This is a genomic window from Aeromonas molluscorum (assembly GCF_051376105.1).
Classification (GTDB): Bacteria; Pseudomonadota; Gammaproteobacteria; order Enterobacterales; family Aeromonadaceae; genus Aeromonas; species Aeromonas molluscorum.
This window is the reverse complement of the sequence record NZ_JBPQCY010000002.1, coordinates 1826986-1869040: the sequence shown is the minus strand read 5'-3', so window position 1 is coordinate 1869040 and position 42055 is coordinate 1826986. Positions and strand designations below refer to the sequence as shown.

The following is a 42055-nucleotide window of genomic DNA, read 5'->3' as shown; positions in this document are numbered from 1 at the left end:
TTGGCCATGGTCATTTTTGAGGGCGAAGGCGTAGTCGGTAATGCCCGCCTCCTGCAGCAATATGCTGATGATCTCTTCGGGCTTCTGGGCCTGGAAGATGCGGGCGTTGCGGCGAAGGCCAAGGCGCCAGAGGGCGGGCCTCACCTCCATCTGGTAGCGAGTGCGACGAAAGCCGCTGTCTCCCTGGGCCGCGTCGCTGACCACACCGCTGATCCGGCGCTGCAGCTCACCGTTGTACCAGACCAGCAGCTCGCAGGCCTGGTCGAGCACGTCGGCGAAGGCAACATCGGCCTGATGGCTGGCCAGATCGAGCCGCAGGCTGAAGGGGCGACTCAGGCGCTCATCGAGGTTGAACTCGACCAGGGCGAAGGTGGATTCGGGCAAGGCCCCTACCTTGACGGTGAACTGTAATCCTGTGTTGTCTGCCATGGACGTCTCCTTATCCTGCCTGACCAGTGCCGCTGCCAATCACCACACCGCCACAGCCAATGGCCGTGCCGGTAACTGCGATGGGCTTGCCATTGACCAACACTGAGCCAACCCCGCCGGAGATACTGCGCGGATGAGGAGGATTGTTGGGTTTGTCGTGGGGCGCCAGGGGATCCCCCTGGCGTGCTACCGGTTTGCCGTCTAGCAGCACATTGGGACTGGCCGCGATGATGGGCGATGGCACGAAACCATCATGGTCGGTACCAAGATCTCCGAGCAGTGCAATAGTGGGGCACATATGATTCTCCTTGCATGGCGGCACCAGGCAGAGCCCGGCATCGCCTGATATTCAACCGGGTGGCAGGACGCCATCATCCTGGCGCTGGGCCAACTGCTGCAGCTGATAGAGGCGCACTGTCAGCGACTTGAGCTCGTCTTCCATGCTCTTGAGCTGAGCCGGAGGCACCTGTCCTCCCTCCCCCTCTACATCGCTCAACCGGGCTTCCAGCGGCACCTCGACCAGCAGATCTTTCTGGATCTCGTAGAGTCGAGACTTGAGATAGGAGATGGTCACCGTTTTGCGCTGACGCTCCAGCTCAAGCAGCGTGATCGAGCAGGGCATCCACCCCGGCGCGGGCATCCAGGTAGGTGGGCACGCTGATGACATCCCCCTGCTGACCGCCAAGCTGCGCCTGCCACTGCTTGTCCAGCGCCTTGACCGCCAGCGAGTCGAGATCAGCATCGAGAGCGAGTTGCGCAGCCCCTCGCCGTAGCGATACCAGTAGAGCGGCGACGTCTGCTCGAGCCGGGTCAACTGGTTCTGGTAACGGGCCGCCGAATCGCTCTCCATGTTCTGCAGGGTCTGCTCCCCCAGCACGATGCGCGCCTGGCGAATGTCGTCATAGCTGAGGGCTGCGGGCAACGTCGGCGGCCGGCTGCGCCAGACGCTGGGCCGCCACGGTTTTCTCCTGCTGATGTTGCTGCCAGCCGAGCCAGCCCATCACCGGCAGGGCGCAGCTGAGCAGCCCGCAGCCAAACCAGAACCAGCGGGACGCTGCCGGCGGTGTTGCTCTATCTTGAGCACGGTGGGCTTGACCTGCCCCTTCTCGCGCCCCACCAGAATGCTGCCCTGGGGCAGGTGCGGGGTCGATGCCGAAACCGTGCTGCCGTGCTCACTCTCCATATCGGACTTGAAGAACACCATGGGCGGGGATCTGCAAATCCTCCTTGAGGCCCGGCTCGTCGGAGACGATGACGATCTCGGTCTCATCGAACAGGTGGGTATACCCCTCGATGAAGTGCACCAGATTCTCGACCCGGGGAATGCGGCTCAGATCCGCGTTGTGCAGCTTCTCGCTGATGAGCTGCAGCGCCCGCTCGCAGCGATAGATGAGCCGCTTGTCCTCGTGGCTGATCTGGTACTGGCGAATGACGTCGCTGATGCGGGCGATGAACCAGTCGAGCATCTCGATGCGGGCCCGCTCCTGATGAACCGGCGGCCAGAAGCTCTCCACTGGGTGACGATGAGGTTGGCGAGAAACTCGCACCCTTCGGTAAAACCGCTGAGCCCCTGCAGGCGCGAACGGGCCAGGGTGAAATAGATGGCGGTCTGCAGATCCACCCCGTGTTTCTCGAAGATAAGGCTGGCGAGCTGATGGATCCGCTGCCAGTCCACCTCGGGCGCGGAAGCGTGGCTGAGCTTGTTGATCTCGGCCCGCAGCGCCTCGTACCTCCGGCAACGTCCTGGGGTCGCGCCCCACTTTCAGGGCCTGCTGACCTTGTTGATTCTGTGACATATGAACTTCCAACGCAGGAAGGGGGCACAGCGTGCCCCCGACACGAATGAATCGAGGGATTCGGGCAGTCTGAACTGGCTGAACAGGCCGCCGGTGAAGGGGTTTTGCGCGCTGTCGGTGTAGACGCGATAGGTCATGGCCCCCTGATCCACCGGGAAGCGCACATCGAAGGTAGCGTCATTGACCTGGGTCAGCTCCCCCTTGTCCATCAGGCGGAACATGGCCCAGGGGCCGACGAAGCCTTCGCTGCGCGGTGAGCGCTCGCGGGCGGCCGGCACCAGGGTTATCTTGCTCTCGGCTCCGTCGCGCATGGTGTTGGGCCACACCAACGGGATCTTGGTACGACGGCCATGGGCGTATTCCAGCAGCTGGCCGTCCAGGTTCGGCGCTGCGCCGCTTGTTGGCGGTGAGCTCGATGGGCTCGAGGGCGAACTGCACCTCCCAGGTTGCCCTGCTGGCTGAAGAAGAATGCTGGCGGATGCGGGCAGCACGGTCCAGCTGCTTGACCAGCTCGGCCTGGATGGGCGAGCTGAACTCCCCTTCCATCAGGCCGCTCTCCACCATGGGTTTGAGGTTGACCTGATAGAAGCTGTCCAGCAGGTGCCGCCCGGCGCAAAGAAGCGCTCCATCTCGGAGAGGGGCACGTCCTTGTTCGAAGACTGGATCAAACGGATAACGGCCCGCCAACTCGGTGTTGAAAGGGGTCACCACCCGGTCTTGCCACTCCTGATTGAGGGAGGACATGGCCAGGTCCACCACCAGGCGGGAACTCTCCTCGGCCAGCTGGCTCACCCAGCGATCCAGGGGCATCGGCAGGCCGCTGGCGTACTGCTGCAGGGCGAACACAGGATCGGCGTACTTGTTGGTCAGGCGCATCTGCACCGCCTTGAGCGCCGCCTGGCCCGGATCCGTGGCATTGACGATCAGATCAAGATAGTGCTGCAAGTCGGTGATCTTCTGGGTCACCTCGGAGATGAGCGGTCCCTGCTCGCCACGGCCGCTCAGCACGGCATTGGTGGCCAGGAAAGGACGGCCGATCCGGGCCGAGATGGCCTGGGCAGGATCCCCCTCCTTGTCCGACAGCTGGCGGATGCGTGTGTTGTCGTCCAGGGTCGAGATGACCCGCTGGAACGGCTGATCGTTGCCCGTGATCGCCGCCAGCACATCCAGGGCCTGCTGCGGGTTTTGCAGGGGTTGCACATCCAGATTGGTCAGCAGGTTCTGCCACTGGCCCACATAATTGGTGACATAGCGATCGTTGACCTGACGGGTGATCTCCCGCCGATCAGCCTCACTCAGTCGAGTGTTCTTGCGCTGACCCAGTACCCAGGCATCGGTCGCGGTCAAGTCGATAAGAGAAGCGTCCTGCTTGAGGAAGAAGGTGCTGAATCCCGGATAAGTGAGCAGTCGTGGCACCAAGCCCCGCTTCTCGTCCCGCAGCACGAAGACGCTGTCGAAGGTCGGACCCACCTCGTCACGGATATTGAGATCCGGCGCCAGGGTTTCGTCGGCCTTGAGCACCAGATTCTGGTAAACCCGCTGATAGAGCGGCAGCTTGCCGAGCTCACGCTGGGCGCCATAGACGCCCTGTTGGAAAGGGGCAAAGGCCGTGATGGCCGCCTGATCCCTCTTCACACGGCTGCCATACCAATCGGTATGATCCAGGGCATAATCCAGATGGCCCATCAACTGATCCTGAGCCCCCCCCTGACCCGGGAAGGCTTGTTGCCAGCGGCTCCCCATGAACTGCTCAACCTGATCCTTGTTGCGACCGGACGCATCGTCCAGCATCCGCATCACCCGCAGGATGGCAAGCTCTCTTCGCTGCCGGCAGGCGCCTGGTTGAGATCGGCCAGCAATCCCTGCATCTGGGCCGGCAGGAAGCGCAGGCTCAACAGTTGCAGGTAGGAGCCCTCCACATAAGGACCGATCTCGTCCCCCTGGTAGAGACCGAGGTCGGCCACCAGCGGCATCCGCTCGCGGTAGTTGCCAAAGGAGAGGGTCGCCTCGCGAATGAGGTTGAGGCGCGGCACCTCGCTCACCCCGAAGGCGTGGGCATCGGCCACCTCGTTGGTCTCCATGAAGGCCTGCGCCTTGGTCAGTACGTTGCGGCCCGCCTCCTCGTTGACCCGGTCGGTCGTGCCAGCCACCGATGAGGGCGGCCGAGGAAGAGCGACAGGCAGCTGAGGCCGATGGCCATGCGGCGGCGGCGATAGAGGGTGTGCAGCCGGTTTCACTGCCCAGATCGGCCTCCGGGAAGATGATGGAGGAGAAGAGCTGGCGCACGAAATAGGTGTTGGACTCCCCGCGCAGGGCCAGGTCGATGGGCTCTGGCAGGTTGTAGCGGCAGGGAGGCCACCTGGGCGAACGCATCGAACGGCACCCCTTGCTGATAGACGGAGCTGATGTAGACACCGCGCACCAGCAGCGGCTTGCTCTTCTATGGCAAGGGTCTCGTCGAGCAGGCTGGTGACGTAATCCTTGAGGCCCGCCAGCTGGCGCACGAAGGAGAAGAGCGCGCTGCGCTGGGCGGCATCGAGCCGGGCCAGCATCAACTCCGGCAGATTCTGGTTGAGGTTGTCCACCCACTGATCCCAGAACAGGCCAGATCCTGCTGCCAGTTGACCGTCACCGGGTTGGAAGGTCACCCCCAGCACGGCCTCGCGGGCCTCCTTGTCAAGCTGCTCATATACAACGTCGAAGCCGCGCAGCAGGTCGAGCTTGGTGAAGGTGACATAGAGCGGCAACCGGGTGTTCATGGTGGCCGACACCTCCTGCAGGCGCGAGCGCATCAGCTGGGCGTAGGCCTTGCGTTCGGCCACGCTGGCGTGGGAGAGCCAGGCCAGATCCACTGTCAGTACCAGGCCGTTGAGGGGCTGACGACGACGATGTTCGGACAGCCAGGTCAGCAGGTGCAGCCAGAGCCGCTCGTGCTTGCGCGCCTGCGGCTCCAGTTCGGCTTCGCTCTCGGGAGAGCAGCACCCCGGCGGGATCCAGCATCGCCGCCTGTTCCCCAACCAGCAATCCACAGCTGATCCTGCGCCACGTCGCGCAGCTCGGTATCGAGTCTCGGGTTGACTTTGTTGGCCGGGTTGGCGCGGTGAATGAGGCTGCTCTTGCCGCTGCCGGGCAGGCCCAGCACCAGATACCAGGGCATGGCGTAGAGCGCCCCCTTGCCCAGATGGGTATTCAACGCCTGCAGCCAGCGATCGAGGAACAGCGCCTGCCTGTCGATGAGCCCCTTGACCGGGTCCTGCTCCAGCACCACCTCGTGCTGACGCTCGGCCTTGAGCTGCTGCATCTTGCGCCACACCCGCCAGGAGACCACTCCCAGCAGCAACCAGAGCCAGAGCAGGGTGAACACCACCCGCCCCCACAGCGGCTCGAACGGCTTGGCGCCACGCACCTCGAGGCGAGGGCCCAGCCACCACACCAGGATGAGAGCCAGCACCCAGAGCACAGCACCGAGCAGGGGCCAGGAGGGTTTGGATTTCGGCAGCTGTTGCCGCAAAGTAAAAATGGTTTTGAACATAAAATGTGATCCAACTCCGACTCAATGACTCATTTCGGCACTCATTTCGACAACGGCGCCGCCAGGCTCTCCAGGCGGTTGACCAGCCCGGGCTCCCAGTGCGACAACCCGAGGCGACTGGCCTCTTGCCACAAGTGTTGATAGTGCTGGCGCGCAAGCGCCTCCATGCCTTCCTGCGCCAACAGCTCCGCCTGCACCAGCAAGGCGTGGAAGCAATCTCTTGGCTCTTTCAACTGCGCCATCCGCTCATCGAGCAGGGCGAGCGCCGCCGCGACTCCCTGCTCGCCGTAGCGCTGGGCCACCTCCTCGGCCAGCCCCGCCTCGCCACTGCCGCACTGCCGCCCTTGGCCGGTTGCAGGCCAGCGGCTCGCTGGGGGAGAGAAACGGCGAGCCGTCGCTGAAGGCGAGCTCCCGCAGGGCCGGCAGGCGCTGCAGAAAAGTCCCGAGCTCCTCGGCAATCGCCTGGGCCACCGCCCGAAAGCCGAGTTTCTGGGCCACCTCGGCCGAGAGCCTGTGCCCCTCGAACCAGTAAGGCGCCAGGGTCAGGCTCTGCTCGATGCGCTGCCAGAGCCCCTTATCAGGGGCTGTTCATGGCGGCGCGGTACTCATCCACCATGTCCGCCGACATGGGCGCCAGCGGGGTTTGTTGCCCGCCCCTGCTGATGGGGACCGCCGTGATCCCGGCCCAGACGGCATGACGGCGCAGTCGATGACCCACTGCCGCCTCCGGCTGGCGCTCGATCAGGAACTCCGCCACCTTCAGCTGGGTCTGACGCCAGGCGCGATCGTTGGAACTGTCGACGTCGACGCCGGCACTGCCGCCACCGCCGCTGAGCACCATGGCGCCGGCACCGCTGGCGGTCGATGCCACCGAGGCCGGGGAGCCTGCTGCCGCCGCAGCACCGCTGCTGGGGGCTGCCCGGCGGCATTGGCCTCGCGCCTGTGCCACCTGCTGGCGCTGGGCCCGCTTCAACCCCATCACCAGCGGGTCGAGCAGCTCCCCCTTGTCGGGACACTGCGCCAGCCAGACCCGCTCCAGCTGCTCGGCCTGGGCCAGCAACTGGGCCAGCTCGGCTGCCGAAGCGCTCTCGCACATGCGCGGCAGGGCCCCTTCGAAGCGCTTGACGATCTGCACCATCAGCCGTTGTTTCTGGCTGGCATTGCCGGGCCAGGCCAGCAGCCAGAAGCCTGGACCCGGCCTCCAGCAGGCTGATCGCCGCCCCCAGCGGGGTCGCCTTGGCCGGGTGCTGCAGACAGCGCAGCAGCTGGGCCAGCACCCGCATGTCTTTGGTGCGGCTCTCCAGCAAGCCGAGGCAGGCCTCGGCCACCGCATTCGAGATCGACCTGGCTGTGAGCGAGGGAGCCCAGCTTGACCAGCTCGGTCTCCACATAGTCCCAGCGCGGCTCATCGGCCAGCACCGCGCCTCTTATCTGTTCATCCGCAGGCTCGCGAGCAGGCGTGCACACCAGGGGTGTTGATAGCTCATCGCCCCTCCTACCAGCGGCACTGCTGACGCAGCGGTGCCAGCGCCTCTTCAGGCCGCTCAGGTCGACCCGCAAGAGGGCACCGTTGTCGGCCCGCACCTGCAGCTCGCGATGGCCCTGCCAGCGCTTGAGCTCCTCGATGGCGGGCAGGCCGCGGCCATATTCCAGCAACAGACCCTGATCCCGGATAAACCAGCTAGCTCCGGGAGCCGGCACTCGGCTGGCCATCCAGCTCGACCTGCACTTTCTCGCCGCTCCAGGGGGAATCCAGCCGCAGCCGGATATGGGTGATGCTGTCGACGCAGCCGATGGCCAGGGTCGCCCCGCGCAGTGCCGGGCGGGTCAGGGTTTCACTGCCACTGCCGGCGTCGCTCTGCAGCAGGAAGGGCGCGCTCGCTGGCGTGCGGGCCTGCTCCTGAGCCCAGATGGCCTGCCAGGCCGCCGACTGGGCGGCCCCTTCGGCGGCACTGACCGCGCCATTGCCGATGGCGTCGTAGCAGGCGAGCCGTACCAGCGGCGAGGGCTCCTGCCGACAGGCCTGCCAGCGCACCATGTCCAGCGGGACCTCGGCCGCACTGGTGGCCAGCAGCAGCGGTAACAAGCCGAGGATGCTCATCAGTTCACCTCCAGTTTCTGGCACTTGTGATCCAGGGTGCGCTTGCAATGTTGAGGCTTATCGGCCACCAGCATCCGATTGCCCTGGAAGTAGCGCAGCCGCGCCTCGATGACGGAGGCCTCGTACTGCTGCATGGCCCGGCGCAGATCGCGGATGTGGTTGTAGTCGTCCATGGTGCCGGGCAGCAGGGCGCTGACCCGCTCGCGCAGCTCCAGCGGCAGCGCCTCCAGCCCCACCTCCTCCCCGTGACGGGTATGGGCGCAGGCCACCTCCAGCAGGTTGCGCAGCTCGCGCACGTTGCCGGGGAAGTCATAGGTCTGCAGCTGTTTCAAGAACTTGCGCTGCAGCCCCAAGCGTCTTGCCATCCTGGGCGGCAAACTGGGCCATGAAGTGCTGGCAGAGCAGCGGCACGTCATCCATGTGTTCGCGCAGAGGGGCAATCAGCAGCAGGCACTGACAGAGGCGGTGATAGAGGTCGGCCCGAAACTGACCCTCCTCCACATGGCGGGTGAGCGGCTGATGGGTGGCGGCGATGAGGCGAAAATCGGAGTGATACTCCTGCTCGGCCCCGAGCGGCCGGTAACTGCGGGTTTCCAGCACCCGTAGCAGCTTGGCTTGCATGGCAGCGGGCATGTCGCCCACCTCGTCCAGAAACAGGGTGCCGCCGTTGGCCTGGGCCACCAGCCCGGTCTTGTTGGCAAGGGCGCCGGAAAAGGCCCCCTTCTGGTAACCAAACAGCTCGCTCTCGATGAGGTTCTCCGGGATGGCGGCGCAGTTGATGGCGACAAAGGGCTTGTGGGCGCGCTCGGAGCACTGGTGCACCAGCCTTGCCACCACCTCCTTGCCGCTGCCGGTCTCCCCCTGATCAGCACGGTCAGCTTGTGCTGGCCGGCCTGGTTGATCTGCTCGCGCAGCCCGCGGATCACCCGCAGACTGACCGACCAGCTGATCGCCGAGCAGTTTCTCGTGCTGACGCAGCCGCTCCCCCTCTCCTTTCATCTGACGCAGGGAGTCACGCAGTACCCCCTAATCCCGCCGACTGCGACCGAGATCGCGAATGAGGGTGAGCTGGTTGCAAAAGACCTGGGAGAGCTGGGCCAGCTCGGGGCCGTCGGCCCAGGCCCGCAGCACCTCCCCTTCATCCATCAGAGCCAGCACGGCAAACGGCTTGCCGTTGCCGTCCAGCAGCGGATACGCGTGCAGCCCGCACTGCTGACCAAGGTTGGCCAGCAGTGCGCGAAAACCGGCGTGCTCGATGCGGGCACCGCCGTAGAGGGAGTCCCAGGTGCGGGACTGGGCCTTGTGCAGTACATAGGCAAGCGGATTGGAAAATCGTCCACCGCCAGCCCCAGCGCCACTTCCTTCCCCTGACCCAGCCTTGGCACTCCAGCTGACGGCCGCTCACATCCAGCATGCCGAGCAGCAGCCCCCTGGGCTGGAAGCTGGCATGGACGGTCGAGCTCCACCAGTGGCACAGGTGCGGCTCATCGCGCTGGGCGGTGAGGGCCAGGGCAAAATGCGAGGGCTTGCTCCATACTCAAGCCCCCACCTCGGCCACAAACTGGTGATCGGCCACGGAAAAGTGGACGCGCTTGATGGGTTCACCGGCCGAGAGGCGCTGCAGCAGCTGCAGGGAGACCGGCGGCAGCAGGGCACCGTCGATGACGGATTCGAGCATGCCGGCACCGTTCGCTGCGATTGGCCCGCAGCAGGATTCCCTTCTCGGCCACTTCATCGTCCAGCACCACCTCTGCGCCGAAGCGCTCCTTGAGCAGCTTGACCAGCCGGTTGAGCTTGCCGCCCACGATCTGCAGACCAGCGTGTCGTGACCCAGCGGCAGAGGGGATCACCTCCATGCGCGCCAGCAGCGCCGGCTTGAAGAAGGCGGCGAGCTCCGGATAGAGGGCATCCAGCAGCACGTCGGGCTGCTCGGCGTGGTCGACGATGGTCTGGAAACCGAGGTTGGAAGTGAGGAAGAAGACCAGATCTTGCAGTCGATGATGCGCCCCTCCCCGTCCGCCAGCTCGCCCTTGTCGAACGCCTGATAGAAGAGGTTGAGCACATCCCCGGGTGGGCCTTCTCCACCTCGTCCAGCAGCACCACGGAGAAGGTTTCTGCCGATCGGCCTCGGTCAGCACCGCCCCCTCACCGAAGCCGACGTAGCCGGGCGGCGAGCCAATCAGGCGGGAGACGGTGTGCTTCTCCTGATACTCGGACATGTTGATGGTGGTCAGATACTGGCGGCCACCGAACATCAGCTCAGCAATCTGCAGCACGGTTTCGGTCTTGCCCCCCGCTCGGCCCCACCAGCAGGAAGGCACCGAGCGGCAGCCGGGACGACGCAGGTCCGCGCGCGCGGTCAGCAGGTGCTTGTGCAGGTGAGCCACCGCCACATCCTGCCCCTTGATGAGCTCGCCGAGGTACTCCGGCAGACGGGTCACCACGTCCAGCTCCCCTTGCGAGATGCGATTGAGGGCACCCCGGTCCACTCGGCGATGACGGCGGCAATCTGGGTCTTGTAGACGTGGGCGGAGACCAGCACTTCTCCTTGCTGCAGCTCGGCCAGCTCACGCTCGAGGGCGGCCAGCTGCTCGGCAGCGGCTTGCGGAATCGAGCGGCGCATCAGCCATCCAGCGCCTCTTGGCCAACATCTCATCCTGCTGATCGGCCAGCAGGGCTGCGCGCAGCTCGACAATCCGGTGTACCAGCCCCTGCTGTTGCTGCCACCGGGCCTCCTGCTCGGCCAGTTCTTCACGGCAAGCCTGCTGGGCCCCCTGCAACTCGGCCAGGCGCTCTGCGTTGTCACCGAGACCGATCAGGCTCTGGCGCTCCAGCTGGCGGATCTCCAGCTCGCGCTGGCGCAGCGCGTTTTGCAGGTGGCTGACCGCGCGCGGCGGGGTGGTCGAGGTTGATGGCCACCCGGCACAGGCGGTATCGAGCACGTCAATCGCCTTGTCCGGCAGCTGACGGCCGGAGATGTAACGGGCGGAGAGCTGGGCGGCGGCCTGCAGCGCCTCCTCGTCGATCAGCACCCCGTGGGCTTTCTCGTAGATGCTGCGCAGGCCGCGCAGGATCACGGTGGCCTCGTCGGCATCGGGGCTCACCCACTTTCACCAGCTGGAAGCGGCGCGACAGGGCCGCGTCTTTTTCCACGTATTTCTTGTACTCGCCCCAGGTGGTGGCGGCGATGGTGCGCAGTTCGCCCCGGGCCAGCGCCGGTTGATGAGGTTGGAAACATCCAGCCCGCCCGCCTGGTTGCCGGCCCGATCAGGGTGTGCGCCTCGTCGATGAACAGGATGACAGGTTGCACGGCGTGCCTGACCTCCTGCATCACCCCTTGAAGCGCTTTTCGAACTCCCCCTTGACCGAGGCCCCGGCCTGCATGGCGCCGAGATCCAGACTGAGCAGCTCGACCCCCCGCAATTTTTCCGGCACCTGACCCGCGATGATACGCAGCGCCAGGCCCTCGATGAGGGCGCTCTTGCCGACCCCGGCCTCCCCCACGACGATGGGGTTGTTCTTGCGGCGGCGGGAGAGGATGTCGATCATCAGATCGATCTCGTGATCCCGGCACAATACCGGATCCAGGCTGTTCTGGCGGGCCTGTTCGGTCACATTCTGGGTGAAGCGGGCCAGCAGACTGGCATCGGCAGGCAGGGCCCCCTGAGTCACGGCGCCGCCAGCGTTGACACTGACTTGCGTTTCGGCTGACTCCTTAACCCACTCATCGAATTGCTGGCGCAGTAATTCGCGATTGACCTGGGCCAGCAGGCGGCTGATAGCAGCGCTGAGATAACGCTGGGGGGTCATCAGGAGCACCAGCAACAAGACGCCGCTGCGCAGTCTGTCATGGCCAAATTCGGCGGAGGCCAGCAGCCAGCTGTCTTGCAGCCACTCGACCAGCAGCGGTGAAAAGGAGGGGTAACCCGGCTCAGCACTGGTATCCCCCGCCCGAGGCTGCAGCAGCCCAGCCAGCTCATCGACCGGAACCTCGGCCCGTTTGAGAATTTGGCGCACATCGCACAGGGGCGTCTCCAGCATCTTGAGCAGCAGATGCTCGATACGGATCTCGCTGCCCTGCTGGCTGACACACAAGGCGGCAGCCTCTTCCAACATGTGGCGACAGATGGGGTTGAGTCTTTCCACCAGTACTGGCAGTTCTATACGGATCAAGGCGTGCTCTCCTTAGTATTTATTTTAATAATTCGCCCAGTTGACGTAGCACGTCCTGGGTCTGGTTATCAAGTTGGTGATGGTAGAGACCGAAGATAAGGGCCAGCACCAGGGCGCTGCCGATACAGAGGCTGCGCAGGGACCACTGGCGGGGTAACTGATAGCGGGATGCTTGCTGACCCAGATCCAGATGAAAAACCCGAGGGGCCTCGGTCTGTGCCTCGCCCTTGAGCTGGCGATGGAGCTGGCTCACCACACGCTCGAACTCCCCCTTGCCCTGGGTCATCACCTTGTAACGCCCCTCAAACCCCAGACAGAGGCACAGATAGATGAACTCCAGAATGTCGCGATAACGCACCGGATCCTCTTGCAGACGAGCGAGCAGCACGAACACCTTCTCGCCGCCCCAGGTCTCATTATGGAAGCGGGTCAGCAGTGAGTGTTCCGACCACTCGCTCTGACTGCCCCAGTCGCGGCCCATCACGGCCTCATCGATGAAGGTGCAGAGGATGTAGCGAAACGACAAGACCACCCCGTTCTCATAGCCATGGGCCGTCAGCTCCTGCTCGATGGCCTGCACTTCGGTGACCACCCGTTGATAGAGCTCTGGCACCCGATCATGGCGGGTCAGTTGGCGCACCCGCTGCACCAAGCCCAGCAGCGGGGTCACCGCATCTATCATGGGGTTGATGCTCTGGCCCCGCAGGCGGAACCAGTAATCCGAGTCCATGTCCAGCTGCTCGGCATGGTCGAACAGCAGGTCCTGCATCTGGTCGCTGTGAATGATGTCCATGGTCATCTGTGATACTCCTCCCTTCGGGGGCTCATTGGCTGCGGATGGCCCAGAGCTGCATGTCGAGCTCCGGGAAATCCCCTGCGATGTGGAAGCCGATGGTGTTGCCCTTGATCAGCATCTGCCAGGCCGGGCTCTGCCGGTCGAGCTGGAAGTAGCTGTAACCGGCGTGATAAGGCAGCTGGCGCGGCGCCACCGGCAGGGGCAGCAGCGGGATCCCCGGCAACTGCAAGCTGATGAGTTCGCGGATCTTCTCGCTCGAAGCCACCTTGATCTGTTGCAGCAACTGCTTGCGCAGCTGCTCCTGGGGCATGCGGGCCCGCACCGCCAGCACGAAATCGGCACTGGCCATGAGTTCGCTCTCGCCCACCATGGCCACCATGACCCCGTATTGATGCTTGTGCAGCTGAATGGAGACGGCGCGCGGCGACAGCACTGTGCTGAGCGCCTGGCGCAGGGCCAGGATCACCGGCTCGAAGCTCTGTTGCTGATCGTCGTGACGATAGGCACCAAACAGGGGCGGCAGACGGGACTCATCGGTGAAGGTCATCAACTCGCCACACAGCTGTACCAGTGCCTCGAACAGCCGTTCGGGGTGCAGGGTGCCAAGCCGGGCCAGATGGGCGAGCTGGGGCTGGGCGCGGTTGAGCAGTTGCAGCATCATGAACTCGGCCACATCGGCCACCCCTTGCTGACCGGGGGCGGCGATACGCTGGGAGAGGCTGCGAGCCCGCTCCCCCACCAGGCCCGCTATCTCGCCCAGGAAGCGCTTGAGGCTGGGGATGGCGGAGACGCTGATGCTGCACGGCATGAAGTTGCTGTCCAGCACCAGGCTGCCATCCGGGCGCTTGTCCAGGATGCGGGCGATGGCGAGCGAGGCGTAGGCGCTGCGATCTTCCCGTTCGAGCATGAGCCGCAGGCTCACCTTGCCGATCTCCAGGGAGACCACGTCCCCCCCGTCGCTGTGCAGATCCCGCACATCATGGCGCTGGGCCTGCAACCGGGTGGCGATCCCCTGCTCGGGGTCACTCACCTCGTTGACCCCGCTCACCGACAACGGCAGCGCCAGATAGACCTTCTGGTTGGCCACCGAGGCGTCGGTGACTTCCAGCGGGGTCGGCAGCGCATCATCATTCGGGATGGAACGCGGTACTCCGGCAGGATCATCGTACCACCCGGGCGATGCGACCAAACCCAGGTAATCCTCGTTGATGGCGAGCGACTGCAAGCCATAGAAATAATCGGACAGCGCGCTCAGGCGAGCGTGCAGCGCATAATCCGAATGTCTTTGTTGTTGCTGGAAGTGCTGGGGCTTGATGAACAGCCCCTCACGCCAGATAACCCGATTTCGACTCGACATGGTTATTCTTCTTCTTTTTGCAGTTCCACTTCATCCAGGCGCAGGTGCACCAGGATTTGATAAGCCGTTCCCTTGCTCTTGATCTTGATGACCTTGCGCCGCTCGGCGCTGTCAGGGTCGGCGTAGCGTGCAATCACCCCGATGTAACGGGTCTTCTCGTCGAGCTTGATGGGGGCAGGTATTTGAACTGGCCCGGCAGCAGGGTGTAGTCCTGATGGTCCAGGTAGTTCTTGCCAAGGGCCTTCTCCACATCCGCCGTCACCTGGTCGTAGTCGGTGGCGAGCAGTTTGGAATCCTCCGCCAGCAGCACCACCTGAAACTCGATGGGCGCCGCCTCACCGCTCTCGTTGGGGTTGACGTCAGGCTCCGCCAGCAGGCTCAGCCCCAGGTCGTCGGTTGACTGTCATTGCTGCCCACCTGGATATCCGGGTTCATGGCCACGTCGGCCATCTTGCCCATGGTGGTACAACCTGCCGGGCCAGCAGCGCGGCGCCCAGCATCAGCGCACGTATCATCAAATCAGTCCCTGTTGCTGACGCACGGCCTGGTCATAGGCCTGGGCATACACCTGGTGGAACAGCTTGCTCGAACCCCTGCTGGCGGGCGGAGGTGAGCTCGCGGTAGTAGTGCTGATACATGTCCCAGGCCCAGCCTTCGTCGGCCGTGCCCGGCACCCGCTGCGGCGGTATTGCTCGAAGCGCCCCAGCAGGGCCTGCGGCGAAAACGCCTGCAAGATGCTGTCGAGGGCCGCGCCGATGGCCTGCTGGTTCGCCACGTGGTGAATGCGCACGTTGTGCAGGCTCTCGGCCACCGCCGCCGGTGCGCTCAGGTGGACCGGGCTCTTCTGCTCGGCAAACAGCACCGCCAGGGTCTCGTCATAATCAAGGCCCAGGCGCAGCGGGTTGTCCTCGATGGGACGCAGGTGCTTGTCCGCCAGCGCCGCCTGCTCGTTTTGCAGTTGCAGCAACCCCTCCACCATGGCTCGCACCGTCTTGCCCATCTCTTCGAGCATGTCGTGGGCCTGCTGGGTGTCCTGCAGTTGCAAGGGTTGACCCAGGCCGCGCATCAGCGGGGTCAGGGCCACGTAATGGACGCCGTCAAGCGACAGCTGATAATCGGGATGGTTCTCGATGGCGGGCATATCCAGAAATTCTTGGTTCATGGTGTTCTCGACAGCAAAAAGGGACGAGGGGGGACGTCCACATCCGGTTGTGAACGCAGTGAAGCCTGCAGGCGACCGTCCGCCAGCGGGCCATCCATGAACGGATTGGGCGCCCTGCGCTCCTGCTGCAATGCCAGCAAGGGATCGGCTGCCAGGGTACGCGGATCGTCAGCCGGTACGACGGGCTCATCGCTGGTCAGCCACTCGTCGAGCTGCTCGGTGGGGCGATTGCCCAGCACCTGTTGCAGGCTCTGCTCAGGGGGTGATGGCCCCCAGATAGGCGCGCAGCCGGAACGGACCGACCACGAGTTCGTCCCCCTGCTCCAGATGCACCTTGCGGGCCCGCCCGATGGGCGAAGTGGCACCGTTGATATAGGTCTGGCCGCTCGAAATCGCACAGGCAGAAGCGACCGTCGTTGAGCTCGATGCGGGCGTGGGCGGGCATGACGGCCCCCAGCCTGTCGCGCAGTTGCCAGTCATCCTGTTCGGAGGCCCCCAGGGTCCCCCCCATCTCGTCGAAGCGGTACTGCACCTGCTGGCTGCCGTCGAGCTGTTCGCTGTTGAGCACCACCAGGGAAAGTTGCTGGTTAAAATCGTCCACAGTTACTCCTGCACTGATTCCTGTAGTTAAATTTTCTGCGCTGTTGATGTCTGCACTCATTCCTGCACGCAGATGGTCACGAACGGATAGCTCGGCGGCTGGCCAAAGGTACTCCACCCCAAGCGGGCACTCTGCTCCTCCCCCAACCTCAGCCCCCTCGCCTGCTCCTCGCCGTCCAGGCGCAGATCCCAGGCCAGCTGATCGCGCAGGATGAAGGAGACAAAGGTCACCAGGGCATGGAAGTGCTCCCCGTTTGGCAAAAAGCCGAGAAACTGGCCAAAGCTGGGTTGTTGATCTTCAACAAGAACTTGCCGGCACAGTCGTTCACCTTGTCACCGATGACAAAATCGCTCCCAAGGTGGCGCAGGCGCCCCGAGGCGGTTTTGCTGGTCCTGATGAATAGGCACCTTGCGCCACTGCCAGGCACTCACCTGCACATCGGCCGAATCGAAGCAGTGGGCCACCAGACCGGCCACCACCTCGGGGGAGCGGCTGGGGCTGGCCAGCATGCCCGCATAGGAGAGCATCTTGGCCCGGTTGACCGGCAGGCTCTGGCAGACCGCCTCGTTGCCAAGCCCTACCAGGGCAAACATCAAACGGGAGAAGCCATCCTCGCCGTTGTCCTGAAACCGCACGTGGTAGCGATACTTGCGCCAGAATCCGGTGCAGCAGGGTCAGCAAACGGTGGTAAGAAGTCCAAAACAGGCCGAGCTTCTGCTCCCCCTGGGCGTACTCCCACACCAGCGAATCGAGGTAATAGCCGGGCATCGGCGACTGACTGCCGTGCAGCCGAGGAAGGCCACCTCCAGCTCGTGGCGCCCCTGCCCGTCCCGACCAATCTGCAGCACGTCGCTAGTGGGGAACCCCAAGGAAGCGGTCGCCTTGAAGCGGATGTTCTCGTCACCCGGCAGGTAGTCGAGCCCCCGCTCCCTGATCGGCGCCATCCAGCCGGTTGAGCAGCTCAACCAGCTGGAAGAAGTTGAAACGGGGCGCCTTTGCCCGGGCGGCGTTCGTCGGGGAGTGTTGACCGATCTGGACTGGCCCTGGTAGCGCTCCTTGTTGTCGAGATTGACCACCTCAAGCAGGTGGAAGGCGTTGACGCTGGCATACAGCGAGAAGAAGTGGGCCAGCACGGTACTGAACAGATAAAGCTCCCCTTCGCTGCCAAAAGCAGACTGGCGGATGGAGAGCACCGACTTGAGCCCCCGCACCGGCATGCCGCGCACCAGCCGGTCCACCGGCTTCGTTTCAATCTCTTCAATCCCTGCCAGCCGCTTGCGCGAGGCCTGCTCGGCCTGCTTGTCGTGCAGCGCCGGAAAATCGTAGGTGCGCAGCACCTGTACCAGGGCATCGCGGCGCAGCAGGGAGACATAGTTGAGCGACAGGTTGGAAATCAGCGTCCAGTGCAGACTGCCGTCCAGCGCCGGGCGCAGCGGCCGGGTAGGCCGATCAGGTTGCGGAAGGTGGCAAACGAGGGCGAGCTGCCGGTCGGTACGCAGACGGCTGCCCACCTTGAGACGGGCGGCGCGGGAGCGGTTGGTGCAGGTGAGCGTCACCGAGATGGATTCATCCAGTTCGACCGTAGTGGTTTCATCCCCTCGCACGACGAGAGGCTGTGTTCGAAACCATCCCCGCTCACCGCCTCCTTCGACCCGCACCCGGTAGTAGAGCGCCAGCCGCTGCTTGGCCCGCTCAATCTGGTGCTGGAAGCTCTCGAATGGCTGATAGATGCGCGGCGTACCGCGGGAGCGGCCGAGGTTCCCCTCGACCCAGCCCTCCACCTGATCCACCGAGAAGATCTCGAAGCTGTCGGCATGGCGATAGCTCGCCTTGAGGGGATACTCCGCCTGACGGCCATTGAGGTTGACCGGCTCGCTGTCGTGCTGGAACAGGTTGATGGCCGGCACGCAGTTGAGCATGAAGAGAGTCGGGACGGATCTTGAGCTTCGCCGGCAACGGCCGATCAAAGCAGAAGTCCACCTTGAATTCGCTCACCGGCAACGGCTGTTTGGGCCACTCGCCACCGGAGAGTTCGAAGAAGAGGAAGCTTTCCGGGAAGCAGAAGTATTCCTGCAGGATCCGGTAGCCGGAATAGACGTTGTTCGGATAGGGCAAGAGCGCGTCATCGCGCTCGAAGCCGACCGATTTGAGGGCCTTGGCCTCCTGGCGAAAGCGCTTGCCGTCGATCTCCAGCTCGATATGGGAGAGCTGGTTTGAGAGCCAGAAGTAGAGCTCATAGGCGGTGTAGCTGTCACCACCGAGGAAGAAGCGCAGCTTGTCCAGCTGCAGCTCACTGAGCGGCAGAGGGGCATGCAGGGCGATATCCAGCGAAATGGTGGAGAGATCGTTGCCGCTCTGGGCTGCGATATGACGGATATCGGCCGGATAGACCCAGGTATCATGACAGGTCTGGAAATGACAGGTCACCTCGTCCAGCGGCAGACTGTCGAGCTGGCAGCCTTGCCTGACCAGCGCCGGCTGGGCGATGGCCCCCGGAATGACCGAAAACTGCATGATGGTCATGCTGGGCACGGGACGCAGGTAGTTGGGCCAGAGCATGTTGAGCAGACCGTGGGTCAGCTCGGGAAACTCATCCTCAATCTTGGCGCGCAGGTTGCCCGTGAGGAAGGCGAACCCCTCCAGCAGGCGCTCCACGTCCGGATCGGTGTTCTGCTCCGACAGAAAGCGGGTGAGCTCGGGATAGGCGTCGGCAAATTCGCGCCCTTGCAGGCGCAAAAATGCCCAGTTCATCCCTGAAGTAATGTTCCAGCGACGCTGATCAGACCATGCGGTAGTGACGGTGACTGTCCATATGGACGTTGAACGAGGTAACTTGCTTGATATGCTCCAGCCGCACGTGGGCCGTCACCTGAAACGACATCTCAAGCGGACTCGCCTGATAGTCGGGTGAACGAACATCCACATGGATGATCCGTGGTTCATAACGACGGATGCATTGCCGGATCGCCTCCCCGGATCCGCCCCTTGATATCCGCACTGCCCTGAGTGGCATCATTGAGATCAATGACCCCAGATCGGGTGCACTGCGGCAATTGCCGGGACGGGTGTTGAGGATCTGGTCGAGCTGCCGTTTGACAGAGTCGACCAGTTCATCAACTTCCGAACGAGGAAGGCCCAAGCCCCTCCCGGATGCGATCAAACAGGCTGGCCGCATTTCCTCTATATCCCGGAAGAGAGATGCGGCATCGGGCCTTATTCCTTGTCCAGTCGACCTACCAGAGCTCGAAGCTGGCGCCCATGTACTTGAAGTGCGGGCGCACCGACATGGCAACCTGGTACCAACCCGGTTCCCCTTCCACGTCCAGCACCTTGATCTGGGCGGCACGCAGCGGGCGGCGGCTACGCACGTCTGCCGGCGGATTTTCCTGATCCGCCACGTACTGCTTGATCCAGCCGTTCAGCTCACGCTCCAGATCCTGACGCTCCTTCCAGGATCCAATCTGCTCGCGCTGCAGCACTTTGATGTAATGAGCCAGGCGGTTGATGATGAACATGTAAGGCAGCTGGGTGCCCAGCTTGTAGTTGGTCTCCGCTTCCTTGCCCTCTTTGGTATTCGGGAACACCTTGGGCTTTTGTACCGAGTTGGCAGAGAAGAAAGCCGCATTGTCGCTGTCTTTGCGCATGGTCAGGGTGATGAAACCTTCCTCGGCCAGCTCATACTCACGACGGTCGGTGATCAGCACCTCGGTCGGGATTTTGGCTTGCAGCTGACCCATGGCCTCGTAAACATGTACCGGCAGATCATGGATGGCGCCACCGCTCTGGGGACCTATGATGTTCGGGCACCAGCGATACTTGGCAAAGCTGTCGGTCAGGGAAGATCCCATCAGATAGGCGGTATTACCCCACAGGTAATGGTCGTGTGATCCGAGCTGATGTCTTCTTGATAGTTGAAGCCCTTGATGGGGTTTTCTGTCGGGTCATAGGGCAGACGCGCCAGGAAACGCGGAGCTGTCAGGCCCAGGTAACGTGCATCTTCGGACTCACGCAGTGAACGCCACTTGGTATAGGAAGGCCCTTCGAAGACCGACTTCATATCCTTGATCGACGGCAAGTCGGTGAAGCTGTCCACACCGAAGAAGGCGGGTGCAACCGAAGAGATAAAAGGAGCATGCGCCATGGCGCCGACCGCACTGACATACTGCATCAGCTTGATATCGGGAGAGCTGTGAGTGAAGGCATAGTCACCAATCACGGCGCCGATAGGTTGGCCACCGAACTGACCATAGCCTGTCGAATAGACATGCTTGTAAAGGCCGGACTGAGTTATTTCTGGTGAGAATTCAAAATCTTCCAGCAGCTCTTCCTTGGTGGCATGCAGCAGCTGGATTTTGATATTTTCACGAAAATCAGTGCGATCGACCAGAAGCTTCAGGGAGCGCCAGGAAGACTCCAGCGCCTGCAGTTCACCGGCATGCAATATGACATCCATCTGCTTGCTGAGCGTCTTGTCGAGTTCGACAATCATGCTGTCAACCAGTGCCTTGTTGACGGGCTCTGCCGATGAGCCATTGTCCAATATATTGGCAATGAGGGCGGCAACCCCTTGTTTTGCAACGCTATAACCTTCATCAACCGGGCTGATTCGAGCTTGCGCCATGATTTCGTCCAGCAAGGACCCAGAGCCGCTGCTGACCCCTGCTTGTACCTGTTCTTCGACCAAAGACATGTCTATTTCCCTTCTCGTCAATCAGTACCGCCGTGTTACTCGGCAGGCTTAATCACTTCCAGTTCCTTGAGCAGCTGCTCACGGGCTTCATCGCTGGACAGCAAGTCCTGCAGACGATTACGGAACGCCGGGATATTGCCGAGCGGTCCCTTGAGTGCTACCAGGGCTTCACGCAGCTCCAGCAACTTGCGCAGCTCGGGTACTTGCTGGGCAACGCGATCCGGGGTGAAGTCTTCCAGCGACTGGATCTGGATACTGACAGGTAGTTCATCCTGGCTGTCTGCTTCCAGGCGATTAGGCACGGAGAATTTCAGTTCCAGGCCGGATTCCTTCATGACGGAGGAGAAGTTGTTCTTATCGATGGAAACAGTCTGACGCTCTTCGATTGGCGTATCTTCAGTCCGTCCCTTCATATTACCAACAACCATCATAGTCAGCGGCAACTCTATTTCAGCCTGCTGACCGCCGGTTGCCGGGACATATTTAATATTGATTCGTTCTTTGGGCGCTACTGTGGCGCCGTCAATTCCCTTTCCCATGCTTTAAGTACCATCTTGAATCCACTCAGGTGCATTAGGGTGGCCTTGATATAGATGGATGACAACCTGTCAAAAATAACAGTTGACGCTTACTGTGACGAATCCCAGGTTTACTCCTCAAAAACAACCAACGCAAGAGATTGATTTTCAACTAAAAATAACCAATAAGAAAGATATCCAATTAATTAGATGATGCTAATCAACCAAAGCGTTAACGACACATTATTTATCAGACCTGTCAGATCTGACAGGTATTATTGGGCAATAAAATGGCTTATTTAAAATATCTACCACTCAGTAATTAATATTTTATTCACAAAAGCGGTGATTGTAGGTCAATTAATAACCTTGTTGCGGCAGATAGATATCGATACAGATCGCTGTGCGGACTAGATATTTCTGACTATCAATGTCAATAACAAACCAGAAGACGAGTCAGTCTCATCGGTCGATGATCATAACTATGATAAACAAGAAACAGGGGGATCAATCCTCGAGCACCAGCATCAGTTGCTTAGTGACCAGTAGATCACTGGTTAAAATCGGTTGGCGGCCCTCAATACCTGACCAGAGCCTCCCCCTTATGACGATCCCGACTCTACCCAGCCTAATCGGATCCTGGTGGTCATGCCTTGGCGAGCTACCAATTTATTCAATTTGAGTCCTTGTTCGCGGGTGTCAACGTTTATCCTTCCGGCTGTGAATATGCTCGCTCATTGCTCATCCCCTGAGATGGCATTCTGGGTAGATCACATGAGTGACGACGCGTGGTAGGTTTCCTCTTTTCCTTCCCCGACCCTATCTCGGTCGGCCAATCATCTATGATGGCTAGCCTTGATAAGACTAGCCGCATGATCAGCAAAACATTGCCTGGACCCGGCCTATGGTGAGCCCGGCTATGTCAGCTATCAGTGCGACAACGTGCCGGTTTCTGGGGGCGCCGCCCTACCAATGTTCACCATCGCACCGACGTCCGGCGGTGGCGTGGCCATCATTGCCTTGATAGAAGTCATTAACCCTGGTGTTGATAAGGAGCCTCAGATGCCTTCAACCCAGCTTGTTCTCGGTGAACTGTCTGTTTTGTTGATGGCCACATCGGCCAACGGACTCGACGGACCAGCCATGAATGGTGCCCGCATCTACTTCACTGGCACGAGCGAGCGAGGCACCACCCCCGCAAACACGCACGGCGGCATGATGCACGGTGATGGCCAGTGGCTGACCTGTGCATCTTGTCACGGCCCGCAAGGACGCGGCGGCAGTCACGTGATGCACATGTGGGCCATGACGGCACCGGACATCCGCTACGTCGCCTTGCGCAACATGTCAGAACTCAAGGGTCGTCAGCGGCCATACGACATTGATGATTTCCGTCAGCAGGTGGAGAAAGGACTGCACCCGGATGGCACTGAGGTGGCGGCACAGATACCACGCTGGCAGATGAGCGATGCGGACTTGACCAATCTATTCACCTATCTCAAGGCATTGTCGCAATGATGATGTCATCAGATGGCTAAAAACCGCTGAGAATGGACCCCCGTCTCTTCAAGGTAGCTTCGCGTCAGGCCAAGGTTCATATCCCACCCCCCTTGCTTCACGCAGGCAGCAGACTAGCTGAGCGAGCATGGCAAGGGACGCAAGTCGGTTTACTGGGCGCCAGCCAAGCAGAAACCAAGGAAGCAAGACGAATATTGATGTCTCCACATTCAGGCTCTGCCAGGGTGACGGGGTCGACCTCGGCCTCTGGGCCGCCCAGGTCAACCCCCTGTACAAGTCGAAGAAGGCCTACCACAAGAGACTGCGAAAATACGTCGAGCAGTTGAGTGACCAGCAGCGCTTGCTCTATGCATCGAACCGGCACGCCTTGCTGCTGGTGTTTCAGGCGATGGATACCGCAGGCAAAGATGGCGCTATTCGCCATGTGATGTCGGGCATCAACCCCCAGGGCTGCCAGGTCTTCAGCTTTCAACATCCAAGTGCGCGGGAACTGCAACATGACTTCCTCTGGCGTACGACTCGCGACCTGCCTGAGCGTGGCCGCATCGGTATCTTCAACCGCTCCTACTACGAGGAGGTGCTGATCGTGCGCGTGCACCGCAGCATATTGCACAGCGAAAGCCTTCCTGAATTGATTGACGATGAGTCGGTATGGCATGGCCGTTCGCTCCATTGTCGATTTGGAAAGGCACCTGCACGTCAACGGCACACGCATCATCAAGGTGTTTCTGCATCTGTCAAAAGAGGAGCAGCGCAAGCGCCTGCTGGCACGCATCGACAAACCCGACAAGAACTGGAAGTTCAGTGCAGCCGACATCTCCGAGCGCAAGTTATGGGATTCATACATGCGAGCCTATGGCCAGGCTATGGGCGCGACCAGCACGACGGACGCCCCCTGGTTTATCGTGCCTGCCGACGACAAGCACAATGCCAGACTGATCGTGTCGCAGATTGTGCTCAACGCACTGAAAGATCTGAAACTGAGCTACCCGGTGGTCAGCGATGCGCGCAGGCTGGAGCTGAAAACGATTCGAAAACAGCTGGCGAAGTGACCAGGGCAACCTCTGATGGATATGGCCGCGCAGGTGCTGGTTGATATCGCACGGCGGCCTTGCTGAACAAGCTGCCGTGATAGACAAGGGGGCCGCGTCAAGCCATCGCCCACCGGACCTATCCGAGCAGCCAAGGTTTGAGGCTATGAGGCGATCCACACCATATCCATACATACTGGATGACTTTTAATGCATCAATAACCACTCTTAATGCTGGTGCGACATTCCGGTGGGGATAATAGAGGTACTGTTCAGCCAAACGGTGACCATAGGGTTTTGAATCGCCCCCAGAGCCTCGATAAAGGAGCCGATGTAGTTCTTCTGGTTGCTGAGCTCTTTCGTTGCCCAGGATAGGGCCTTCTCTTTCAGATAGCGGTCACTCAAGACCGACAGGAGCGGAGCAACCGGTTTGGTCGCCGAAAGAGCAGGCTTGATGTGCGGCTGAGGTTGCGGGTTCTCTGGCTCGCTTGTGGGTTGCACGACTGGCTGAGCTCTGGAACGCACACAGGCAAGCAGTTTCGCAACAGCTGCACGGGCCGTCAGCTTGTCTCGGGTATGCAGAGATTTTTTGATCTCTTTACGACGACCACAGGGGAGCGTGGTGACTTTCCGGTAATACCAGATGCCGAGGGGACTGAGCCAGAGATTCATTGACGAGCTCCTCATCGTCCACATAAAGTGGATGACCAAGGGCTCTTGGAGGCTAACTTATTGAATTGCAGAAACAGGTGGTGGCCCCACCAGCCACATCCCGGCACTCGAGTCCCCCACCTTGGCTGCTTCCTTCCGGATCTGACCAGGTCGACGGGTTATCAATGCGAGAGGACCAATGGGACCACCGGCGCTGAGTCTATCAAAGCAGGGGGCCATTGCAATGGCTTTGTGCCCTATCAAGGTGCGTTCGCCTGCTTTTTCGGCAATACGACCAAAGAGTCGGCAATCTAGCTAAAAATCATGAATTTGGCCCCCACCAGCAGCAGCAGCAGGGCAAATCCCCTGCGTAACCGCTGGGGAGAGAGACGGTGAGCCAAACGGGCGCCGAGTCGGGCGAACTGGGTACTGGTCAGCACTATGCCGAGCCAGGCGGGTAAATAGATATAGCCCAGGCTCCACTCGGGCAGGTTGCCATGACCCCAACCGGTATAGAGATAACTGAGGCTACCCGCCAGGGCGATGGGAATACTGCCCGCCACCGAGACGGCCACCGCCTGCTTCATGGGCACGCTGTTCCAGGTGAGATAAGGCACGGTCAGGGAGCCGCCACCGATGCCGAACATCGCCGAGAGCCAGCCTATGCAGGTTCCTGCAATGCCGGTGCCGAGCGGACCCGGCAGATGACGTTCGGCCTTGGGCTTAAAGTTGAATCCCATCTGCAAGGCCATGGTCCAGGCGAAACAACCGATGATGGTGTTGAGGGTACTGGCGCTGAGCAGATTCACCGTCAGACCGCCGAGCCAGGCGCCCACCATCATGCCCCCCGCCAGGCGCCGGATCAGCGCCCAATCCACCACCCCCTTGGTGTAGTGAACCCGCAGGGAACTGAGCCCCGTGAAGATCATGGTGAGCATTGAGGTGCCAAGGGCGAGATGGGTCACTATGTCGGGGGCTATGCCCTGGGCATGAAAGCTCACCACCAGCACAGGTACTATGATGAGACCGCCTCCTATGCCAAACAATCCACCCAACACACCTGCGAAGGCTCCCAACAACAGATAACCCAGAAACAGCATCTTGCGTCCTTATCGTGAGCCCTTGGCACCAGTCTGCTGACTCTGCCTGCTCGATCATCACGGGCAAAAAAAGAGGTGACCCAGAGGCCACCTCGCTATTGTGCCGCTTAATTTAGGGGAATGGTACCGTCCACCACCTTGTAAAACGCCAGCACGGCGAAGCCGAGCAGGGCCGCCGTCATCCCCTGCTCTAGCCGATTGAGGCCGCGTAGGCCATGATGTTGGCGCGCCTTCCAGTAGATTAAGATGCCCGGGCTATAGAGCAGGGCCACCAGCAGCAGATACTCAACCCCAGCGGCATAGACCAGCCAGCAACCATAGAAGGTTGCCACCAGGGCCAGCAACAGATCCCGCTTGCGTTGATAAGGTTGCCCCTCATAGGTCTGGCCACTCAAGGCGAGCTTGAGGCCATAGGCGCCAGAGAAGACATAAGGCACCAGGGCCGCCGCCGTGGTGATGTTGACCAGGGCCAGGTAGGTACTGTTCTGGAAATAGATGATGATAAGGAAAGCCTGCACCAGACAGGTGGAGCACCAGAGCGAGACGCTCGGGGAGCCCCGTTTGTTCTCCCGGGCAAACCAGGCCGGGAACACCCCCGTCTTGCCGGCGATGAAGGGCACCTCGGCCGCCAGCACAGTCCAGCTGAGCAGTGCCCCCATCACCGAGATGACCAAGCCGATATTGATGAGCCAGGCGCCCCAGGGGCCGACCACGGCCTCGAGGATCATGGCGGTGGAGGGATTCTTCAAAGCCGCCAGCTCAGGCTGGCTCATGACGCCCAAGGAGAAAAGCGTCACCATCACATAGAGGGTCAGGGCACCGAGCAAGGCCAGCACAGTGGCGCGGCCCACATCCTTGCGATGGCGGGCCCGGGCCGAGACCACCACGGCCCCCTCGATACCGATGAAGACCCAGAGGGTCACCTTCATGGTGGATTTGATCTGATCCATCACGGAGCCCAGCTCACCATTGCCATGACCCCAGAAGTCCAGGGTGAAAGTCTTCAGGTTGAAGGCGAGCAGTACGGCGACGCAAAACACGATGAGCGGCACCATCTTGGCGATGGTGGTCACTATGTTGACCAGGGCCGCCACCTGTACCCCGCGCAGCACCAACGCATGCACAGACCAGATGAGCAGGGAAGCCAGCACAATGGCGGTGGGAGTATTGCCATCCCCGAAGATGACATTGTCCGGGGTATCGAAGAAGTAGCTCAGGGCGCTGAACACCACGACGGCGTAGGAGACGTTGGCCAGCAGCTGACAGATCCAGTAACCCCAGGCCGCATTGAAGCCGATGAAGTCACCAAACCCCGCCCTGGCATAGCTGAAGATGCCGCCATCGAGATCCGGGCGACGCAAGGAGAGACTCTGATAGACCAGGGCCAGACAGATCATGCCAAGCCCGGTAATGGTCCAGCCCAGAGCCACGGCCCCGGCGCTGGCATGGGCGGCGATATTTTGCGGCAAACTGAACACGCCGGCTCCAATCATGGAGCCAATCACCAGTGAGATGAGGGCACCCAGCCCGAGTTTCTTGTCCATCTCTATCCTGTTGCTTGTCTTGGCGGCGGTTGAGAGTCCCTGCTCAATTCGACTCGCATCATGATGGAGCGACTATCCCTGCCCCCTGAAAAAGGCGGCAACTATATTGCATGACTATACAGCTCGCAATCCTTCGCCATATCAATCGTTGACCACCTTGACCGGGCGCAATTTTACAGAAGTAACGGGCTCGGCCTGTGAGCTGGCTCAAACTCTACCGGATTGCCGCCAGTTTCTGGACATACCATGATCTGACCCCGGATCCTGTTGCCTTGCATAAGCACGCAGACCCTGGTTCATCTGGGGGAGTGACTCCTCGTTCGCGGTGCTGGCCAGGAGAGCCGATGACAAGGCGGGGCCTTCAGCCCACCTCACTGGTTTAATGACGCCGCCCCGCTACAAGCGCAGGCCACCATCGAGCTCTATCATGCGCCCGGAGAGATAATCATTGCCAAAAATGAAACGCACTGTATCGGCCAGCTGACTCGCCTGCCCCAGACAGGCTGCCGGGATGGCTTGCCGCATGCGATCCATGGCCTCGGGTTTCATGGCCGCCGTCATTTCGGTGGCAAAGACCCCGGGGGCAATGCCCATCACCCTGATGTCATGGCGCGACAGCTCTCGTGCCCAGGTGACCACCAGGGCAGCGACCCCCGCCTTGCTGGCGGCATAGTTGCTCTGCCCCACGTTGCCGGCCCTGGCAATGGAGGAGATGTTGATGATGACCCCTCCCTCGCCGTGGCGCGCCATCAGGGCGGCCCCCTCGCGGCCACACAGGAAGGTGCCCGTCAGGTTGACATCGATCACCGCCTGCCACTGGGCCAGGGATAGCTTGTCGATCAACTCCCCCTCTTTTATCTTGATGAGCAGGCCATCGCGCAAGATGCCGGCGCAGTTAACAAGCCCCGTAAGGAACCCAAGCTCCTGAATGGCCGCAAAACTGGCTTCCACTTCCGCCTCATCGGCCACGTTACAGACATGGAGTGAGCAGTGGCCACCCCGACTCTGCAGCTCGGCCTCGGTGATCTCAAGGTCGCTCCGATTGACATCGATGAGCGCCAATGTCGCGCCTTGCTCGGCCAACGCCAACGCAATGGCTCTGCCAAGGCCCCGTCCCGCCCCAGTCACGGCAATCAATTTATGATTCAGATCCATCGGCTCTCCCTTCTTTGCTGCGTGATATGTGCTCCCGCCCACTGGTTGGCTTATCTCTGCCACTTGCGGCACGCGGGGTCAGGTCATCTCCCGATAGAGGTTGATAATGCTGGAAAAGTCCCTCTCCCCCTCCCCTCGACTTGCATGCAGATTGAACAGATTACGCGCCAGCGCTCCCATGGGCACCGCACTGTGCGCATGTTCGGCCAACCCCATGGCCAGCCCCAGATCCTTGACCATGAGCCGGGTCATGAAGCCACCGCTGTAGCCACGGGATGCCGGCGCACTCTCCATCACCCCTGGCCAGGGGTTGTAACGCTCCAGGCTCCAGTTGTTGCCCGAACTCTTGGCCATGATGCCGGAGAGCACAGTTGCGTCCAGCCCCTCCTTGACACCCAGCGCCAACGCCTCGGCAGTGCCCGCCATGTGGATGGCGAGCAGCATGTTGTTGCACATCTTGGCGATTTGTCCCGCGCCAAGGGGACCGGCATGAAATAGATTCTGCCCCATGTGACCGAGCACGGGACGGGCTGATTCAAAATCAGCCGCCTCGCCACCGACGATGAAGGTGAGGCTGCCGGCCACGGCTCCGGCTACCCCGCCGGAAACGGGGGCATCGATGAACCTGTGGCCCAGAACACGAGCGGCTTGCCCCACTGCGCGGGCGGAGGCGACATCGATGGTGGAACAATCGATGATGAGGGTATTGGGGGCCAGGGCGGGGAGCAGACCACCATTTCCTGATCCGTCTCCGAGCCAAAGCCCCACCACATGCTCCCCGGCGGGCAGCATGCTGATCACCAGCTCGCAACCTGCGACCGCCTCGGCGGCACTGGCGGCGCAGTGGCAGCCCGCCTGCCGGGCGGCAATCAGATGATCGGGCAGCAGATCGAACACCTGCACCCGCAGCCCCGCCTTGGCCAGATTGGCTGCCATGGGGCCACCCATGTTGCCAAGGCCGATGAAACCTATCCCTGTCGTCATATGCTGTCATCTCCATTACCAGCGCACTCTCTGAGCTCGCGCCACAGGGGATTGTTAGCCCCCGCGCAGGCGGGCCAGCGATAAAAGTCTGCCAGATCGGTCTGCCCGACGCCTTGCCAGTGCGGCTGCTTGTCTTTGTCGATGAGCAGCGCCCTGACCCCTTCGATGAAATCCCCCCTGAGTACGCAGTTCACCGACAGGGTCAGCTCATCGGCGAACGCTTCGGCCAGGGATTGCTGGCGCCCCTGCCAGTATTGCCGCCACAACAAGGCGCGGCTCAAGGGACTGCCGCTGCGGCAACTGTCTCGCTGCTGTGCCAGCGTCCCCCCGAGAGGGGCATCGAATAGCCGATCGAGCACCCGCACCAGGCTGCGTCCGATCAAAAGAGCCTCAATCTGGGCAAGATGAGGCAGCAGCAGCGGTTCGGGCAGCGGCGCGGCGATCCCCAATGCGGCCAGCATCAACGCCAGACTGTCATCGAGCTCCTCTGCCGGTTGCCGCCAGTCGAGTTGCAACAACGCTTCAAGCAGTTGGGGGCGAGCGGCTCTGGCCAGTGCCCCGTCCGCCAGCCCCAATCCCAGCGCATCGGCGCCATTGATGCGCGCGCCGGTCAAACCGAGCCAGAGTCCGACACGCCCCGGCAATCTGCTCAAAAACCAGCTGGCCCCCACATCCGGGTACAGGCCTATGCTCACCTCCGGCATGGCCAGCAGGCTGAACTCCGTCACTAGCCGAAAACGGGCCCCGGCAAACAGCCCCATGCCGCCACCCATACAGATGCCGTCGGCGATGCAGATCAGCGGTTTGGGGTAGTGATGGATCAGCAGATCGAGTCGGTACTCCTGTTCGAAAAAATCGCGGGCGTAACCGGCCAGCTCAGCGTCCGTCATACGCTGGCGCTCATGGTAGAAGGCGCGGATATCGCCCCCGGCACAGAATGCTTTCTCCCCGGCCCCCTCCAACAGCACGGCGCACACGCTGCCATCTTGCAGCCAGCCACGTAACTGGCGTGTCAGGGCCTCTATCATCGGCAGGCTCAAGGCATTGAGGGACGCCGGACTGTCCAGGGTCAGCACCCCCAGCCATTGGCCATCCCGGGTTGGCAACAACTGTGTCTTTACCCCATCACTCATCTCGTGCTCCTCACTCAAGGCGGCTGTCTTTGCCCATCTTGCAGCCATCACTCTGTCTGCTTGCTTGGCTCGTGCTTGCCATTACCGCCGATGTCGTCACGCACACCGTAGTGCCAGCGCGGCGCCCGCTTCTCGAGAAAGGCCGCCACCCCCTCTTGCTGATTGGGATCCTGGAAGAGATCGAGGAAGAGCGTGCGTTCCATGGGCAGGGCTTGATCCCGGGGACGGCGACGCCCCTCGTTGATCAGTCGCTTGCAGGCGCGCAGGGCAGCCGGGCTTTGGCGCTCGGTATGGCTTGCCATCTGCCGAGCCGCCTCCCAGGCACAACCCGCCTTGACCACCTCCTCTACCAGACCTATCTCGTAGGCCAGGGTGGCATCGACCTTCTCGGCGCACAAAATAAGGCGCTTGGCCCAGCCCGGCCCCACCAGTTCGGTCAGGCGCTGGGTGCCACCGGCGCAGGGCAAGAGCCCCACCGAAGCCTCCGGCAGACCCATGATGGCTTGCTGCTCGGCGATGCGGATATCGCAGGCCAGCGCCACCTCCAGGCCGCCCCCCATCGCAAACCCCGTGATGGCGGCAATGCTGACGCCGTGAAAGCGGGCCAGGGCCTCGAACGCCTCGCCAAAGGCTGCGGCCACCTGCTCGGCATGCTGGCTGTCACCGTCGGCAAACATCTTGAGATCGGCACCGGCGCAGAAAAATCTGTCACCGGCGCCCCGGATAACCAGGGCCACTATCTCGGGTTTGCCGTCGAGTTCGGCCATCATCTGCACGAAGGCACGCAGGCTGGCCAGCGTCCAGGTATTGGCCGGTGGGTTGTCCAGGGTGATGTAGGCCACGTGGCCATGATATTCGAGCCTTATCCTTGTCATGGGATCTTCCTTGTATACGGGCAACCTGCCTCTATAACAAACGCATTGAGGGACTGGCCAGCAGGCGGCGAGCGACGATGAGTCGCATCACTTCGTTGGTTCCCTCCAGGATGCGATGTACCCGGGTATCGCGCAGATAGCGTTCGAGGGGATATTCGCGGATATAACCATAGCCGCCAAAGAGTTGCAGGGCCTCATCTGTGATCTGATAGCCGATGTCTGTGGCAAAACGCTTGGCCATGGCGCACCAGGCACTCTTGTCCGGACTGTTCTCGTCCAGCTTGGCAGCGGCCTGGCGCACCAGCAGGCGGGCTGCGGCAAGCTCGGTCGCCATGTCGGCCAGGCGAAACTGCACACTCTGGAACTCGCCAATGGGTCGGCCAAACTGCTGGCGCTCGGCCACGTAGGCCAGGGCATCATCCAGGGCCTGCTGGGCCGTGCCGAGGGAGCAGCTGGCGATATTGATGCGGCCGCCATCCAGGGACTGCATGGCAAACTTGAACCCCTCCCCCTCTTCCCCCAGTCGGTAATTGGCGGGGATACGCACCTGATTAAAAACCACTTCCCGGGTCGGCTGACTGTGCCAGCCGAGCTTCTCTTCGGCTTTGCCATAGCGCACCCCGGGGGTATCGGCGGGCACCATGAAGGCGGAGATCCCCCCGGCCCCCTCGCCACCGGTGCGGGCCATCACCACCAGTACGTCCGTGCTGCCGGCCCCCGAGATGAACACCTTGCTCCCCTCGATGAGGTAATCATCCCCAGCCCGCAGCGCCCGGCTCTTGAGGGCGGCGGCGTCCGATCCCGCCCCCGGTTCGGTGAGACAATAAGAGCCAAGCAGCTCGCCGCTGGCCAGGCGCGGTACCCACGCCTCTGCAACCTCGGCGGGCAGCCAGCGACCCAGCATCCAGCTCACCATGTTATGGATGGTGAGATAGGCGGTGGTGGAGGTACACCCCATGGAAAGGCGTTCGAAGATGAGGCTGGCATCGAGCCGGGCCAGCCCCAGGCCGCCATATTGCTCCTGGGTATAGAGGCCGCAAAAGCCCAGTGCCGCCGCCTGTTTGATCGTGGGGATGGGGAACTCATGCTCCCTGTCCCAGCGGGCGGCATGGGGCTTGAACGCTTCGTTGGCAAAAGCGGTGGCGGCATCGCAGTAAGCCTGCTGATCCTCTGTCAGATTGAAGTTCATGGGCTGGAGTCCTCGCTCAACGCAGGCTGATGGTCATGTTGGGGCCGGTGGGAATATCTTCGTCAAACCAGCGCTCGGTCACCGTCTTGGTCTCGGTATAGAAGCGCACCGCCTGTTTGCCGTAGGCATGCAGATCCCCATAGAAAGAGCCGCGCCAACCGGTGAAGGAGAAGAATGGCAGCGGCACCGGGATGGGCACATTGATGCCCACCTGGCCTACCGCCACCTCATGGCGGAAGGTGCGGGCCGCAGCGCCACAACTGGTGAAGATGGAGGTGCCGTTGCCATAAGGATTACGGTTGATGAGGGTCAAGGCCTCAGCCAGGCTGTCGACCTCCATGCAGCAGAGCACCGGGCCGAAGATCTCCTCCCGATAGAGCCCCATCTGCGCCGTGACTCCGCGAAACAAGGTTGGCCCTACCCAGTTGCCGACCGGGTAGCCCGTCACCTCGCACAGGGTGCCATCGAGCAGACATTCGGCACCTTCTTGCTTGCCCGCTTCGATCAGATTCTCCACCCGTACCCTGGCCTCCGGGCTGATGAGGGGACCATAGGCGGCTTGCGGATCGTCCCAGACCCCCGGACGCACAGCGGCGAATGCCTCGGCAAGTTCGGGGATCCAGTCGCGGGCACTGCCCACGAACACGGCCACGCTGATGGCCATGCAGCGCTGACCGGCGGCGCCGACCCCGGCCCCCACCAGGTTGCTCAGCACCTGCCCCTTATTGGCATCGGGCATGATCACCATGTGGTTCTTGGCCCCCACAAAACACTGGGCTCGTTTGAGGTGTTCGGTCGCGGTGCGATAGACATGAGCGCCAACCCGGGCCGAGCCGACAAAGCTGACCGCCTTCACGTCCGGGTGAATCAAGAGCGCATCCACCTGCTCGGCCCCGCCATGGATGACGGAGAGGATGCCCGCAGGTGCCCCCGCCTCGGTAAACAGCTCGGCCAGCCGCATGGGGGTGAGCGGATCCTGTTCCGACGGCTTGAGCACGAAGCCGTTGCCGCAGGCCACCGCCAGGGGAAACATCCACAGCGGTATCATGGCCGGGAAGTTGAACGGCGTGATACCTACGCAGACCCCGAGCGGCTGCACCCAGGAGTGACCGTCGACTCGACGTGCCACATTGCCCATGGTCTCCCCCATGGTCTGGCTGGCGATGCCGCAGGCCTGCTCAACCACTTCGATGCCGCGCCAGACATCCCCCTTGGCATCGGCAAAGTTCTTGCCCGTCTCCTGCGCCAGCAGGGTCGCCAGCTCGTCATGATGGACTTTAAGCAGATGCTGATAGTTGAACATGACCCTGGCCCGCTCCGGCGCAGGCACATCCCGCCACAGCAGATAGGCTTCATGGGCGGAACGCACCGCCAGCTCGACCTCCTCTGCCGTGGCCCTGGGGGCACGGGCCAGCAGACTCTGATCCGCCGGATTGGTCACCTCTATCCACTGCTCAGTGGTCGAGGCATGGGGCCCGCCGTTGATGTAGAGCGGCAGATCCCCGTACAGGGTGACATGGCTGGTCATGTTCCTCACTCCTTTGAGTCTTGTCAGACGACTGGGTTACACAAAATAACGCTGGCAACAGCGTGGCCAGTTCCCTTACCACAAGGGATTTTACCTTAGACTAACAATTGATTTACGTTTACGCTAACGTAAACTAACTCTGGTAATGGACTGACCAGTCAGGACGACCACAGGGCGTCAGTTGTTGCCTGCCCTGTCCCCTACCCGGAGCCCATCCACTCTCGTGACAGCAAGGAGATAGCTATGCCCCCATTGATGGATGAGACCCTGCAGGCTCTGACCGAACAGGTCGGCGCTTTCTGCCGACAAGTGATAGCGCCGCGCGCCGCCGAGATAGACAGCAGCAACCTCTTTCCCCGGGATCTCTGGCCGCTGATGGGAAGTCTCGGCCTGCATGGCATTACCGTCGGCGAGGAGTATGGCGGCGTGGGCCTGGGCTACCTGGCCCACGTGCTGGTGATGGAGCAGGTGAGCCGCGCCAGTGCCTCGGTCGGGCTCTCCTATGGTGCCCACTCCAATCTGTGCATCAACCAGATCCACCGCCACGGCACCCTTGATCAGAAGGCGCACTACCTGCCTGATCTGATCAGCGGTGCCAAGGTGGGTGCCCTGGCCATGAGCGAGCCTGGTGCCGGATCCGATGTGGTGAGCATGCGGCTGATGGCCGAGGCGAGCGGCGATCACTTCATCCTCAATGGCAACAAGATGTGGATCACCAATGGCCCCGATGCCGAGACTTTCGTCATCTACGCCAAGACGGATGCCAAGGCCGGGGCCAAGGGGATATCCGCCTTCATCGTCGAGGCGGGTACCCCGGGATTCAGCACAGCCCAGAAGCTCGACAAGCTGGGCATGCGTGGTTCCAGTACCTGCGAATTGGTGTTCGACAACTGCAAGGTTCCCAAAGAGAACCTGCTTGGTCCGCTTCACGGGGGCGCCAAGGTATTGATGAGCGGCCTCGACTATGAGCGCATCGTGCTGGCGGCCGGCCCCCTTGGCATCATGCAGGCCTGCATGGACGTGGTGCTGCCCTATGTGCGCGAACGCAAGCAGTTTGGCCAGGCCATAGGCGAGTTCCAGCTGGTGCAGGGCAAGCTGGCCGACATGTATACCCGCCTGGCCAGCAGCCGCGCCCTGGTCTACTCGGTGGCCAACGCCTGCGATCAGCAACAGACCAGCCGCAAGGATTGCGCCGCGGCCATCTTGCTTGCAGCGGAAAATGCCACCCAGATGGCGCTGGACGCCATCCAGTTGCTCGGCGGCAATGGCTACATCAACGAATACCCGACCGGCCGCCTGCTGCGGGACGCCAAGCTCTATGAGATAGGCGCCGGCACCTCGGAGATCCGCCGCTGGCTCATCGGCCGCGAACTGATGGGAGAGTCTGCATGAACCCGTTGCACGCCCAGTCAGCACACCATCGCACCGACCGCGCTGTGACTCACCGGGCAGACCTTTGCCCTCACACCTTTTTGGGAGAGCCCGTATGAGCCAGATCCACTCCCAGCTAGACACCCATAGCCCCGACTATGAGGCCAACAAGGCCGCCATGCGGGCCCTGGTCGAGGATCTGCACGATCGCCTGGATGAGATAAACCTGGGGGGCGGCGCCGTCAATCAGGCCCGCCACACCGGGCGTGGTAAGTTGCTGCCCCGCGAGCGCATCAATCGGCTGCTCGACCCCGGCTCCCCTTTCCTAGAGCTCTCTGCCCTGGCGGCCTGGGGCGTCTATGACGAAGCCGTCCCCGCCGCCGGCATCATCACCGGGCTTGGCCGCATCAGGGGCAGACTCTGCCTGCTGGTGGTCAACGATGCCACCGTCAAGGGGGGCACCTATTACCCCCTCACGGTGAAAAAACACCTGCGGGCCCAGGCCATCGCCGAGCGACTGCGCCTCCCCTGCCTCTATCTGGTGGATTCGGGCGGTGCCTTCTTGCCGATGCAGGACGAGGTGTTTCCCGACCGGGATCACTTCGGTCGCATCTTCTACAACCAGGCTCGCCTCTCGGGTCAGGGCATTCCCCAGCTCGCCGTGGTGATGGGACTCTGCACCGCAGGCGGCGCTTACGTGCCCGCCATGGCGGATGAATCCATCATGGTCAAGCAGCAGGCCACCATCTTCCTGGCCGGGCCGCCACTGGTCAAAGCCGCCACCGGCGAAGAGATCAGCGCCGAAGATCTGGGGGGTGCCCTGGTGCACTGCGCCCATTCAGGGGTCGCCGATCACCTGGCCCAAGATGACGATCATGCCTTGCAACTGACCCGCACCCTGGTCAGCAACCTGGGCGGCGACCAGCCAGCCGCCCCCCTCCTTTATCGGGAACCGGCCTACCCCATCGACGAGCTCTATGGTCTGATCGGTACCAGCTTGAAGCGACCCGTGGAGGCAAGGGAGATCATTGCTCGCCTGGTCGATGGTTCGGAATTTGATGAGTTCAAGGCGCTGTACGGCACCACCCTGGTTACTGGCTTTGCCCACATCTGCGGCATGCACGTGGGTATCCTCGCCAACAATGGCGTGCTGCACAGCGACAGCGCCCAGAAGGGGGCCCACTTCATTCAACTGTGCAACAGACGCGCCATTCCTCTGCTGTTCCTGCAAAACATCACGGGTTTCATGGTGGGCAGCCAGGCCGAGCGCGAAGGGATCGCCAAACATGGCGCCAAGCTAGTTACTGCGGTGGCCTGCAGCCGGGTGCCCAAGCTCACCCTGATCACCGGAGGCAGCTTTGGCGCCGGCAACTACGGCATGTGTGGCCGCGCCTTCGAGCCCGACTTCCTGTTCAGTTGGCCCAATAGCCGCATCTCCGTCATGGGGGGCGAACAGGCCGCCGGAGTCTTGGTGCAGGTACGCCGCGACAAACTGGCCGCCGAGGGTGAATCCCTCGGCGAGCAGGAGGCGCAGGCTATCCGCACTCCTGTGCTTGATCAATATGAACGCCAGGGCCACCCCTATTACGCCAGTGCCCGGCTTTGGGACGATGGCGTCATCGACCCGGCCCAGAGCCGCACCGTGCTCGCGTTGGCCCTGGCCGCCTGCCAGGGGGCGCTGGCCCGCTGCCAGGGCCCCCTGTCCACCCCAGAGCAGTACGGCATCTTCCGGATGTAAGGAGCCCTGATGAGCACCACAATGACCTCACTCCCTGGCTCCCCCGGTGCCGTGACCCCGGATGCCGGATATCGGCTGGAGCAGCGCGGCCCCCTGGTGGAGCTAGTGCTCTGTCGCCCGGCTCGCCATAACGCTTTTGGCAAGGCGCTGATCCAGGGACTGCTCGGTGCCTTGCGCGAGCTGGCAAGCCGGACCGGAGAGAACCGCCCCCGCGCCCTGCTGCTGCGCGCCGAGGGCAAGCACTTTTGCGCCGGCGCCGATCTCGACTGGATGCGGGATCTCTCCCATGCCGATGTTGAACACAACAGGGAGGATGCCAGGCAGCTAGCCCTCTTGCTGCAAACCCTGGACGAGCTACCCTTTCCCACGCTGGTCCTAGTGCAGGGCGCCGCCTACGGCGGAGCACTTGGCCTCATCTGCGCCTGTGACATCGCCCTGGCCAGCGATGATGCCCGCTTCTGCCTCTCCGAAGTGGGTCTGGGATTGGTGCCCGCGGTGATCAGCCCCTATGTGGTGCGTACCCTGGGGCTGCGCCAGGCACGGCGCTACATGCTCAGCGCCGAACCCTTCGATGCCATCACCGCCTGTCGGCTCAACCTCATTCATCAGCGCCACAGCGCCGATACCTTGCTGGAAGAGGGGCGCGCCCTGGCCCGTACATTGTGCCAGAACGGCCCGGCGGCCATGGGCGAAACCAAGCTGCTGCTCGACAAACTGGCCACTCTGCCCACCAGTCAACATCAAGCGCTGACGGTGGATACCATTGCCCGGGTACGGGTCGGCGCCGAGGCGCAGGAGGGGATGCAGGCTTTCTTCGACAAGCGCCAGCCCATCTGGCGTCCCGACCCCAAGGAGCAGCCATGACGCAGACAGCTCCCATCACACGGCCGCTGATCATCCATCCCGGGCAGGCTGCCGGGATGCGCATGCCACCATTTTTCACTCTCGCCACCTCGCGTCCGGAGCAGATGCCATGACAGAGATAGTCCCTATCAGACGGCTGTTGATCGCCAATCGCGGGGAGATTGCAGTTCGCATCATCAAGACGGCGCGCCGCCTCGGCATCCACACCATCGCCCTCTATTCGGATGCCGACAGCCAGGCCATGCCCGTGCGCGAGGCCGACGAGGCCTGGCACCTGGGACCGGCGCAGGCACGAGATAGTTACCTCGATGGTGCCAAGGTGCTCGCCATCGCCAAACAGGCCAGAGCCGACGCCATTCACCCGGGATATGGATTTCTGTCTGAAAGCAGTGACTTCGCCCATGCCTGCGAGCAGGCAGGGATCCGCTTCATCGGCCCGTCGGCTGCCGCCATCCTCGCCATGGGGGACAAGTCCGGCGCCAAAGCCTTGATGGAAGCGGCAGGCGTACCGGTGCTGCCCGGCTATCACGGCGCAGATCAGAGCCTGCTCGCGCTCAGAGTCCATGCCCAGAACGTGGGTTTCCCACTGCTTATCAAGGCTGCCAGTGGTGGCGGTGGCAAGGGGATGCGCCGGGTCGACGGGATCGTTGACTTCGATGACGCATTAGGAGCGGTTAAACGCGAAGCCCTGGCGGCGTTTGGCGATGACAATGTGCTGCTCGAACGCTACCTGGCCGGGGCCAGACACGTCGAAGTACAGGTGTTTGCCGACAACAGTGGCCACACCATCTCCCTCGGGGACAGAGATTGCTCACTGCAACGCCGTCATCAGAAGGTAATTGAAGAGGCGCCGGCACCGGATATCGCCCCCGCCTTGCGCCGCGCCATGAGCGAAGCAGCAGTGGCTGCCGCCATGGCCATCGACTATCGAGGAGCTGGCACCATAGAGTTCCTGCTCTGCGAAGGCGCCTTCTATTTCATGGAGATGAACACTCGCCTCCAGGTTGAACACCCGGTCACCGAGGCGGTCACCGGTCAGGATCTGGTGGCCTGGCAGCTCGCCGTCGCCGAAGGGCGACCGCTGCCGCTGACTCAGCATCAAGTGCAACTGCAAGGTCACGCGGTGGAGGCACGCCTCTACGCCGAGGACGTGGCCGCCGGTTTCCTGCCAGCCAGCGGCCCTATCCACTGGCTGCACTGGCCGACAGGAGTGCGCATCGATACCGGGGTGGCCGCGGGTGACGCAGTGAGCCCCTACTACGACCCCATGATCGCCAAGCTGACTGCTCATGGCGAGAACCGCGCCCAGGCTCTGGCCAGACTGAGCGAGGCTCTCACGGCCCTGGACCTAGGCCCGCTGACTCACAACGGCGCCCTGTTGGCACGCCTGTGCCAGGAGCCGGATGTGCTGGGGATGCGCCACCATACCCAGTGGCCGTTCCCGACCGCCCCTCAACCTCTGCCCGAGCTCGCCTGGCCCCTGGCCACCCTCTGGCTCGCCCATCACACCGCAATTGGCGATCCTTGGCAGCAGGCCGCAGGATTTCGACTAGGGCGGCGCCAGACCTGGGCGGCAGCCGTTGATATGGCCGGACAACGCCGGCAGCTCACACTGCACTCCTCTGAGGGGCAGTTGAGCTGGCAGGGCCAGATGCTCCCCTACGCCATGGCCGAGGATCATGTCCGCCTGCAGTGGCAGGGGCGTTGGCAGCGCTACCCTGTCCGAACCTTGAACCAGAGGGATCAACGCCAACCAGGTTTCGTGCTGACCCTGGCTGAGCAGCAAATCCCCTTTGGCCCGGCCCGGGAGATGGTACCGCAGGATCACCCTGGGGATGAGGCGGGCGGCAGGCCCGTCACCCTGGCCCCCATGCATGGCCTGGTGGTTGCCCTGCTCATAGAGGCGGGACAAGTGGTGAGCCGGGGCCAGCCGCTGCTGGTGCTGGAGGCGATGAAGATGGAGCACCAGCTGCGTGCCCAGCAAGATGGCACCATCGCCGAACTGCTGTGCCGCGAGGGGGAGCAAGTCAGCCAGGGAGCCCCCCTGGTGCGCTTCTTGGAGAGTGCAGAGGCCGCCGGCTAGCCGCAAAAGGATGAAACTGCGCAGCTCACTCACCCCGGTCTTCATCGGGCACCGGAGCCACACCACCGCAGTCACAAAAGGGAACCAATATGACGCAGATAATGGAACAGGATGACAGGGTCAGCCTGGTCGAGATGGGGCCAAGGGATGGCCTGCAAAACGAAATGATCCCGCTCAGCTTGCCCCAGAAGCTGGAGCTTATCCGCCGACTCGGCGAGAGCGGCTTGCAGCGCATCGAGGTCGGCGCCTTTGTCTCCCCGAAGCGGGTGCCCCAGATGGCAGACTCCGCCGCCCTGCTGGCCGCCCTGCCCCGGGGCGCCATCGCAGGCAGACCGCCTGTTCGATATGGCGCCCTGGTGCCCAACCTGCAAGGCCTGCAGGGGGCCATAGCCGCGCGGGTCGATGAGATTGGCCTCTTCACCGCCTGTAGCGATGGCTTCACCCGGGCCAATATCGGTATCAGTGTGGAGGAGTCACTGGTGCGCTTCGCCCCCTTGGTGCAGGAGGCCCGCCACTTGGGCATTCGGGTGCGGGGTTATCTCTCCACCGTCATCGGCTGCCCCTTCGATGGCCCTACCTCCCCCAAGCGGGTAGCGGCCATGGCCGAACGGCTGTTCGATCTTGGCTGCCACGAAATATCCTTGGGGGATACCACTGGGATTGGCACCCCTGGCACCGTGGTGCCCATGCTTGATGCCGTGCTGCGCGAGATCCCGGCCGGACGCCTCGCGGTGCACTTTCATGATACCTATGGTCAGGCCCTGGCCAATCTGATGCCCGCCCTGGAGCGAGGCATTCGCACCATCGACAGCTCGGTGGCCGGGCTCGGTGGTTGCCCTTACGCTCCAGGCGCCTCCGGCAACCTGGCCAGCGAAGAGGTGGTCTATCTGTTGCGAGGGCTAGGCATGCAGACCGGGGTGGATCTCGACATCCTGGCAGCCACCGGCCAATGGGTGAGCGAGCAGCTCGGCCGCCCGAACGCCTCCCGGGTCGGGCAGGCCCTCGCCGCTCGGCGAGTGTCAGCCGTGATGGACAACCACAAGGGGCGCTGCCATGCCAGATAAGCACGCAGGCAAGGAGGTCACCTACAGCATCTCGGAGCTGGCTCAGGAGTTCGACATCACGGCCCGCACCATTCGCTACTATGAAGATGAAGGTCTCATCTCCCCGACCCGGGAGGGTCAAAATCGCATCTACAGCCACAAGGACAAGATCCGCCTCAAGCTGACCCTGCGCGGCAAGCGTCTCGGTTTCAGCCTGGCCGAGATCCGCGAACTCTTTGATATGTATGACACCGACAGATCCAGCCGTACCCAGCTGCTCTCCATGGTGCAACTCATCGAATCCAAGCGCGAGGCGCTGCGCCAGCAGGCAGAAGATATCCAGATGGTATTGGCCGAACTGGAAGCGGCAGAACGGCGCTGCGCCGGAGCCCTCGACAATCTCGGTGATCAGGGGGGATTGAGCCAGCTGGGATGATAGGCGCCAGGAGGCTGGCTTGCGAGTGTGACTCACACAGGTATGGGCCTGCCTGAAGTCACCTCTGCAAGGGTGAACAGTGGCAGGAGACAATTGACCCTGACTATGGCCCTTTCCCCCCAGGGCATGCTATAGCTAGCGCGTCTCGACCGCTCAGGAGAATTCGATGGCCCCGCCTTCCCGCCGCCTTGTGCTAAAGATCATCGCCGCGCTGCTACTGCTTCTCGTCGGGCTCATCGTGGTGTTGTGGCAAGCCCCCGCCCTGACGGTGCGCTATCTTCCCGGCTGGTTGAAACAGGAATATGGTCTCAACCTCACTCTGGGCAAGATCCAGGTAGATCTGGCGCAGCCCCTACTGACCCTGGGCCCCAGCGCGCTCACTGATGATGATGGCAAGCCCCTGCTCAGCCTGGCTGAGCTCAGCCTCAAGCCGGATCTCAAGGCAAGCTGGCATCAGCAGGGTCTGGTGCTGACCGAGGTGACGCTGACGGCCCCCACCCTGGATTTACAACGGCGAGTGCCCGATGCCAAACGGCCGGGGACGCCCCGCTTCAATCTGACTGATACCCTGAGCCAGCTGCTTGCCCCCTCGCCCAGGACCGCCGATGAGGCGCTCAGCCCTGCCCCCAAAATCACGATTGCCATGCTGTCGCTACA

At 62.2% G+C, this 42055-nt stretch carries 37 protein-coding genes, 1 other RNA gene and 11 pseudogenes (1 of these 49 cut by a window edge); 10 read left to right on the top strand and 39 right to left on the bottom strand.

Annotated elements, in window-relative coordinates; genetic code table 11:
• From ACSMDR_RS19175 to tssB, 29 genes and pseudogenes are all read right to left on the bottom strand, one after another.
• The coding region (locus ACSMDR_RS19175; RefSeq protein ID WP_436469306.1) for a contractile injection system protein, VgrG/Pvc8 family at window positions 1-429 on the bottom strand (429 nt) is incomplete at its 3' end.
• Between the two features lie 10 nt (window positions 430-439).
• Window positions 440-727, bottom strand: coding sequence for a type VI secretion system PAAR protein (locus ACSMDR_RS19170; RefSeq protein WP_436469305.1), 288 nt, complete (start codon window positions 725-727; stop codon window positions 440-442).
• A 51-nt stretch (window positions 728-778) separates the two neighbouring features.
• Window positions 779-1351 carry a VasL domain-containing protein gene (locus ACSMDR_RS19165; RefSeq protein ID WP_436469304.1) on the bottom strand — a complete coding sequence of 191 codons (573 nt, stop codon included), beginning with the start codon at window positions 1349-1351 and terminating at the stop codon, window positions 779-781.
• Window positions 1352-1429: 78 nt separating this feature from the next.
• The gene (locus ACSMDR_RS19160) at window positions 1430-1633 is read right to left on the bottom strand and encodes a hypothetical protein (protein ID WP_436469303.1); all 204 of its coding nucleotides are present in this window, start codon (window positions 1631-1633) and stop codon (window positions 1430-1432) included.
• Window positions 1602-1943 carry a hypothetical protein gene (locus ACSMDR_RS19155; RefSeq protein WP_436469302.1) on the bottom strand — a complete coding sequence of 114 codons (342 nt, stop codon included), beginning with the start codon at window positions 1941-1943 and terminating at the stop codon, window positions 1602-1604. Before ACSMDR_RS19155 ends, ACSMDR_RS19160 begins: the two co-directional genes overlap by 32 nt.
• A gap of 53 nt (window positions 1944-1996) precedes the next feature.
• Window positions 1997-2104, bottom strand: a pseudogene (locus tag ACSMDR_RS19150) (hypothetical protein); the annotation flags it as partial.
• Between the two features lie 174 nt (window positions 2105-2278).
• Window positions 2279-5757, bottom strand: a pseudogene (gene tssM / locus ACSMDR_RS19145) (type VI secretion system membrane subunit TssM); the annotation flags it as partial.
• Window positions 5758-5798: 41 nt separating this feature from the next.
• Window positions 5799-6059: a type VI secretion system domain-containing protein gene (locus ACSMDR_RS21270; RefSeq protein ID WP_495549123.1), complete on the bottom strand. Its 261-nt coding sequence runs from the start codon at window positions 6057-6059 to the stop codon at window positions 5799-5801.
• The gene (locus ACSMDR_RS21265) at window positions 6004-6297 is read right to left on the bottom strand and encodes a type VI secretion system domain-containing protein (protein WP_495549124.1); all 294 of its coding nucleotides are present in this window, start codon (window positions 6295-6297) and stop codon (window positions 6004-6006) included. The genes ACSMDR_RS21270 and ACSMDR_RS21265 overlap by 56 nt, the downstream gene beginning before the upstream one ends.
• Before the next feature lie 37 nt (window positions 6298-6334).
• The gene (locus ACSMDR_RS21260) at window positions 6335-6895 is read right to left on the bottom strand and encodes a type VI secretion system domain-containing protein (protein WP_495549122.1); all 561 of its coding nucleotides are present in this window, start codon (window positions 6893-6895) and stop codon (window positions 6335-6337) included.
• A gap of 49 nt (window positions 6896-6944) precedes the next feature.
• Window positions 6945-7040, bottom strand: a pseudogene (locus ACSMDR_RS21255) (hypothetical protein); the annotation flags it as partial.
• 212 nt (window positions 7041-7252) lie between these two features.
• Window positions 7253-7858: pseudogene (vasI, locus tag ACSMDR_RS19135) on the bottom strand (type VI secretion system-associated protein VasI).
• Window positions 7858-9393, bottom strand: a pseudogene (gene vasH / locus ACSMDR_RS19130) (sigma-54-dependent transcriptional regulator VasH). The pseudogenes vasI and vasH overlap by 1 nt, the downstream one beginning before the upstream one ends.
• A 66-nt stretch (window positions 9394-9459) precedes the next feature.
• On the bottom strand, window positions 9460-10347 hold the full coding sequence (locus ACSMDR_RS19125; protein ID WP_436469301.1) for an AAA family ATPase: 888 nt from the start codon (window positions 10345-10347) through the stop codon (window positions 9460-9462).
• Window positions 10296-10481, bottom strand: a complete 186-nt coding sequence (locus tag ACSMDR_RS19120; protein WP_436469300.1) for a hypothetical protein — start codon at window positions 10479-10481, stop codon at window positions 10296-10298. The genes ACSMDR_RS19125 and ACSMDR_RS19120 overlap by 52 nt, the downstream gene beginning before the upstream one ends.
• The gene (locus tag ACSMDR_RS19115) at window positions 10426-10962 is read right to left on the bottom strand and encodes a hypothetical protein (RefSeq protein WP_436469299.1); all 537 of its coding nucleotides are present in this window, start codon (window positions 10960-10962) and stop codon (window positions 10426-10428) included. Before ACSMDR_RS19115 ends, ACSMDR_RS19120 begins: the two co-directional genes overlap by 56 nt.
• 226 nt (window positions 10963-11188) lie before the next feature.
• Window positions 11189-12031, bottom strand: coding sequence for an ATP-dependent Clp protease ATP-binding subunit (locus tag ACSMDR_RS19110; RefSeq protein ID WP_436469298.1), 843 nt, complete (start codon window positions 12029-12031; stop codon window positions 11189-11191).
• Between the two features lie 19 nt (window positions 12032-12050).
• Window positions 12051-12830, bottom strand: a complete 780-nt coding sequence (icmH, locus tag ACSMDR_RS19105; protein ID WP_042043857.1) for a type IVB secretion system protein IcmH/DotU — start codon at window positions 12828-12830, stop codon at window positions 12051-12053.
• Between the two features lie 25 nt (window positions 12831-12855).
• Window positions 12856-14184 (bottom strand): type VI secretion system baseplate subunit TssK, encoded by a 1329-nt coding sequence (gene tssK / locus ACSMDR_RS19100; protein ID WP_436469297.1) that lies wholly within the window; start codon window positions 14182-14184, stop codon window positions 12856-12858.
• A gap of 2 nt (window positions 14185-14186) precedes the next feature.
• Window positions 14187-14699: pseudogene (gene tssJ, locus ACSMDR_RS19095) on the bottom strand (type VI secretion system lipoprotein TssJ).
• Window positions 14699-15346, bottom strand: coding sequence for a type VI secretion system-associated FHA domain protein TagH (tagH, locus tag ACSMDR_RS19090; protein WP_436469296.1), 648 nt, complete (start codon window positions 15344-15346; stop codon window positions 14699-14701). Before tagH ends, tssJ begins: the two are co-directional and overlap by 1 nt.
• Window positions 15343-15585, bottom strand: coding sequence for a hypothetical protein (locus tag ACSMDR_RS19085; RefSeq protein ID WP_436469295.1), 243 nt, complete (start codon window positions 15583-15585; stop codon window positions 15343-15345). The genes tagH and ACSMDR_RS19085 overlap by 4 nt, the downstream gene beginning before the upstream one ends.
• Complete coding sequence (locus ACSMDR_RS19080; RefSeq protein WP_436469294.1) at window positions 15543-15947, bottom strand: hypothetical protein; 405 nt, start codon at window positions 15945-15947, stop codon at window positions 15543-15545. The genes ACSMDR_RS19085 and ACSMDR_RS19080 overlap by 43 nt, the downstream gene beginning before the upstream one ends.
• Window positions 15948-16003: 56 nt before the next feature.
• Window positions 16004-17016 (bottom strand): annotated as a pseudogene (gene tssG, locus ACSMDR_RS21250) (type VI secretion system baseplate subunit TssG).
• A gap of 19 nt (window positions 17017-17035) precedes the next feature.
• Window positions 17036-17866: pseudogene (locus ACSMDR_RS21245) on the bottom strand (type VI secretion system baseplate subunit TssF); the annotation flags it as partial.
• 67 nt (window positions 17867-17933) lie between these two features.
• Window positions 17934-18698: pseudogene (gene tssF, locus ACSMDR_RS19065) on the bottom strand (type VI secretion system baseplate subunit TssF); the annotation flags it as partial.
• Window positions 18699-18726: 28 nt separating this feature from the next.
• A complete protein-coding gene (tssE, locus tag ACSMDR_RS19060; protein WP_436469293.1) occupies window positions 18727-19086 on the bottom strand; it encodes a type VI secretion system baseplate subunit TssE in 360 nt (119 codons plus the stop codon).
• A 74-nt stretch (window positions 19087-19160) separates the two neighbouring features.
• Window positions 19161-20637, bottom strand: a pseudogene (gene tssC, locus ACSMDR_RS19055) (type VI secretion system contractile sheath large subunit).
• Between the two features lie 35 nt (window positions 20638-20672).
• Window positions 20673-21176 (bottom strand): type VI secretion system contractile sheath small subunit, encoded by a 504-nt coding sequence (tssB, locus tag ACSMDR_RS19050; RefSeq protein WP_436469292.1) that lies wholly within the window; start codon window positions 21174-21176, stop codon window positions 20673-20675.
• 951 nt (window positions 21177-22127) lie between these two features.
• On the opposite strand from tssB, the gene ACSMDR_RS19045 reads away from it, so the two are divergent.
• The 3 genes and pseudogenes from ACSMDR_RS19045 (at window position 22128) to ACSMDR_RS19035 (ending at window position 23725) form a co-directional block, all read left to right on the top strand.
• On the top strand, window positions 22128-22673 hold the full coding sequence (locus ACSMDR_RS19045) for a c-type cytochrome (protein ID WP_436469291.1): 546 nt from the start codon (window positions 22128-22130) through the stop codon (window positions 22671-22673).
• Between the two features lie 127 nt (window positions 22674-22800).
• Window positions 22801-23214, top strand: a pseudogene (locus ACSMDR_RS19040) (polyphosphate kinase 2 family protein); the annotation flags it as partial.
• 115 nt (window positions 23215-23329) lie between these two features.
• A complete protein-coding gene (locus ACSMDR_RS19035; protein WP_436469290.1) occupies window positions 23330-23725 on the top strand; it encodes a polyphosphate kinase 2 family protein in 396 nt (131 codons plus the stop codon).
• 207 nt (window positions 23726-23932) lie between these two features.
• On the opposite strand, the gene ACSMDR_RS19030 is transcribed toward ACSMDR_RS19035, so the two are convergent.
• The 10 genes from ACSMDR_RS19030 to ACSMDR_RS18985 all read right to left on the bottom strand — a co-directional run bounded on the left by ACSMDR_RS19030 (window position 23933) and on the right by ACSMDR_RS18985 (window position 33863).
• Window positions 23933-24376 (bottom strand): hypothetical protein, encoded by a 444-nt coding sequence (locus tag ACSMDR_RS19030; protein ID WP_436469289.1) that lies wholly within the window; start codon window positions 24374-24376, stop codon window positions 23933-23935.
• Between the two features lie 84 nt (window positions 24377-24460).
• Window positions 24461-24557: signal recognition particle sRNA small type (gene ffs, locus ACSMDR_RS19025), an RNA gene on the bottom strand.
• A gap of 109 nt (window positions 24558-24666) precedes the next feature.
• Window positions 24667-25455, bottom strand: a complete 789-nt coding sequence (locus ACSMDR_RS19020) for a sulfite exporter TauE/SafE family protein (protein WP_436469288.1) — start codon at window positions 25453-25455, stop codon at window positions 24667-24669.
• Between the two features lie 107 nt (window positions 25456-25562).
• Window positions 25563-26999, bottom strand: coding sequence for a basic amino acid/polyamine antiporter (locus ACSMDR_RS19015; RefSeq protein WP_005899504.1), 1437 nt, complete (start codon window positions 26997-26999; stop codon window positions 25563-25565).
• Between the two features lie 396 nt (window positions 27000-27395).
• The gene (locus tag ACSMDR_RS19010; protein ID WP_436469287.1) at window positions 27396-28154 is read right to left on the bottom strand and encodes an SDR family oxidoreductase; all 759 of its coding nucleotides are present in this window, start codon (window positions 28152-28154) and stop codon (window positions 27396-27398) included.
• 78 nt (window positions 28155-28232) lie between these two features.
• On the bottom strand, window positions 28233-29138 hold the full coding sequence (gene mmsB / locus ACSMDR_RS19005) for a 3-hydroxyisobutyrate dehydrogenase (protein WP_436469286.1): 906 nt from the start codon (window positions 29136-29138) through the stop codon (window positions 28233-28235).
• Window positions 29135-30271, bottom strand: a complete 1137-nt coding sequence (locus ACSMDR_RS19000; protein WP_436469285.1) for an enoyl-CoA hydratase/isomerase family protein — start codon at window positions 30269-30271, stop codon at window positions 29135-29137. The genes mmsB and ACSMDR_RS19000 overlap by 4 nt, the downstream gene beginning before the upstream one ends.
• A 47-nt stretch (window positions 30272-30318) precedes the next feature.
• Window positions 30319-31146 (bottom strand): enoyl-CoA hydratase, encoded by an 828-nt coding sequence (locus ACSMDR_RS18995; protein ID WP_436469284.1) that lies wholly within the window; start codon window positions 31144-31146, stop codon window positions 30319-30321.
• A 31-nt stretch (window positions 31147-31177) separates the two neighbouring features.
• The gene (locus tag ACSMDR_RS18990) at window positions 31178-32335 is read right to left on the bottom strand and encodes an acyl-CoA dehydrogenase family protein (protein WP_436469283.1); all 1158 of its coding nucleotides are present in this window, start codon (window positions 32333-32335) and stop codon (window positions 31178-31180) included.
• 16 nt (window positions 32336-32351) lie between these two features.
• On the bottom strand, window positions 32352-33863 hold the full coding sequence (locus ACSMDR_RS18985; RefSeq protein ID WP_436469282.1) for a CoA-acylating methylmalonate-semialdehyde dehydrogenase: 1512 nt from the start codon (window positions 33861-33863) through the stop codon (window positions 32352-32354).
• Window positions 33864-34106: 243 nt separating this feature from the next.
• Between ACSMDR_RS18985 and ACSMDR_RS18980 the strand changes: the two genes are divergently transcribed.
• From ACSMDR_RS18980 to ACSMDR_RS18950, 7 genes are all read left to right on the top strand, one after another.
• Entirely contained in the window at window positions 34107-35255 is a 1149-nt protein-coding gene (locus ACSMDR_RS18980; RefSeq protein ID WP_436469281.1) for an isovaleryl-CoA dehydrogenase, read from the top strand.
• Between the two features lie 94 nt (window positions 35256-35349).
• Window positions 35350-36972, top strand: coding sequence for a carboxyl transferase domain-containing protein (locus tag ACSMDR_RS18975; protein ID WP_436469280.1), 1623 nt, complete (start codon window positions 35350-35352; stop codon window positions 36970-36972).
• 9 nt (window positions 36973-36981) lie between these two features.
• A complete protein-coding gene (locus ACSMDR_RS18970) occupies window positions 36982-37836 on the top strand; it encodes an enoyl-CoA hydratase-related protein (RefSeq protein WP_436469279.1) in 855 nt (284 codons plus the stop codon).
• Between the two features lie 109 nt (window positions 37837-37945).
• Window positions 37946-39919: an acetyl/propionyl/methylcrotonyl-CoA carboxylase subunit alpha gene (locus tag ACSMDR_RS18965; RefSeq protein ID WP_436469278.1), complete on the top strand. Its 1974-nt coding sequence runs from the start codon at window positions 37946-37948 to the stop codon at window positions 39917-39919.
• Between the two features lie 89 nt (window positions 39920-40008).
• Window positions 40009-40983: a hydroxymethylglutaryl-CoA lyase gene (locus ACSMDR_RS18960; RefSeq protein ID WP_436469277.1), complete on the top strand. Its 975-nt coding sequence runs from the start codon at window positions 40009-40011 to the stop codon at window positions 40981-40983.
• Window positions 40973-41398 carry a MerR family transcriptional regulator gene (locus ACSMDR_RS18955; protein WP_005905208.1) on the top strand — a complete coding sequence of 142 codons (426 nt, stop codon included), beginning with the start codon at window positions 40973-40975 and terminating at the stop codon, window positions 41396-41398. The genes ACSMDR_RS18960 and ACSMDR_RS18955 overlap by 11 nt, the downstream gene beginning before the upstream one ends.
• Window positions 41399-41564: 166 nt before the next feature.
• On the top strand, window positions 41565-42055 hold the 5' portion of the coding sequence (locus tag ACSMDR_RS18950; RefSeq protein WP_436469276.1) for a DUF748 domain-containing protein. Its footprint extends 2455 nt past the window's final position; 491 of the gene's 2946 nt are visible here — the first part of the coding sequence; it begins with the start codon at window positions 41565-41567; its stop codon lies beyond the right edge, outside the window.

Bases quoted from the DNA above. Each gene is read 5' to 3' on its own strand.
- ACSMDR_RS19170 (WP_436469305.1), bottom strand. From the start codon at position 727: ATGTGCCCCACTATTGCACTGCTCGGAGATCTTGGTACCGACCATGAT.
- ACSMDR_RS19160 (WP_436469303.1), bottom strand. From the start codon at position 1,633: ATGGTGTTCTTCAAGTCCGATATGGAGAGTGAGCACGGCAGCACGGTT.
- ACSMDR_RS21260 (WP_495549122.1), bottom strand. From the start codon at position 6,895: ATGGTGCAGATCGTCAAGCGCTTCGAAGGGGCCCTGCCGCGCATGTGC.
- ACSMDR_RS19120 (WP_436469300.1), bottom strand. From the start codon at position 10,481: ATGCGCCGCTCGATTCCGCAAGCCGCTGCCGAGCAGCTGGCCGCCCTC.
- icmH (WP_042043857.1), bottom strand. From the start codon at position 12,830: ATGACCATGGACATCATTCACAGCGACCAGATGCAGGACCTGCTGTTC.
- tssK (WP_436469297.1), bottom strand. From the start codon at position 14,184: ATGTCGAGTCGAAATCGGGTTATCTGGCGTGAGGGGCTGTTCATCAAG.
- tagH (WP_436469296.1), bottom strand. From the start codon at position 15,346: ATGAACCAAGAATTTCTGGATATGCCCGCCATCGAGAACCATCCCGAT.
- tssB (WP_436469292.1), bottom strand. From the start codon at position 21,176: ATGGGAAAGGGAATTGACGGCGCCACAGTAGCGCCCAAAGAACGAATC.
- ACSMDR_RS19045 (WP_436469291.1), top strand. From the start codon at position 22,128: ATGTTCACCATCGCACCGACGTCCGGCGGTGGCGTGGCCATCATTGCC.
- ACSMDR_RS19035 (WP_436469290.1), top strand. From the start codon at position 23,330: ATGGCCGTTCGCTCCATTGTCGATTTGGAAAGGCACCTGCACGTCAAC.
- ACSMDR_RS19030 (WP_436469289.1), bottom strand. From the start codon at position 24,376: ATGAATCTCTGGCTCAGTCCCCTCGGCATCTGGTATTACCGGAAAGTC.
- ACSMDR_RS19020 (WP_436469288.1), bottom strand. From the start codon at position 25,455: ATGCTGTTTCTGGGTTATCTGTTGTTGGGAGCCTTCGCAGGTGTGTTG.
- ACSMDR_RS19015 (WP_005899504.1), bottom strand. From the start codon at position 26,999: ATGGACAAGAAACTCGGGCTGGGTGCCCTCATCTCACTGGTGATTGGC.
- ACSMDR_RS19010 (WP_436469287.1), bottom strand. From the start codon at position 28,154: ATGGATCTGAATCATAAATTGATTGCCGTGACTGGGGCGGGACGGGGC.
- mmsB (WP_436469286.1), bottom strand. From the start codon at position 29,138: ATGACGACAGGGATAGGTTTCATCGGCCTTGGCAACATGGGTGGCCCC.
- ACSMDR_RS19000 (WP_436469285.1), bottom strand. From the start codon at position 30,271: ATGAGTGATGGGGTAAAGACACAGTTGTTGCCAACCCGGGATGGCCAA.
- ACSMDR_RS18995 (WP_436469284.1), bottom strand. From the start codon at position 31,146: ATGACAAGGATAAGGCTCGAATATCATGGCCACGTGGCCTACATCACC.
- ACSMDR_RS18990 (WP_436469283.1), bottom strand. From the start codon at position 32,335: ATGAACTTCAATCTGACAGAGGATCAGCAGGCTTACTGCGATGCCGCC.
- ACSMDR_RS18985 (WP_436469282.1), bottom strand. From the start codon at position 33,863: ATGACCAGCCATGTCACCCTGTACGGGGATCTGCCGCTCTACATCAAC.
- ACSMDR_RS18980 (WP_436469281.1), top strand. From the start codon at position 34,107: ATGCCCCCATTGATGGATGAGACCCTGCAGGCTCTGACCGAACAGGTC.
- ACSMDR_RS18975 (WP_436469280.1), top strand. From the start codon at position 35,350: ATGAGCCAGATCCACTCCCAGCTAGACACCCATAGCCCCGACTATGAG.
- ACSMDR_RS18970 (WP_436469279.1), top strand. From the start codon at position 36,982: ATGAGCACCACAATGACCTCACTCCCTGGCTCCCCCGGTGCCGTGACC.
- ACSMDR_RS18965 (WP_436469278.1), top strand. From the start codon at position 37,946: ATGACAGAGATAGTCCCTATCAGACGGCTGTTGATCGCCAATCGCGGG.
- ACSMDR_RS18960 (WP_436469277.1), top strand. From the start codon at position 40,009: ATGACGCAGATAATGGAACAGGATGACAGGGTCAGCCTGGTCGAGATG.
- ACSMDR_RS18955 (WP_005905208.1), top strand. From the start codon at position 40,973: ATGCCAGATAAGCACGCAGGCAAGGAGGTCACCTACAGCATCTCGGAG.